At 36.9% G+C, this 57,671-nt stretch carries 58 protein-coding genes and 1 pseudogene (2 of these 59 cut by a window edge); 52 read left to right on the top strand and 7 right to left on the bottom strand.

The genetic code is table 11. The features are described from left to right. From ABC382_RS07585 to ABC382_RS07460, 26 genes are all read left to right on the top strand, one after another. Positions 1-1,597 carry the 3' portion of a putative bifunctional diguanylate cyclase/phosphodiesterase gene (locus ABC382_RS07585; protein ID WP_312505521.1) on the top strand. Its footprint begins 149 nt before the window's first position, so 1,597 of the gene's 1,746 nt are visible here — the last part of the coding sequence; its start codon lies beyond the left edge, outside the window; it ends in the stop codon at positions 1,595-1,597. A gap of 3 nt (positions 1,598-1,600) precedes the next feature. Beyond that, the gene (locus tag ABC382_RS07580; protein WP_274796469.1) at positions 1,601-2,737 is read left to right on the top strand and encodes a THUMP domain-containing class I SAM-dependent RNA methyltransferase; all 1,137 of its coding nucleotides are present in this window, start codon (positions 1,601-1,603) and stop codon (positions 2,735-2,737) included. A gap of 85 nt (positions 2,738-2,822) precedes the next feature. Continuing rightward, positions 2,823-4,730 (top strand): ATP-dependent DNA helicase, encoded by a 1,908-nt coding sequence (locus tag ABC382_RS07575; RefSeq protein ID WP_274796470.1) that lies wholly within the window; start codon positions 2,823-2,825, stop codon positions 4,728-4,730. Between the two features lie 255 nt (positions 4,731-4,985). Next, positions 4,986-6,416: a sensor histidine kinase gene (locus tag ABC382_RS07570; RefSeq protein WP_322610464.1), complete on the top strand. Its 1,431-nt coding sequence runs from the start codon at positions 4,986-4,988 to the stop codon at positions 6,414-6,416. Beyond that, the gene (locus ABC382_RS07565) at positions 6,409-6,987 is read left to right on the top strand and encodes an ANTAR domain-containing response regulator (protein WP_274796473.1); all 579 of its coding nucleotides are present in this window, start codon (positions 6,409-6,411) and stop codon (positions 6,985-6,987) included. The genes ABC382_RS07570 and ABC382_RS07565 overlap by 8 nt, the downstream gene beginning before the upstream one ends. Positions 6,988-7,067: 80 nt before the next feature. After that, positions 7,068-8,312, top strand: coding sequence for an ethanolamine utilization protein EutH (gene eutH, locus ABC382_RS07560; protein ID WP_274796474.1), 1,245 nt, complete (start codon positions 7,068-7,070; stop codon positions 8,310-8,312). Between the two features lie 27 nt (positions 8,313-8,339). Next, entirely contained in the window at positions 8,340-8,681 is a 342-nt protein-coding gene (locus tag ABC382_RS07555; RefSeq protein WP_274796475.1) for a BMC domain-containing protein, read from the top strand. Between the two features lie 10 nt (positions 8,682-8,691). Beyond that, complete coding sequence (locus ABC382_RS07550; protein ID WP_274796476.1) at positions 8,692-9,192, top strand: EutP/PduV family microcompartment system protein; 501 nt, start codon at positions 8,692-8,694, stop codon at positions 9,190-9,192. Between the two features lie 17 nt (positions 9,193-9,209). Then, a complete protein-coding gene (locus tag ABC382_RS07545; RefSeq protein ID WP_322610465.1) occupies positions 9,210-10,634 on the top strand; it encodes an ethanolamine ammonia-lyase reactivating factor EutA in 1,425 nt (474 codons plus the stop codon). A 5-nt stretch (positions 10,635-10,639) separates the two neighbouring features. Continuing rightward, entirely contained in the window at positions 10,640-12,010 is a 1,371-nt protein-coding gene (locus ABC382_RS07540; RefSeq protein ID WP_274796479.1) for an ethanolamine ammonia-lyase subunit EutB, read from the top strand. 9 nt (positions 12,011-12,019) lie between these two features. Further along, positions 12,020-13,027 (top strand): ethanolamine ammonia-lyase subunit EutC, encoded by a 1,008-nt coding sequence (gene eutC, locus ABC382_RS07535; protein ID WP_322610466.1) that lies wholly within the window; start codon positions 12,020-12,022, stop codon positions 13,025-13,027. An 11-nt stretch (positions 13,028-13,038) separates the two neighbouring features. Then, complete coding sequence (eutL, locus tag ABC382_RS07530) at positions 13,039-13,689, top strand: ethanolamine utilization microcompartment protein EutL (protein WP_322610467.1); 651 nt, start codon at positions 13,039-13,041, stop codon at positions 13,687-13,689. Between the two features lie 15 nt (positions 13,690-13,704). Continuing rightward, positions 13,705-15,195, top strand: a complete 1,491-nt coding sequence (locus ABC382_RS07525; protein ID WP_322610468.1) for an aldehyde dehydrogenase family protein — start codon at positions 13,705-13,707, stop codon at positions 15,193-15,195. Between the two features lie 20 nt (positions 15,196-15,215). Next, a complete protein-coding gene (locus tag ABC382_RS07520) occupies positions 15,216-15,494 on the top strand; it encodes a BMC domain-containing protein (RefSeq protein ID WP_004269321.1) in 279 nt (92 codons plus the stop codon). Between the two features lie 178 nt (positions 15,495-15,672). Next, positions 15,673-16,263 carry a phosphate propanoyltransferase gene (locus tag ABC382_RS07515; protein ID WP_322610469.1) on the top strand — a complete coding sequence of 197 codons (591 nt, stop codon included), beginning with the start codon at positions 15,673-15,675 and terminating at the stop codon, positions 16,261-16,263. Positions 16,264-16,275: 12 nt separating this feature from the next. Continuing rightward, positions 16,276-17,148, top strand: coding sequence for a phosphate propanoyltransferase (locus ABC382_RS07510; RefSeq protein ID WP_274796485.1), 873 nt, complete (start codon positions 16,276-16,278; stop codon positions 17,146-17,148). Between the two features lie 36 nt (positions 17,149-17,184). Continuing rightward, the gene (locus ABC382_RS07505; protein ID WP_008176433.1) at positions 17,185-17,469 is read left to right on the top strand and encodes a EutN/CcmL family microcompartment protein; all 285 of its coding nucleotides are present in this window, start codon (positions 17,185-17,187) and stop codon (positions 17,467-17,469) included. After that, positions 17,462-17,830: a BMC domain-containing protein gene (locus tag ABC382_RS07500; RefSeq protein WP_274796486.1), complete on the top strand. Its 369-nt coding sequence runs from the start codon at positions 17,462-17,464 to the stop codon at positions 17,828-17,830. Before ABC382_RS07505 ends, ABC382_RS07500 begins: the two co-directional genes overlap by 8 nt. Continuing rightward, on the top strand, positions 17,830-18,777 hold the full coding sequence (gene mdh, locus ABC382_RS07495; protein WP_274796487.1) for a malate dehydrogenase: 948 nt from the start codon (positions 17,830-17,832) through the stop codon (positions 18,775-18,777). Before ABC382_RS07500 ends, mdh begins: the two co-directional genes overlap by 1 nt. A gap of 269 nt (positions 18,778-19,046) precedes the next feature. After that, complete coding sequence (locus tag ABC382_RS07490) at positions 19,047-20,129, top strand: helix-turn-helix domain-containing protein (protein ID WP_322610471.1); 1,083 nt, start codon at positions 19,047-19,049, stop codon at positions 20,127-20,129. 89 nt (positions 20,130-20,218) lie between these two features. Next, positions 20,219-21,715 carry a carboxypeptidase M32 gene (locus ABC382_RS07485; protein ID WP_407133445.1) on the top strand — a complete coding sequence of 499 codons (1,497 nt, stop codon included), beginning with the start codon at positions 20,219-20,221 and terminating at the stop codon, positions 21,713-21,715. Positions 21,716-22,086: 371 nt separating this feature from the next. Continuing rightward, positions 22,087-23,118, top strand: coding sequence for a S66 family peptidase (locus tag ABC382_RS07480; RefSeq protein ID WP_322610473.1), 1,032 nt, complete (start codon positions 22,087-22,089; stop codon positions 23,116-23,118). A gap of 191 nt (positions 23,119-23,309) precedes the next feature. Beyond that, complete coding sequence (locus tag ABC382_RS07475) at positions 23,310-23,651, top strand: PadR family transcriptional regulator (protein WP_322610474.1); 342 nt, start codon at positions 23,310-23,312, stop codon at positions 23,649-23,651. After that, positions 23,644-24,126, top strand: a complete 483-nt coding sequence (locus tag ABC382_RS07470) for a hypothetical protein (RefSeq protein WP_274796492.1) — start codon at positions 23,644-23,646, stop codon at positions 24,124-24,126. Before ABC382_RS07475 ends, ABC382_RS07470 begins: the two co-directional genes overlap by 8 nt. After that, the gene (locus ABC382_RS07465; protein ID WP_274796493.1) at positions 24,123-24,650 is read left to right on the top strand and encodes a permease; all 528 of its coding nucleotides are present in this window, start codon (positions 24,123-24,125) and stop codon (positions 24,648-24,650) included. The genes ABC382_RS07470 and ABC382_RS07465 overlap by 4 nt, the downstream gene beginning before the upstream one ends. A 609-nt stretch (positions 24,651-25,259) precedes the next feature. Beyond that, a complete protein-coding gene (locus ABC382_RS07460; protein WP_322610475.1) occupies positions 25,260-25,706 on the top strand; it encodes a GNAT family N-acetyltransferase in 447 nt (148 codons plus the stop codon). 413 nt (positions 25,707-26,119) lie between these two features. On the opposite strand, the gene ABC382_RS07455 is transcribed toward ABC382_RS07460, so the two are convergent. Next, positions 26,120-27,529 (bottom strand): VanZ family protein, encoded by a 1,410-nt coding sequence (locus ABC382_RS07455; protein ID WP_312505497.1) that lies wholly within the window; start codon positions 27,527-27,529, stop codon positions 26,120-26,122. A gap of 235 nt (positions 27,530-27,764) precedes the next feature. Here ABC382_RS07455 and ABC382_RS07450 point away from each other — a divergent pair. The 9 genes and pseudogenes from ABC382_RS07450 to ABC382_RS07410 all read left to right on the top strand — a co-directional run bounded on the left by ABC382_RS07450 (position 27,765) and on the right by ABC382_RS07410 (position 34,428). Continuing rightward, positions 27,765-28,450: pseudogene (locus ABC382_RS07450) on the top strand (tyrosine-type recombinase/integrase). Between the two features lie 64 nt (positions 28,451-28,514). Then, positions 28,515-29,069, top strand: coding sequence for a metal ABC transporter substrate-binding protein (locus tag ABC382_RS07445; protein WP_312505305.1), 555 nt, complete (start codon positions 28,515-28,517; stop codon positions 29,067-29,069). A gap of 253 nt (positions 29,070-29,322) precedes the next feature. Beyond that, positions 29,323-29,604, top strand: coding sequence for a hypothetical protein (locus ABC382_RS07440; RefSeq protein ID WP_322606313.1), 282 nt, complete (start codon positions 29,323-29,325; stop codon positions 29,602-29,604). A 237-nt stretch (positions 29,605-29,841) separates the two neighbouring features. Further along, a complete protein-coding gene (locus ABC382_RS07435) occupies positions 29,842-30,213 on the top strand; it encodes an RNA-binding protein (RefSeq protein ID WP_322610479.1) in 372 nt (123 codons plus the stop codon). Next, entirely contained in the window at positions 30,213-30,665 is a 453-nt protein-coding gene (locus ABC382_RS07430; protein ID WP_322606310.1) for a hypothetical protein, read from the top strand. The genes ABC382_RS07435 and ABC382_RS07430 overlap by 1 nt, the downstream gene beginning before the upstream one ends. An 812-nt stretch (positions 30,666-31,477) precedes the next feature. Continuing rightward, positions 31,478-32,215: a DUF3888 domain-containing protein gene (locus tag ABC382_RS07425; protein WP_322606309.1), complete on the top strand. Its 738-nt coding sequence runs from the start codon at positions 31,478-31,480 to the stop codon at positions 32,213-32,215. A 297-nt stretch (positions 32,216-32,512) separates the two neighbouring features. After that, positions 32,513-33,019: an RNA polymerase sigma factor gene (locus ABC382_RS07420; RefSeq protein ID WP_312507638.1), complete on the top strand. Its 507-nt coding sequence runs from the start codon at positions 32,513-32,515 to the stop codon at positions 33,017-33,019. Beyond that, entirely contained in the window at positions 33,012-33,956 is a 945-nt protein-coding gene (locus ABC382_RS07415) for an anti sigma factor C-terminal domain-containing protein (protein ID WP_312507639.1), read from the top strand. Before ABC382_RS07420 ends, ABC382_RS07415 begins: the two co-directional genes overlap by 8 nt. Positions 33,957-34,146: 190 nt before the next feature. Beyond that, positions 34,147-34,428, top strand: coding sequence for a hypothetical protein (locus ABC382_RS07410; protein ID WP_322610480.1), 282 nt, complete (start codon positions 34,147-34,149; stop codon positions 34,426-34,428). 342 nt (positions 34,429-34,770) lie between these two features. Here ABC382_RS07410 and ABC382_RS07405 read toward each other — a convergent pair whose 3' ends face one another. From ABC382_RS07405 to ABC382_RS07390, 4 genes are all read right to left on the bottom strand, one after another. Further along, a complete protein-coding gene (locus ABC382_RS07405; protein WP_274796502.1) occupies positions 34,771-36,432 on the bottom strand; it encodes a b(o/a)3-type cytochrome-c oxidase subunit 1 in 1,662 nt (553 codons plus the stop codon). Continuing rightward, a complete protein-coding gene (locus ABC382_RS07400; protein ID WP_036118325.1) occupies positions 36,419-36,910 on the bottom strand; it encodes a cupredoxin domain-containing protein in 492 nt (163 codons plus the stop codon). Before ABC382_RS07400 ends, ABC382_RS07405 begins: the two co-directional genes overlap by 14 nt. A gap of 24 nt (positions 36,911-36,934) precedes the next feature. Next, positions 36,935-37,057 carry a hypothetical protein gene (locus ABC382_RS07395; RefSeq protein ID WP_009370491.1) on the bottom strand — a complete coding sequence of 41 codons (123 nt, stop codon included), beginning with the start codon at positions 37,055-37,057 and terminating at the stop codon, positions 36,935-36,937. A gap of 326 nt (positions 37,058-37,383) precedes the next feature. Further along, the gene (locus tag ABC382_RS07390; protein ID WP_274797293.1) at positions 37,384-37,842 is read right to left on the bottom strand and encodes a chemotaxis protein CheX; all 459 of its coding nucleotides are present in this window, start codon (positions 37,840-37,842) and stop codon (positions 37,384-37,386) included. A 551-nt stretch (positions 37,843-38,393) separates the two neighbouring features. On the opposite strand from ABC382_RS07390, the gene ABC382_RS07385 reads away from it, so the two are divergent. The 11 genes from ABC382_RS07385 (at position 38,394) to ABC382_RS07335 (ending at position 50,398) form a co-directional block, all read left to right on the top strand. Beyond that, positions 38,394-39,407: an ABC transporter ATP-binding protein gene (locus tag ABC382_RS07385; protein ID WP_322606307.1), complete on the top strand. Its 1,014-nt coding sequence runs from the start codon at positions 38,394-38,396 to the stop codon at positions 39,405-39,407. Continuing rightward, entirely contained in the window at positions 39,382-40,359 is a 978-nt protein-coding gene (locus tag ABC382_RS07380) for an ABC transporter ATP-binding protein (RefSeq protein WP_312507642.1), read from the top strand. Before ABC382_RS07385 ends, ABC382_RS07380 begins: the two co-directional genes overlap by 26 nt. After that, a complete protein-coding gene (locus ABC382_RS07375) occupies positions 40,356-41,147 on the top strand; it encodes an IclR family transcriptional regulator (RefSeq protein ID WP_312507643.1) in 792 nt (263 codons plus the stop codon). Before ABC382_RS07380 ends, ABC382_RS07375 begins: the two co-directional genes overlap by 4 nt. 32 nt (positions 41,148-41,179) lie before the next feature. Next, entirely contained in the window at positions 41,180-42,760 is a 1,581-nt protein-coding gene (locus tag ABC382_RS07370; RefSeq protein WP_322610481.1) for an ABC transporter substrate-binding protein, read from the top strand. 65 nt (positions 42,761-42,825) lie between these two features. After that, positions 42,826-43,758 carry a nickel ABC transporter permease gene (nikB, locus tag ABC382_RS07365; protein WP_312507645.1) on the top strand — a complete coding sequence of 311 codons (933 nt, stop codon included), beginning with the start codon at positions 42,826-42,828 and terminating at the stop codon, positions 43,756-43,758. Further along, complete coding sequence (locus ABC382_RS07360) at positions 43,758-44,660, top strand: ABC transporter permease (protein WP_322610482.1); 903 nt, start codon at positions 43,758-43,760, stop codon at positions 44,658-44,660. Before nikB ends, ABC382_RS07360 begins: the two co-directional genes overlap by 1 nt. Positions 44,661-44,665: 5 nt before the next feature. After that, positions 44,666-47,494, top strand: coding sequence for a M14 family metallopeptidase (locus ABC382_RS07355; protein ID WP_322610483.1), 2,829 nt, complete (start codon positions 44,666-44,668; stop codon positions 47,492-47,494). A 6-nt stretch (positions 47,495-47,500) separates the two neighbouring features. Next, complete coding sequence (locus tag ABC382_RS07350; RefSeq protein ID WP_274796504.1) at positions 47,501-48,115, top strand: pyroglutamyl-peptidase I; 615 nt, start codon at positions 47,501-47,503, stop codon at positions 48,113-48,115. Continuing rightward, positions 48,099-48,794: a 5-oxoprolinase subunit PxpB gene (pxpB, locus tag ABC382_RS07345; protein WP_322610484.1), complete on the top strand. Its 696-nt coding sequence runs from the start codon at positions 48,099-48,101 to the stop codon at positions 48,792-48,794. The genes ABC382_RS07350 and pxpB overlap by 17 nt, the downstream gene beginning before the upstream one ends. Before the next feature lie 3 nt (positions 48,795-48,797). Then, a complete protein-coding gene (locus ABC382_RS07340) occupies positions 48,798-49,658 on the top strand; it encodes a 5-oxoprolinase subunit C family protein (RefSeq protein WP_274796506.1) in 861 nt (286 codons plus the stop codon). After that, complete coding sequence (locus ABC382_RS07335; RefSeq protein ID WP_274796507.1) at positions 49,655-50,398, top strand: 5-oxoprolinase subunit PxpA; 744 nt, start codon at positions 49,655-49,657, stop codon at positions 50,396-50,398. The genes ABC382_RS07340 and ABC382_RS07335 overlap by 4 nt, the downstream gene beginning before the upstream one ends. 40 nt (positions 50,399-50,438) lie before the next feature. Here ABC382_RS07335 and ABC382_RS07330 read toward each other — a convergent pair whose 3' ends face one another. After that, the gene (locus ABC382_RS07330) at positions 50,439-50,759 is read right to left on the bottom strand and encodes a DUF4183 domain-containing protein (RefSeq protein WP_322610485.1); all 321 of its coding nucleotides are present in this window, start codon (positions 50,757-50,759) and stop codon (positions 50,439-50,441) included. Between the two features lie 24 nt (positions 50,760-50,783). Beyond that, complete coding sequence (locus tag ABC382_RS07325) at positions 50,784-51,209, bottom strand: DUF4183 domain-containing protein (RefSeq protein WP_322610486.1); 426 nt, start codon at positions 51,207-51,209, stop codon at positions 50,784-50,786. Between the two features lie 251 nt (positions 51,210-51,460). On the opposite strand from ABC382_RS07325, the gene ABC382_RS07320 reads away from it, so the two are divergent. From ABC382_RS07320 to ABC382_RS07295, 6 genes are all read left to right on the top strand, one after another. Next, positions 51,461-55,072: a dynamin family protein gene (locus ABC382_RS07320; RefSeq protein WP_274796510.1), complete on the top strand. Its 3,612-nt coding sequence runs from the start codon at positions 51,461-51,463 to the stop codon at positions 55,070-55,072. Between the two features lie 10 nt (positions 55,073-55,082). After that, entirely contained in the window at positions 55,083-55,892 is an 810-nt protein-coding gene (locus tag ABC382_RS07315) for a sulfurtransferase (RefSeq protein WP_322610487.1), read from the top strand. Positions 55,893-55,945: 53 nt separating this feature from the next. After that, complete coding sequence (locus tag ABC382_RS07310) at positions 55,946-56,077, top strand: hypothetical protein (RefSeq protein ID WP_322610488.1); 132 nt, start codon at positions 55,946-55,948, stop codon at positions 56,075-56,077. Positions 56,078-56,214: 137 nt separating this feature from the next. Beyond that, a complete protein-coding gene (locus ABC382_RS07305; RefSeq protein ID WP_322610489.1) occupies positions 56,215-56,406 on the top strand; it encodes a hypothetical protein in 192 nt (63 codons plus the stop codon). 116 nt (positions 56,407-56,522) lie between these two features. Further along, entirely contained in the window at positions 56,523-56,654 is a 132-nt protein-coding gene (locus tag ABC382_RS07300) for a hypothetical protein (RefSeq protein ID WP_412926690.1), read from the top strand. 152 nt (positions 56,655-56,806) lie between these two features. Next, positions 56,807-57,671, top strand: the 5' portion of a protein-coding gene (locus ABC382_RS07295) for a hypothetical protein (protein ID WP_322610490.1). The gene runs 20 nt beyond the window's last position; only the first 865 of its 885 coding nucleotides appear in the window; its start codon is at positions 56,807-56,809; its stop codon lies beyond the right edge, outside the window.

Raw genomic sequence — 57,671 nt, 5'->3', positions numbered from 1 at the left:
CTTTGAATTTGTGACAGGCTATACACGAGATGAAGTGGTTGGAAAAACGCCCGCCGTTTTGCAATCGGGTGTACATGAATTGCCTTTCTATTTAGAGATGTGGGAACAGATACGACAAGAAGGCATTTGGCAAGGTGAGATATGGAATCGACGTAAAACAGGAGATGTATATCCTGAATGGTTAACGATTGTAAGTGTAACCAACGATGAGGGGAAGGTTACAAATTACTGTGGTATTTTCACAGATTTGTCTGAAAGAAAAATAGTAGAACATGAATTAGAAAAGCGTTTACTTACGGATTCATTAACAGATGTATCCAATCGTTTTGCCTATATTGAAAGAATGGATAATCTCTTAGAATCGACTTCTGCTATTTCTCATTCAGTGCAGCACGCGGTTTATTTTTTAGATTTGGATCGCTTCAAACAAATTAATGATACATTAGGCCATGCTGTAGGAGATTCAATTTTAATAGAAGTAGCAAATCGTTTAAAAAAATTACTGAAAAACAAAGATATTATTGCAAGATATGGTGGGGATGAATTTGTCATCACCTTAACCAATGTGAAAAATGTCAAAGAAGCAGCAAAATTTGCTGAGCAAATCATTAGTAGTATAGAACAACCGATGATGTTAAATGGGCAGGAAGTATTTATTTCTACAAGTGTTGGGATTAGTGTTTATCCAGTAGACGGAAAAAACACAGAAGAACTGATTAATTGTGCAGATCGAGCCATGACTTATTCAAAAAAACATGAATTGAATGGCTATTCCTTTTATTTTGATGAACTACAAACTGATGCAAAACGAGTTTTATTGCTTGATTCAGAGTTAAGAAGAGCCATAGAAAATCGCGAATTTGAGCTGTATTTTCAACCAAAAATTTCGGTGGAAAATGAGGGGATTCAAGGTTTAGAGGCACTGGTACGTTGGAATAGCGAAAGGCTTGGCTTTGTATCACCAGCGGAGTTTATACCTTATGCTGAGGATACGGGATTAATCATTCCGTTAAGTGAGGTTATTTTAGAAAAAGCATGTGAATCAGTTATTCAAATGCAACAACAAGGTTGGAAAACACCTGTAGCCATTAATATATCGAGCATTCACTTTAAACAGCAGAATTTTTTAGATTCAATACAAACAATATTAGAACGCTATAATATGCCAGCAAACAATTTTGAAATAGAAGTAACGGAACGAACAGTTATGAATAATGCAAACGAAACTGTCAGTAAGTTAGTGCGCTTGAAACAATTAGGCTTTAAAATCTCGATCGACGATTTTGGGACGGGCTATTCGTCTTTAAGCTATTTAGTTCGTTTTCCATTAGATTGTTTAAAAATTGATCGTAGCTTTATTCAACATATTGGATCACTTGATGAGAAACAGGCAGTTGTAGATGCGATTATTCAAATGTCACATCGATTAAAAATGAAAGTTGTTGCTGAAGGTGTTGAACAGGCACAACAAGTGGATATACTACGTAAAATGAACTGTGATATTATTCAAGGCTATTATTACAGCAAACCATTACCATTAAATGAGCTCATTGAGTTTATGGAGTATTGGGAAATTGAGCATCAAGGAAGGAAATAATCTATGGCAAACTATCAATTAGTAGCTACTTCAGCAATGGGCTTAGAGGCAATAGTTGCCCAAGAAGTGAAAGCACTCGGCTATGAAACAACTGTTGACAATGGCAAAGTATATTTTGAGGGCGACGAAACAGCTATTGCACGTACCAATTTATGGCTGCGTGTAGCGGATCGAGTAAAAATTGTTGTTGGACAATTCCCAGCAAAATCGTTTGAACAATTATTTGAAAGTGTAAAAGCATTACCATGGGAGAAGTATTTACCGGTGGATGCTGCTTTTCCGGTTTCAGGGAAGTCGGTTAAATCGAAATTATTTAGTGTGCCAGATTGCCAAGCGATTACAAAAAAAGCGATTGTCGAACGCATGAAACAGCATTATAAACGACTTGGCTTTTTAGATGAATCAGGGGCGACCTACAAAATTGAGGTTTCAATTTTAAAAGATGTGGCGACACTAACGATTGATACGTCTGGCGCAGGCTTGCATAAGCGTGGCTATCGTCAGGCGCAAGGTGAGGCACCGTTAAAAGAAACATTAGCTGCAGCACTTGTACAAATTTCGAAGTGGAATCCAAATCGTCCGTTTGTTGACCCATTCTGTGGCTCGGGTACCATTGCATTAGAAGCGGCAATGTTTGGACAAAATATAGCACCGGGATATAACCGTGAATTTATTTCAGAGGATTGGCCGTGGATGAAAGCTGCCATCTGGGATACGGTTCGTGATGAAGCAGAAAGCTTAGCGAATTATGATCAGCCACTAGAAATTATTGGTTCAGATATTGATCATCGCATGGTCAGCATTGCGCAAGAAAACGCGATGGAAGCAGGTTTTGGTGAGTTAATCGCGTTTAAGCAAATGCAAGCACGTGATTTTACAACACAATTAACGGATGGTGTCATGATTGGTAACCCACCATACGGAGAACGTATCGGTGATGTGGAAGTCGTAGAGCAAGTAATCCGTGATTTAGGAAAAGTGATGAAGAATTATCCAACTTGGTCTGTATATATGCTTTCCTCCATGAAAAATTTTGAAGAATTATATGGACGCCAAGCGACGAAGAAGCGTAAGTTATTTAATGGCTTTATAGAAACAAATTATTATCAATTCTGGGGTCAAAAGTCTAAAAGAGATTAACGAATAGTAACGGAAGATAAGTTGTTTTCTTATCTTCCGTTTCGTCGCGTATAATAGCACCAGAGAGTTAGAGGGGGAACATTAATTGCGTAAATCTTTACCATTTGCATTATCAAAGGACCGTTCATTTTTTGATTCATTAGGTGATTGGATGGGTGATGTCCTTTATGATGAATTACCTGAAAAAGGCTTTGAATGCCGTGATGAGCAAATTTTTATGGCTTATCAAATAGAACAAGCACTAAAAGAAAAAAATGTTCTCTTTGCAGAGGCAGGAGTGGGAACTGGCAAAACCATTGCTTATTTACTACCAGCCATTTCCTATGCGCGTTACACTGGGAAACCAGCGCTCATTGCTTGCGCAGATGAAACATTAATCGACCAGCTCGTAAAAGAGGGGGGCGATATTTATAAGCTTCAAAAAACATTAGGACTTGAAATTGATGTTCGCTTAGCAAAATCGCGAGATCAGTATTTATGCTTAAAACGTTTTGAAGAAACGGAAAAGGTAGTAACGGATGAATGGATTGATGATATTGCCTTTTCTATTCCAGATGGTGTGTATGCACAAGGCTCAATGATCGCTGTCCATCCGTATGGTGAGCGTAGTGATTATCCGACTGTTAGTGACGAAGATTGGCAAAAGGTCAATTATAATGCCATTATGCAATGTTCGGTTTGTGAGCTTCGTAATCGCTGTGGGCAAACATTACATCGCTCACATTATCGTAAATCAACAGATCTTGTTATCTGTTCACAGGATTTTTTAATGGAGCATTTGGCCACTAAGGAATCGCGTGAGCGTGAAGGCCAGCTAGCATTATTGCCAGAGGTATCGATGATTGTGTTGGATGAAGGACATCTATTGGAATATGCTGCTCAAAAAGCAATGACATACAAAGTACAGGCAACAACCATTGTTAAACTACTTGAGCGATTGATGGTAGATGGCGTACGTGAGCGTACACTGTACGCAATGGAAAAATTACAGGATGATCATGAGCTATTCTTTGATCAGCTTCGTGATGATATCGTTGCTTCAAATGAGGATCGTAAACGTATAAACAAATCAAAAACACTGCTTGCTTACGGGAAGCAGTTAATAAAAGATGTAGAAACGTTGATGGAAGAATTCGTCTTTGAATCAGAAATGTATATGATTCCCGAATATGAATTAAATATGGCAGAAGAATACTTAGAACAATATGAGGCTTCTTTGCGTATTTTCATAGCACAGGGCGATGCAGTAGATTGGTTAGAGGAGACAGATGGCGAAGAAACGCTTGTTATTATGCCTCGTTTAATTACAGAGGTTTTAGCTGAAAAATTATTCTCTAAAAAGCTTCCAATCGTCTTTTCTTCTGCAACCTTATCTGTTAATAAAGACTTTTCATATATTGCCTATAGTTTAGGAATTCGAGATTATCAATCATTTTCAGTACCTTCTCCATTCGACTATGAAGAAGTGATGAAAATCTATTTACATGAGCTTAGTCAAGGTGATAAAACAGCGCGAGTTCAGCAATTGCTACGTGATGGCGAGCAAACATTAATATTATTTAAATCCAAGCAAGCGATGCTAAACTTTAAAGCAGAATTACCACTAATGGAACGAATGTATGTGGCTTTCGAAGGAGATCGAGAGCTTTCAGCAATCGTCCGAGACTTCCAGCAGGGATCGGTTAAAACATTATGCTCATATCATTTATGGGAAGGCTTAGATTTACCAGAGGAAGCATTAACACGTGTTATTATTTATGATTTACCGTTTCCTCCACAAGATCCACTATTTGATGCGAAGCGCACATTTGCTGAAAACCCATTTGAAGAGGTGGAGCTACCTTTCATGCAATTACGCTTGCAGCAAGGGATGGGACGCTTAATTCGGACATCAAATGATCATGGAGACATCCACATTTTGCTGAATGAGGAAGAACAAAAACAGCGTGCAGCCTTTGAAAACATATTAGCTGTTGTCCCAGAAATAAAATAATGAAAAACGAGTTTGCCATAGAGGTAAGCTCGTTTTTTAATATATTGAAATAATATTTTTCTCGATGTTAAATAATTCAATTTTAAAAAACTGTTGAATATTTCTCTTTTAAGCTATATAGTTCTTTGTAATGCAACAATATCTGGTGAAAGAAAATATTTTTTTTATTGAAAATAATTTCACAAAAGGTTTATAATAATGACAAGAATTTTTAAGAATAATCAAATTGATTGTTGATTATTTTAGATAGGGGGCTTGAGCCTGTCGAACATTCAATCATTATGTAGAAAATATACAAACCTTTCGGCAACGGATATTGACAAGTTAACAGAAATAGAGGCTACACTAAAGTATTATGCTGAGTTGACTGATTGTTATATGTTCATAGATTGCATGTTGGAAAATTTACCACATGCGATTGTTGTGGCAGAGGCTTTCCCGAACAAGGAAATTGGGTTATATGAGAAATCAGTTATCGGAAAATTCGTATTTGAAAGTTTTGAACCAGCCGTATTCGCTGCGTTTAAACATAAAGAAAAATCATCCATCTCAAGAGCAATTACGCAGGAAGGTGTTACGGTAGAGCAACATGTCATTCCTATTTTTAATGAGCAACAGCAAGTAATAGCAGTGTTGATTCAGGAAAAAATGGTGAAGATGCAATCGACACCGAAAGATGATTTTCAAAATATGCCTTTCGCATTAATTGAGCATATTGTAGAACCAAACTCTCAGCCAATACCAGTTGTGTCAGATTTACTTGTAGAATCGATCATTCTGACAAATCACGAGAACAAAGTGATTTACAGTAATCCTGCTGGCTACCATTTTATTTCTGAGCTATCAGGGTTAGAAAATTTTGACAATGTTGCATTAGATAAAATATTACCGTTTTTACAGGAAGTCTATGATAAAGGCGATGATGTCTTTTTCTTAGAAATTACGATTGATCGTAAATCCTTTATTGTGAAGAAAATTCCGATTCGTAGTCATAACGAGAAAGTGACGCTACTCATTATTCATGATCTAACAGAGCTTAAACTGAAAGAAAATGAGCTAATGATGAAAACATTTGCGATACGGGAAATTCACCATCGTGTGAAAAATAATCTTCAGACAGTAACGAGCCTTCTACGTTTGCAAATGCGGAATGATTTGTCGGCTGCGAATGCAAGTGCTTTTCAGGAGGCATTAAATCGAATATATAGTATTTCATCGGTTTATGAGCTTATTTTAGAAAACGAGGATAACGCTGAGGAAAGAGTAGACGTTATCGCATTAGCTAAAAAAATAGGTCATAAAATGATTGGCACGTCCAATACAGCGACTATTCAATTAGCCTTTCATCATGATAATTTGCAACTATTTTGCCATTCAAAAAAAGCAGTATCCCTTGCACTCATTATTTGCGAGCTACTGCAAAATGCATTAAAGTATGCTTTTATCGGACGTGATGAGGGAACCATCGATATTCTATTCATGCAGGAAGATTCAACGATTTCACTTCATATTTCTGACAACGGCGTTGGAATGCAAGAGGTGAAGGCATCTTTTGGTATGGAGATTATCACAAGGCTCGTCGAATATGATTTAGCTGGCTCATTTTCAATTATCCCTAGTGAAGAAGGTACACATACTCAAGTTCAGTTCCCTGTAAGTGAGGAGGTATTTATCGTAAATGACTAGGAAAGTTATGATTGTCGAAGATGAATCACTGATTGCGATTGATTTGAAGTTTATGTTAGAAGATAATGGCTATGAAGTAGTGGCGCAGGCGAACAATGGGGAAACAGCCATTGAATTAGCCTTTTTACATAAACCACAGTTAATCTTAATGGACATCAAAATGCCTAAACTAGATGGTTTAAAGGCAAGTAAAATTATTGAACAACAGCTTGGTATACCAGTTCTTTTCATCTCGGCTTACAGTGAAAAAGAATTGTTGCTATACATGAAGCAGGATAATATATTAGGGTATGTAATGAAACCGTTTTCTGAAAAAAATGTGTTGCCTGTGTTAGAGGTTGCCTTTCATCAAATTGATAAGTTCAACCGTCTCAATGGGGAGATTTTACATAAGCAAACACAATTAGATAAGCGGAAAGTCATTGAACGAGCAAAGGGCTTGCTAATGCAGGCCGAAAATATAAGCGAGGACGAGGCTTACCGTAGGATTCGCAATGAAAGTATGCAAACCCAACAGGAAATGGTGCATATCGCCCAGCAAATTATTAATACTTTACAAGTCAATAGTTGAAGCAAAGGCGCTTTAAAGAGATTTCTTCTTTAAAGCGCCTTTTTTTCTATAAATTTATTAAAAAAGGGGTGATGAGTAAGATGGCAATGATAGGAACGATTATCGTTTATATTATTATGATTTGTGCTGTTTTAGGGGCAATCGGGGCAATCCGAGATGCTGAGTATGGAATTGGAAAAGAATTTATGAATGGTATCCATACCGTTGGACATATTTTTGTCCCAGCAGCAGGGATCATGGCAGCTATTCCTTACTTAACATGGTTTATTAGTCATTTTATTAGTCCGATTTTTGAGTTAATTGGTGCAGATCCTGCGATAGCAGCGACGACAATATTAGCTTCGGACATGGGTGGTTACCAATTAGCCAATGCATTAAAAGAGTCTTATGAAGGATGGGTCATGGCTCTAGTTGTTGGATTTATGTCTGGTGCTACTATCGTATTCTCTATTCCAATGGGGCTTGCAATGTTAGATAAGCGTGATCATAAGTATATGGCGCTAGGTATTATGGCCGGCGTATTAACGATTCCGATTGGTGCATTTATTTCTTCAATCATGATTGTGCTATTTAATACAGAAGTCCGTGAAGTCATTAGTACAACAGAGGCACCTACATATGTGTTTGCCATTTCTGTTTTACAAATATTAATTAACTTACTACCTTTATTTATTTTCGTTATTTTAATCGCACTAGGCTTAAAGCTTATTCCGAACGGTATGATTAAAGGATTTATGCTATTCGGACGTGTGATGGATGCCGGGATTAAATTAGTATTAGTGTTCTCGATTGTTGAGATTTTTACAGGTATTTTTACAAAGATTTTTGGTGCGTGGGGCTTTGATCCAATCATGGCAGATGAGATCGATCAATTCCGAGCATTAGAGACAGCCGGTTATATCGGTATTATGCTAGCGGGTGCCTTCCCAATGGTGTATTTAATTCGAAAATATGCTTCCAAGCCACTTGAAGCGGCTGGTAAAAAATTAGGCTTATCCTCTGTAGGAAGTGCGGGGATTTTAGCAACGATTGCTAATATTTTGGCGATGTTTACACTGATTCGCCATATGCCACCAAAAGATAAAGTTATTAACATTGCATTTGGTGTGTGTTCTGCATTCCTATTAGGCGATCACTTATCATTTACAGCTAATTTCCAGCCTACTATTATCTTGCCTGTTATCGCTGGTAAGTTTTTAGCGGGTGTCATTGCCATTATTTTAGCTTATAAGCTTTCCGTACCAACTGCATTAAGGTTGGAAATTGAGGATCGCAAGGCTGGCATTATCAAAGAAGGCGAATATGTAACAGAGCAAAAATCTTAATTGATTAAAAAAGTGAGGTGATGACGTGTGAGTGAAGAAAAGAAACGATTTATTCAGGAGTTTGTGCCGGGTAAACAGCTAACATTGAGTCACCTTATTGCCAATCCTGATCCAGATATGTTTCAAAAGCTAGGAATCCAAGAAGCAGGTGCGCTGGGCATCATGACTTGTACTCCGAGTGAAACAGTGATTATTGCAGGGGATTTAGCGACAAAGGCTGCCAATGTCAAACTCGGATTTTTAGATCGTTTTACAGGTAGTCTCGTTATTGTGGGAAGTGTTTCTGAAGTGGAAATGGCGATGTTAGAAATTAATCGTTTTTTATCCGAGGTATTAGGGTACACCCCATCAAAAATAACGAAATCATAGGATGTGTCATATGAAAAATCGAGTAATGATAATAGGCGGTGTGCAAGCAGGAAAGTCAACATTGATGAATACTTTGTTAGGCAAGGAAAGTACGGCTAACAAAACACAGGCACTCGTTTATGATGACTGGATTGTTGATACACCAGGTGAATATGTTGAAAATCCCATGTATTACAGAAATATTATGGCAACGTCGCTGGAAGTAACTCATGTGATTTATTTGCAGGATGCTACATCAGCAAGAAGTGTGTTCCCTCCGCAATTTAGCTTAGGGATTCCAAAAATACAAATTGGTGTTATTACAAAGATTGATGCTCCTAATGCAGATGTAGAAAGGGCTACAGCTTTATTAAAAAATGTTATGACGCATGGGCCCATCGTGAAAACCTCTTCATGGCAAAAGCTAGGAATCGAGTTTATTGAACCATTGATTCAGCTGAAGACACATGAAGACATTCAACAATTTGTTAAGGATCGCGATAGTCCGTATCTCATGTATTGCTCACAGTAGCGAGAGGGAGGTGTAGGGTGAAAACTGAAAAAATATTTAGTGCAGGCATTGATATTGGGACAAGTACCACAAAAATGGTCGTCAGTAGTTTTTTGTTAAAAAATGTGGCTGGTGTGACACATGTGCCAAGGATTGAAATTATTGAGAAAACGGTATTGCATCAAAGTCCAATTATTAAAACACCTTTTATCAATAAAGACATCATTGATATGAAAAAGATTGAGGAATTTATTTTTCAGCAGTATCAATTGGCACAAATTGCGCCAACAGACATTTCAACGGGCGCCATTATTATAACAGGCGAATCCGCCACGAAAGAAAATGCAAGAGAGGTTGTCCATACCATTGCAGATGGCGCTGGTCATTTTTTAGTTGCTACCGCTGGTCCTGATTTAGAGGGCATCATCGCCGCCAAGGGGGCAGGTACTTTACAGCAATCAAAGAATTCATCCAAAGTAATAGCCAATATTGATATTGGTGGTGGGACAGCGAATATTGCTGTGATGCAGTTTGGGGAAGTCATTGGTACATGTACCTTACATGTTGGTGGTAGATTGATTGAATTTAAGGAACGCAAGATTCAATCAATTTCTCCGCCACTCATGCGACTGATGGAAAACTGGTCTAATCCGTTAGCTGTCGGTGATGCGGCAGAGGATGTTCGCGTCTCACAATGTATTGAAGAGATGGTTGGAACACTTGCCATGATTCTTCATGGACAATGTACCAATAAAGAGCATCCATTATTACTAGGACATTTACCCAACTGGCATAAACCAGTTGATGCCATTGTCTTTTCAGGTGGTGTAGCCTCCTGTATTTATGAAAATGACTGTACGCAGCGTCAGTATGATGATATTGGCGAAAAACTAGCAAAAACGCTACTTAAGCATGAGCAGCTTCAATCATTTTTATGGCTGCGACCAGAGGAAACAGCACGAGCAACAGTCACGGGGGCAGGTACACAGACCACTGAAATAAGTGGCGCAACTATTCAAGTAGATGCCGACGTGTTACCACTAAAAAATGTGCCTGTCTTCAACTGCCATATGAACGATGCAACAACAGACTTTAACACTGTAGTAAAGACAGCTGTTGAGCGAGCGGATGATCTATTTTCCATACAGGATAATCGTTCACCATTTGCCCTCTATTTTAGTGAATTGCCGTATTTAAGCTTTCAGGATGTACATGCATTGTGTGAGGCTGTTTTGCAGCATTTGGCGACAAGATGCTCCAAGGACATACCAATTATCATAGTCATTCAATCAGATTATGCAAAGATTATTGGACAAACCATACAAGCAATTAATTCTACAGTACCAATTATTTGCATCGATCAAATTAAAGTGGAGACGGGTGATTATATCGACATAGGAGAGGTTCTGCCATCTGGCGTTGTTCCTGTTGTTGTAAAAACTCTTGCCTTTCACTCAAAGTAAGGAGGATGAATGTGAATTTATCGGTGATATTTGGTGGAGAAAAATATAATTTTAAATCATTAAAAGATGTCATGGCGAAGGCCAATGAAGAAAAATCCGGCGATCAGCTAGCAGGGATTGCAGCTGAAACGGTTCAACAACGAATCGCAGCAAAGGCTGTATTAAGTGAGCTTTTAGTGAAAGATATTCGAGAAAATCCATTAGTGCCACAAGAAAATGATGAGGTTTCACGCATTATTGAGGGTGACATTAATGAGCAAATATATGGAGAAATCAAAAACTGGAGCATCGAGCAGCTACGCGAATACATTTTATCAAATGATACGGGTGACCGTGAGCTAAAGCGTTTAAGCAAAGGGATGAATTCCGAGATTATTGCCGCTGTTACAAAACTAATGTCCAATTTAGATCTTGTACATGCAGCCAATAAAGTTGAAATACTTTCAACGTGTAATATTACGATTGGTCAAAAAGGGACGCTGTCATCTCGTCTACAGCCAAATCATCCGACAGATAATATTGATGGCATCATCGCCTCTCTAAAAGAAGGACTGTCCTATGGTATTGGGGATGCTGTTATCGGCATTAATCCTGTAGATGATTCAGTTGAAAGTGTCAAAAAAGTGCTTACGGCTACAAAGGAATTCATCAATGATTGGTCCATTCCTACACAAAACTGTGTATTAGCTCATATTACAACACAGATGAAGGCAATTAAACAAGGTGCCCCAGCAGATATGATTTTCCAAAGTATCGCAGGGACAGAAATTGCTAACCGTTCGTTCGGTATTTCTGCTGATTTAATACGAGAAGCAGAGGAGCTCATTAAAAAACAAGGAACAGGTACTGGTCCAAATTTATTCTACTTTGAAACAGGTCAAGGCTCAGAGCTATCGGCAGAGGCACATATGGGCATTGACCAAGTAACACTGGAATCGCGAAATTATGGCTTTGCTAGACATTTTAATCCTTATATTGTCAACACAGTAGTTGGCTTTATCGGTCCAGAGTATTTATACAACAATAAACAGGTTATTCGTGCTGGTCTAGAAGATCATTTCATGGGCAAAATGCATGGAATCCCTATGGGTGTAGATATTTGTTATACGAACCATATTAAAGCGGATCAAAATGATATTGAAGATTTAAGTGTACTACTGACAGCGGCAGGCGTTAACTTTATTATCGCTGCGCCAATGGGTGATGATGTAATGCTTAACTATCAATCGATGAGCTTCCATGATGTAGCTACATTACTCCAAACATTTGGTAAAAAACCAGCTCCAGCATTTTTAGCATGGTTAGAAAAAATGGGCATTTATGAAAATGGTCGACTTTCAGCAAGAGCTGGCGATTTATCCATTTTTGAAAGGTAGGTGAATCGAGTGAATGATCAATTAGTCTCTATGATTACACAGCTTGTCATGGAAAAGATGGAGAAAAATACAGGAAACCAAGCACCTGAAGTTGTAGCTCCTCCAGCAGAACAATCACTTATTAAAATATATGATACAGTCGACAATCGTCCGACAGAAATAACAGAGTCTCAAACGACATCACAGGGACCGTTAATAAAGCTGTATCAGCACGGAGCGCCTCAGTCGGAACCGATAGCTCCTGCTACTCTAGAACAACCTTTTAATACGGCTGTGCCGATTAAGCCATTTCAGTTTGAAGCAGAATCATTAACAGAAAGTGTGCAGGCTGCAAAAAAACATACACCTGCTCGAATTGGCGTTGGTAGAGCAGGGACAAGACCAAAAACGAAAACATGGTTAAAGTTCCGACTTGATCATGCTGCTGCGGTAGATGCCGTATATGGTGAAGTTTCCGAAGAGCTTTTACAAAAACTAGATGTTTTTCAAGTAACAACGAAAGTAACTGATAAGGAAGAATACATTACAAGACCTGATTTAGGTCGTCGTTTATCAGAGGAATCAAAGGCACTGATTCAACAAAAATGTAAGCAACAGCCTAAAGTGCAGATTATTATTTCGAATGGCCTAAGTGCCAGTGCCATTGAAGAAAATGTGCAGGATGTGTACTTGGCACTTCAACAAAGTCTTAGCAATTTAAATATTGACATCGGTACTACATTTTATATTGATAAAGGCCGTGTCGCTTTGATGGATGAAATTGGAGAGCTGTTACAGGCAGAGGTAATTGTTTACTTAATTGGTGAGCGTCCTGGTCTTGTCTCCGCAGAATCGATGAGTGCGTATTTATGCTACAAGCCAAGAATCGGTACAGTCGAAGCGGAGCGTATGGTGATATCCAATATCCACAAAGGTGGTATTCCACCATTAGAAGCGGGTGCTTATTTAGGAACAGTCGTACAAAAAATCTTGCATTACCAGGCAAGTGGCGTTGAGCTTGTCGCAAAAGAAGGTTAGGGGGCTGAAACATGAATCCTCAAAAAATTATGGCACAAATTTTGGCGATGCAAACCATTCCAAGAGTCAACAGTGAATTAGCAGAGCAGCTAGATTTAAAGCCATATCACAATAGCATTGGGCTTGTCACATTGACCATTGATGATGTTGGATATGTTGCTATTGATGAAGCAACGAAAAAGGCAGATGTTGACGTTGTCTATGCGAAAAGCTTTTATGCGGGAGCAGCTCATGCATCGGGCCCATTATCAGGTGAAATGATTGGCATCATTGCAGGAAGCTCGCCTGATGAAATTCGTAGCGGACTTGATGCCATTCAACAAAAAATTGAGTTTGATACGTACTTCGAGGCGATTAATAACAATGAAAATCATGCTTTGTTTGCCCATACAGTGGCAAGCTGTGGAACGTATCTCGCCGAGCTGGCAAATGTAAACGTCGGCACACCACTTGCCTATTTAATCGCACCGCCACTAGAGGCAGTAGTTGGATTAGATGCAGCATTAAAGGCGGCAGATGTAGAGTTAAAGGTTTTCTTTGGCCCTCCGTCTGAAACCAATTTTGGTGGCGGCCTATTAAGTGGTAGTCAATCATCTTGCGAGGCTGCGGCAAATGCTTTCAGAGAAGCTATTGAAAATATAGCTAGAAATCCAGTGATCTAGAAAGGAGGCGGCTTTATGGCCACATTAGACAAAGATTTATTAGCAATTCAAGAAATGAGAGATGCCGTTAAACAGGCTAATACAGCACAGGCTGCCTACATGCAATTTTCACAGCAGCAAGTAGACAACATAGTGAAGGCTGTTGCGGATGCTGCCTTTAAGGAAGCAGACCGTTTAGCAAAAATGGCTGTGCAAGAAACAGGGATGGGTATCCCTAATCATAAAAAAATGAAAAATGAAGTGTCTTCACGAGATGTCTATGAAGATATTAAAGACTTAAAAACGGTTGGTATTGTAGGCTATGATCGGATGAAGAAAGTGGCAGAGATTGCGAGTCCTTTTGGGGTCATCGCAGGTATAGTGCCAACGACGAATCCAACATCTACAGCCATTTTTAAAACACTTATTTCTTTAAAAACAAGAAATGCATTAGTGCTAAGTCCACACCCATATGCGGTGAAATGTACAAAAGAGGCGTTAGATGTTTGTCGAGTAGCGGCGGAACAAGCTGGTGCACCTGAAGGGCTACTGCAATGCTTAACGATGTCTTCTATGGAAGCTACGCAACAGCTCATGAAGCATCCTGATATTCATTTAATTTTAGCAACAGGCGGCGGTGCTTTAGTGAAGGCAGCCTATAGCTCTGGAAAGCCAGCTTATGGTGTAGGGCCGGGGAATGTCCCAGCTTATATCGAAAAATCAGCTAATATCCAAAAGTCTGTCCGTCAACTGGTTCACAGTAAGTCGTTCGATAATGGCACCATCTGTGCAACAGAACAAGCCATCATTGTAGATAAGGCGATTGCTGAACAGGTACAGACGGAATTAAAGAAAAACGGTGCTTATCTATTAAATGCTGAAGAAAAAGCAAAAATGGAGAAATTAATTTCACCTGTTCCTGGAAAGGTAAATCCACAAATTGTCGGGAAATCAGCTACTTGCTTAGCAGATTCTGTTGGCATCACAGTCCCAGAAGATACAAAAGTTCTTGTTGGGTTAGAAACGATGATTGGTAAAAATATACCGTTTTCGCTTGAAAAACTTTCACCAATCTTTGCCCTCTATATAGTAGAAAACAGTACAGAAGCAAAGCAAGTCATGATTGACCTATTAAATATTGGTGGTCGTGGACATACATGCTCGATTCACACTGAAAATGCAGCATTAGCTGAGCAATTCTCTGTTGAATTACCTGTCTCACGTATTGTAGTCAATACATTATCATCTATCGGTGCAGTAGGTGGAACAACAGGATTAGCACCATCCTTTACATTAGGCTGTGGTACATTTGGCGGTAATATTACGTCGGATAACATTACAGCAAGACACCTATTAAATATTAAACGTATGGCTTATGGCATTAAAGATGTCGAAGTACCAAAACCAGAATTTGAAATACAATCCGTTGTTGAGTCGGTTGTCTCACAGGAGCCTGCTCTTGACACGACGATGGTTCAACAAATTGTCGATCAAGTATTAAAACAAATCACATTACAAAATAAATAAATTATTTGGAGGAATGACAAATGAGTACAGCATTAGGAATGGTAGAAACAAAAGGTTTAGTAGGAGCAATTGAAGCAGCAGACGCAATGGTAAAGGCAGCAAGCGTTAATTTAGTAGGAAAAGTACATGTAGGTGGCGGTATCGTAACAGTGCTTGTACGTGGCGATGTAGGTGCAGTAAAAGCAGCAACAGATGCAGGTGCAGCAGCAGCTCAACGTGTAGGAGAACTTCTATCAGTACATGTAATCCCACGTCCACATCACGAATTAGAAATGATTTTACCAAAAGCAGAAGCATAATTTTAGCTTTATTTAGGACAAGACGCCCATCTCAATTGTTGGTGAATTAAACTGTGGATACAACACCACCACAATTACGCTAGGGCATAAAGGATTTGGATGAGAGTTAATCCTACCAGAGGACAGCTCTCATCTTGTCTAATAGGTAAACAATTAATGAGATAAAGAGGTGGCTAACGTGACAACAGCTACAAAAACATTTCCAGTGGCCATTTCGGCTCGTCATATTCATCTTAGTGAAGAGGATTTGCAAGCACTTTTTGGTCCAAATGCGACGCTGACAAAGGATTTTGACTTATCACAGCCTGGGCAATTTGCTGCCAAGGAGCGTGTCTCTATCGAGGGTCCAAAAGGCATTATCCATAATGTTCGTATACTTGGACCAGTGAGACCAGCAACACAGGTGGAAGTCAGCCGAACAGATGCCATGAAGCTTGGTGTGACACCTCCGTTAAGACAGTCGGGTGATATTGACCATTCTGCAGGCATTAAAATCCTTCACCAAAATAAAGAATTGCATATCGAGCAGGGTGTTATCATTGCACAGGCACATATTCATATGACAGAAGAAGATGCCAAAGCATTGGAAGTGCATAATAACGAATTGGTTTCTGTGGAAGTTGAAAGTGATCGACCTGTTACTTTCCGTGGCGTAGTCGTCCGTGTTTCCAATGACTTTAGTCTGGAAATGCATATCGATACGGATGAAGCCAATGCAGGTTTTATTGAACAGCAAGCACAGGGTAAATTAGTAAAAATCTCATCGTAAGGAGGAGGCAAGATGCAAGAAAATCTGGTTCAAAAAATTGTGGAAGAAGTTCTGCAGCAAGTCTTAAAAAATCAATCTTCCCCTCCACATGACGGTAAAATTCCTATTGGTGTATCTGCCCGCCATGTCCATCTTGCACAAGCAGAGGTGGAGCAGCTTTTCGGTGAGAATTATCAGCTTACACCGAAGTTTGAGCTTTCACAGCCAGGGCAATTTGCTGCAGAGGAAACCGTAGTAATTGCTGGTCCAAAAGGATCAATTGAGAGAGTACGTATTCTTGGCCCAGCTCGATCGTTGTCTCAAGTGGAAGTAAGCTGGACAGATGCTATGAAATTAGGGTTGAAACCTCCATTAAGAATTTCCGGTGATATTCAAGGTTCTAGTCCTGTTACATTAATCGGTCCAAAGGGGAGTGTCGTGTTAAATGAAGGACTTATTATTGCACAGGCACATATTCATATGTCCCCAGCGGATAGTGCGAGATTTAATGTAGTAGATGGACAGTCTGTTCAAATCAAGGTAGAAGGAATTCGCCCGATTATTTTATCGAATGTGGTCATCCGTGTATCAGAGCGTTATCGATTAGAAATGCATATCGATACAGATGAAGCCAATGCAGGATTAATTCAGCAGGGAACACTTGCTGAAATTGTACATCACCAAGGAAGTGAACCATCTTCTATACCAGTGAAAGTGCAGTCGCCAGTCGTAGAGAAAGTAGAGAAACCATCCGTCTATCATTATGATAAAAAGCTACTTTCACAAATAGAAGTGCTAGAAATAGAAGCACAAGAAATTGTAGTACCAAAGAAAACGATTGTGACAGCATTGGCTTATGATAAGCTACGAGAACTAAATAAAACATTAACGGTCCGAGCTGAGTAGTAAGACAATCTGTGTCGCATAAAGAGGGTGAAGTTCATGCAAATGGGTAGAGTAATAGGCAGTGTATGGGCAACACGTAAGGAGGAAGGGCTGAATGGATTAAAGCTATTAATCATTCAACCCATTGACTCCAATCAACAGCCGATTCGCACAGAAATTGTTGCAGCTGATCGTATAGGTGCGGGGATTGGTGATGATGTACTCATTACAAGCGGTGGGTCATCACGCTATATTATGAAAGAAAATCCATTACCAATCGATGCAGTTGTTATAGGTATTATTGATTCTACTGAAGTGATGAGAGGTGAAGACAATGAGTAGCGCAATTGGAATGATTGAAACAAAAGGCTTAGTTGGTTCGTATGAAGCAGCGGATGCCATGATTAAGGCGTCAGACGTCACAATCGTTAAACAGGAATTCGTTGATGGTGGAATTGTGACGGTCGTCGTGAAGGGTGACGTAGGTTCAGTACAAGCAGCGGTAGAAGCTGGAAAGGCTGCTGCCATGCGTGTTGGTGAACTATTAGGCGCTCATGTCATTCCGAGACCTGATGAAGATGTATTCCAAATGATTAAAGGCCCAGAGGCACCAAAGAAAAAGCCTGCCTCTACACCAGCATCAGCACGTGCTAAAAAAACAACCGAAGCAACACCGACGACAGATAATCGAGGTGAAGAATAATGGCCTTTCGTAAAAATAAAATCGCTGTTATTGGAGCTGGTCACACTGGTTCTACATTGAGTTTATTTTTAGCACAAAAAGAATTAGGTGATGTGGTGCTTGTCGATATTCCAGAGGCTGAGAACCCGACAAAAGGGAAGGCATTGGATTTACTACAGACAGGCCCAATTGAAAAGTTTAATGTCTCCATTAAAGGGACGAGTGATTACGAAGATATAGCTGGTGCCGATATTGTCGTTATTACAGCTGGTATCCCTCGTAAGCCAGGCATGAGTCGTGATGATTTAGTTACTACAAATGCCAAAATTATTCAACAGGTTTCAAGACAAATTAAACACTATGCTCCAAATAGTATCGTCCTTGTGTTGAGTAATCCAGTTGATGCTATGACCTATGTGTGTCATAAGGAAACAGGCTTTGCTAAAAATCGGATTATCGGTCAGTCTGGTGTGTTAGATACAGCTCGCTTCAATACTTTTGTAGCCCAGGAGCTACAAATTGCACCAGAAGATGTCTCTGGCTTCGTGCTAGGGGGACATGGTGATGAAATGGTGCCATTAATCCGTTATTCCTATGCTGGAGGTATTCCATTAGAAAAGCTAATTCCCCAGGAACGACTTCAGCAAATCGTCGAGCGTACACGTAAAGGTGGCGGTGAAATTGTCGGTTTACTAGGAAACGGAAGTGCCTATTATGCCCCAGCTGCGGCATGTGCACAGATGGTTGAAATCATTATCAAAGATCAACGAAAAATCATCCCTTCTATAGCCCTATTAGAAGGTGAATATGGATACCACAATCTGTTTTTAGGGGTACCAACTATTTTAGGTGGCAATGGGATTGAATCTGTGATTGAATTGCACCTAACCAATGAAGAACAAGCAGCCCTCCAGCATTCAGCAGAGGCTGTTAAACAAGTGATTGCCATTTGCCAAAACATTGAATAGTGAAAACACAATCTATTTTTTAAATTGAAAGATAGGATCCCCAACTTTCTTTCGATCGAAACTTCATAATAGCTCTTAAAAATGTTTGATTGGAAACCGAACATAACTGAAAGCTAGTTAATATTCCCCTTATTATATATAACACTCTCATTTATGGGAGATCTGACTGTAGCAAGCTTAAATGTTTGCTACAGTTTTTTGTTATGTTCACAACCTATATCATAAAAACGATTAACACTTCTACTATAATCAAATAAGGAGGGATGTGGATGAACAACATCGTACAGGAGATGGTTGAATGGATTGAAAGTCATCTATTAGAGGGATTCTCATTAGAGCATTTAGGGAAGGATATGGGGTATTCCCCTTATTACTGTTCCTTTAAATTCCACCAGATAACTGGAATAACAATCAAAAAATATAGATCACTTCGAAAAATGTATCTTGCTTCAATGGCCTTAAAAGATCCACAAAAGAAAATCATCGACATTGCTTTTTATCATGGTTTTTCATCTCAGGAATCCTTTTCTAGAGCTTTTAAAAATACATTTGGTATAAGTCCAAACGATTACAGAAGGTCCCCACAACCTATACAAACATTCGTGAAGCTGAATTTACTGGGGGAGAGAGGATGGTTTACGATGGATATTTCACAAAAATTAAAAATTGAGGCGTTACAAGAGAAAATCAATGCCCAATATGATCAAAAGATATTGAATGTATTGAACGGGCAAATAATGTATGAAGAGTTTGCTAAACAGCAATTAATGGGGAACTCTGATTACGTACCTTTTAATGAAGCGATGTGTACAAATCCAACGACTAGTGTGATTTTCAGTGAAGAATTTAATAAAATTCGTTCTACGGGGCATCAGGTGTCATTAGAGGATTATGAGCTGATAACAGTGAATCCGTTGAAACCATTGTTGACAAATGACTATCAATGTATTGTTTTATGGTTTGGAGACGATATGTTTTGTCAGCTGAATCTACTGACAGTTCTTGCTTTCTTAGAACAACAAGGGTATCAAGGCAAGGTCTATTATCATATGGTCAAGGAAATGACCTATGATGTGGAAGAAACGGAGATAGTACTAGGCAATTATATGGAGATCTATGAACAGGTGTTGATACAGCATCGTCTTCCAAAGACTACAGTTTTACCAGTCATGTATCAGGGCGTTCAATTATATTTCAACTATTTAAAGGAGGAAAACGAGATTACCACGTACATAAAAAAACATCTCGATATGCCTCAAAATGATCTGATAAAGCAACTATTTTACTTATTTCCTCACTATGGATTAGGGGATCGTCAATATAGTAAACTTATCGAGAAAAGTAAAGAGTGAATAGTCAGATTCATTTTACCAAAAGGTCCACAATATACAAAATTTTCGAAAATATGATAAACTTATAACGGGAAAAGGAGGATAAAAGCATGACAGTTCAACAATTTATAGACTATGTGAAGAAGATGCAACATTATGAGGAAGCACTCAATGTGATTTATTGGGATATGCGGACAGGTGCACCCAAAAAAGGGCTAGCGCAACGTTCAGAGGTTATTGGCACATTGTCAGCCTCTTTATTTGATATGCAGACAAGTGAAGAATTAGGCGAGCTTTTATCTGCTTTAGAAACACAAAAAGCGGATCTTGACTATGTAACACTTCGTTTAGTGCAAGAAGTAAGAAAGAATTACGATCAAAACAAAAAAATCCCAGCAGATGAATATAAAGAATACGTGATTCTTCAATCAAAATCGGAAACGGCTTGGGAAGAAGCAAAGGCAACTAATAATTTCGCCCTTTTCTTACCATATTTAGAAGAAATCATTCAATGGCAGAAAAAATTCATTCACTATTGGGGCATAAAAAACGGATCTCCGTACAATACATTACTCGATTTATATGAACCAGATATGACGACAGATGTCTTAGATCAAGTGTTTGGCGACTTACGTCAATCGATTGTGACACTTGTCCAGAAAATTGCCAATTCATCGAATAAGCCAAATACAGATATGTTATTTAAGCATTTCCCAAGGGAAGCACAGCGTGAGCTATCATTAGAAATGCTAACGCAGCTTGGGTATGATTTTGAGGCAGGACGCTTGGATGAAAGTGTGCATCCTTTTATGATTGGCTTAAACTATGGTGACGCTCGTATTACAACAAAATATGATGAAAATGATTTCCGTTCAGCCATTTTTGGCACAATTCATGAATGTGGACATGCGATGTATGAGCAAAACATTGATGAAAAACTTGCAGGTCTGCCATTAGCTACTGGGACATCGATGGGGATTCATGAATCACAATCATTATTTTATGAAAACTTTGTCGGCAGAAATGAAAAGTTCTGGGAGCATAACTACGAGCGCCTTCAACACTTCTCACCAGCCCAATTTGGCGATGTTGCATTAGACGAATTTTTACGTGCCATCAATATGGTAGAACCATCATTTATTCGCATTGAAGCAGATGAACTAACATATCCATTACATATCATGATTCGCTATGAAATTGAACGTGACTTATTCAATGGGGATTTACAGGCGAAAGATCTGCCACAAGTGTGGAATGATAAATATGAAGAATATTTAGGCATTCGCCCTGAGACGGATGCACAAGGTGTGCTACAAGATATGCATTGGTCAGGCGGAATGTTTGGCTATTTCCCATCCTACGCATTAGGGATGATTTATGCGGCGCAGTGGAAGCATGCGATGGACAAGGATATTCCTAATTTTGATGAATTACTAGAAAAAGGAGAGCTACTGCCAATTCGAGAGTGGCTAACTGATAAAGTTCATCAATATGGAGCATTGAAAAAGCCATTTGAATTGCTGAAAGAAGCGACAGGGGAAGGCTTAAATGCTAAGTACCTAGCAAACTATTTACAAGAAAAATATACAAAGCTTTATCAGCTATAAAAAAACAAGCGATTTCTCTACAATGAGAAATCGCTTGTTGCTTTAAAAAAGCCTTAGTCAGCTAGGGAATTGGAAATAATTCATAAGATTGACATTTTGCAAGCGGATGGGACAAAATTACAATTTAAGATTTAAAGTAATTCACATGTTTCATTATTATTCTTTATAAAATATGCAACATTATAACGAATTATTTTTAAGCTGAACTATTTTGTTCAACAATCGGGCCAGATTGTGGAATAAAATCATTTTGTGCAATGTTACCAAACAAGGATTTAGTAGCTTATTTCACATAAATGATAGACTGTTTAAAAAATTTCCATTAATATGTTATTTTTAATGAAATTAAATCTAATTTGAGGTGAATTTATATGTTATTAAAGCCAAATAAACTCCAGCAAGGAGATTATATCGCCACAATAAGTCCTTCTTGGGGAGGTGCTGGAGAACCAGAATTAAAATGGCGTTATGAACAAGGCGTAAAAAGACTTGAAGAGGTTTTTGGACTGAAAGTTATAGCAATGCCAAATAGCTTGAAAGGTGCAGATTATCTAGACAAAAATCCAAAAGCACGTGCAGAGGACTTAATGATGGCTTTTAAGGACCCCAAGATTAAAGCTATTATTGCAAATATTGGTGGAGATGATAGTGTTCGTTTACTCCATTACATTGATTTTGAGGTTATAACTAAAAATCCTAAAATTTTAATGGGTTACTCAGATGTAACGATTGTTCATTTATTTTGTTTGAAGGCGGGTATATCTTCATTTTATGGACCAGCAATTTTAACCGATTTTGCTGAAAACGTTGAAATGCACTCATATACCGTTCAATCTATTCAGAAAACGCTATTTTCTAATGAAGTAATAGGTGAAATTGTTCCTTCTGTAGAATGGACAAGTGAGCATTTAGAATGGATAGAATCAAATAAAAATCAAAAACGCACAATGCAGCCTAATAAAGGATACGAATTGCTGCAAGGTAAAGGTATAGTGCAGGGACGTTTAATAGGAGGGTGCATTGAAGTACTAGAGTTTGCTAAAGGTACCGTGCTATGGCCTGAAGAAAAATACTGGGAAAATTGCATCCTTTTCTTTGAAACATCTGAAGATCAACCAGAGCCTAACCTACTTAGATATTGGTTGAGAAACTACGGTGTACAAGGTATTTTACAAAAAGCAAACGGAATTATATTTGGTAAACCACAAGATGAAAAGTATTGCGAAGAATATAAAGAAGAGATTTTAAAAGTGATGAAAGAATTTAACTTGGAGGATACACCAATTCTATACAATATGAACTTTGGACATACCGAACCAAAATTCATTTTACCTCTTGGTGCATTAGCAGAAATTAATTGTAATACAAGCTCTTTTACTATTTTAGAAAACACTGTACTGTAAGATGTTAGCGGCTTTTTGGGACAAATAAGGATATTCAATAATCGGGCGCTTTTCTTGTATAAGGAAAGTGCTTTTTCAATTTAAGGGCAAGGTTAGAACAAAGAAAAAATATTGACTTGTTACTGTTAATGACAGTATACTGTCATTAACAGTGATGTTGTATCATTAAAAAAATGAGGGGTGTATCTTTTGTGAAGCATACAGGGAGACATACAGGAGCATTTCTTTTGCTGTTTTTAACAGAGGGAGATAACTATGGAGGAAAACTTCTACAAAAATGTGAGGAGGAGCTTCCCATCAACCCAATTGATAGTGCGATATTATATCGCACGCTAAAAAAATTAGAGGAAGAAGGCGCTGTTGAATCTTATTTGAATATATCTGAGCAAGACAAACCGATAAGGATGTACAAAATTACTACTATTGGTAAAAGAAAATTAGAAGAATTTCATCTAGATATTGAAGAAAAAATGAAAAATTTAGCTTTTTTCCTAGATAAATTTGAGAAATGGAAGGTTCAAGATAATGGTTAGTGGCTTAGTTCTCTATTCGATAGCCTCTATATATTTGGGAATTTCCTTCATAAAAGACAAATACAAAACAAAAACAGCATTATTTAAATCATGGACAATGTTTCGAAATGTTTTGCCAGATTTATTAGCGATTATGCTATTTATTGGTCTGGCATTATCTTTATTGACACCATCCCTTATTTCTTCCATTATTGGGGGGAATTCAGGTTTCCTAGGTATCATCTATTCCACGATTATTGGCTCAATTGCTTTAGTTCCAAGCTTTATTGTCTTTCCTCTCGGACATACATTAGTTCAGAATGGAGCTGCCCTTCCGCAAGTTGCCGTATTAATGTCGACATTGATGTCTGTAGGACTTGTTACTTTAACTATGGAGCAAAAGATTTTTGGAAGAAGTTTTGCTTATGCTCGAAATATTTCTTCCATAATAATGTCTCTTCTATTTGCATTAATTATTTGGGTAGTGATGACATGATGAAGCTAAAAAGATATCGTTTCTTTTTCATTTTATTATTAGGATTATTTCTTCTTACATTTATGAATCAAGCAATTGCTATAAAAACCGTTCAGTTAACTGGTAAAAGTATTTTGGATATGTTATTTCTGCTACCTCCTATATTTATATTAGTTGGATTATTAGATCAATGGGTAACGAAAGAAACACTTATTAGTTATATGGGTGAAAAATCAGGTATATATGGAGTCCTCTTCACTCTATTATTAGCAACGGTAGCAGCAGGCCCTCTTTATATAGCCTTTCCAATAGCAATATTATTATTGAAAAAAGGAGCTAGTGTGCGCTATATAGTATTTTTCTTAGGGGCTTGGTCGACAGTGAAATTGCCGGTTCTGTTGTATGAATTCACATCATTTGGTCTTAAATTCACACTTATTCATATTTGTTTTGGTCTCGTGTTTTACTATTTAACAGGAATTCTTTTTGAAAAATTATACAGCCAAGAAAAATTACTAAAGGATAATGCAACCATGGAGATATAGATTTAAGTCATTAAAACTTTTAACCCCTCAATTTCTAATTTATAATGTTATGAATACGTTATTCAACAATCGGGCGCTTTTATGAATCATGTTGCGAGGTGATATTTGGATTGGGGATTAATATTTTGATGTATACAATGGTCTTTTTAGGACAATTAATTAGCGTCAGTTTAATATTAGCTATTTTTACTTCTGTTTTTGTTAAGAGCAGGAAGCAAGGTCTTGTATTTTTAACAATCTATATATTACTAAATATATACTCTCTAATTATTGGATTTAAATTTTCGTTAGTAATGGGGAGTGGTATGTTGATTATATATATTTGCTTAGGTATATTAACTTACTTTGTTATTAAAAAGAAACTTTCAAACCTCTTTTTGGATTAATCAAATATAGAGGTCTATTTTGACAGCAGGAGACAAGATAACTGTCTTGATATTCAACAATCGGGCGCGTTTCTCTAAGAAATGCTCCTTTTTTCATCAGAAACAGCATTAGCAAGATCAACTTGTCTTTCCTTTAAGTTTCGAGGTATAGTTATATTATGGGAATTTAACCCAAATTTCCTAAGTTAAATGATGAGAAAATAATTAGTTCAGGGGGAATATAATGTTCATTAGGAGAGCAAAAATAGAAGATTGCAATTTTTTAACCAACTTGGCTTATAAATCAAAAGCTTGCTGGGGATATACAGAAGATTTTCTACAACAATGTAAAGATGATTTGACTGTAACTAAAGAATACATAGAAGAAAATCCCGTTTATTTAATGGAGAGTGATAACAAGATAGTAGCTTTCTATAGCTTTACAATTAGTGAACGGAAATTAGATGCATTGTTCATAGATCCTAATTATATCGGTAAAGGATTAGGGAGAATGATTTGGGACCATTTACTAAATAAAGCAGAAGAGTTAGGAATAAACGAATTTACTCTTGATAGCGAACCTAATGCCGAAGGTTTTTATTTAAAAATGGGAGCAGAGTGCATTGGTTCTACTCCTTCTTCGGTGTTCCCAAATCGTCATCTTCCTCTAATGAAAGTTAAAGTGTTTTAAAATGCATTAATTAGATTAATTACGGAATTTAAACAAGAAGTGTGTTAGATGACTATATTTATTTTTAATCATTATCACTAAATGTGTAAACGGCTTGAGTTCTTTAGAATTATGGGTACAAGCCGTTTTTTATTTCGACTGTCAACTTGATGGGGTGCAATTGTGAAATGATGATTTTAGTCCTTCAAAATCACAGGTTGAAAGTTTTCTTGAACTAAATGGGTGCTTTAGTTTAACAAGTAAAAAACAATGAACACTAACTTGATCTTCAACAATCGGGCGCGATTCTGTAATAAGGATTAGCGCTCCATCTCATTATAGGGCCAGTTTAATTGAATAAGAGATGTTGAACAAAAAACCCGAATAGCTACACTTTTTTAGTGTCCACTATTTGGGCAAGTTCGGTTTTTTATTTACTGAATAGCTGAGATTAAAACTTCAATTATGTAGTCTGAATCATTTACATTGCATGTAAATACATATACGGGCTGATAATAACCTTTTGTATCATAAGTATATGTTAGACGAACATTCGTTATCGTTAATGTATCACCTTTTTGTAAAGGATTGTATGTGCTAAACTCTCCGTTTTCCATTACATTATATGCTTGCTGTTGTGAAATTAATTGCTTTTTCGCAACCATTTCATTGTCACTGATGTCAAATAATATGTCGGGTACTTGCTGATTAAAAAGACTAATCATAACCAGACCTTTAGAGAAATCTTCACATGTGGATTGTAAATTCTCTGGTTCAGCTAAATCCCAACGAATTGTACGTTCATCTTGCTGCTGATAGATAGCGTTATTAGGTAATAATCCTTCACTTTTTAACCAATTTTCTAAAAGTTGCTTTTTCTGTTTAATATCAACTTTTAGGGGGTCATCATTTATATTATCGAATGATAAGGACCAAGAACCATTTGACATGAAATAAGTTAAATAATAGTTACTGCCTTCATCGTCTTGAAATGTAAATATACGATTATCCACTTCAATCCGTATGCCACCTTGTTGTTTCAAATTAAATTGTTTAGCAATGGATTGGGCGATTAATTTTCCTTTTTTTATATCATTTACATCTTTATTGTAATAAACACATGCGTTAGGTGATTTATTGGAAAGTTCAGTTTCCAGTTGCATCTGTATGTGTTCCATATTTTGTTTTTGTGCAGGTTTGAATGGTAGATTCCCAAATTCTTGAGCGTTATATACCACATTTGCTACGCCAAATAACGTAATAAAAACTACTGGAATAGAAATAGCTTTCACAATCGGTATAAATGTTAATTTTCGTTGTTCAGTCCATAAAATGAATACCATCACGATAAAGTACCCTGCTAAACTCCCAATGGTATTATGCAAAAGGTCGTCTAATTCAAAAATCCCTTTACCTGTAATCAATTGGGAAATTTCAATACAAGACGTGAAAGCAATTGATATGACGAGTACACGCCAAAATGATTTGTTTTTATGATGAATCAACGGTAATAGTACGCCTAACGGTACAAACATTAACATATTAAAGATGATTAATTGATATTCAGTCAGTGACCACTTGTTCCATGCATTTACATAACTAGTGAATAGACTGAAATTAATCTGATCTGTATATTTTGCCCCTCTACTGAGAGTAGTGATTCCAAATACTACAATGAACCAACAAATAAGTAAAGTGATGAGAACAAATTTAGAAAGACGTATTGGATATTTCCCCTGATAAAATTTTCTATATATAAAGTATCCAATTATCAAGATTGTGATGATAAAAATAGAATATTTTACATACGGTAAAAGACCCGATACTATACTAATCAAATCCATTGTAACGTAACCTCCTTAATAATTTGCCTTGTTCATTGTAGCAAGAAAATCTTAAGGTTCTTTAAGTATAAAACTTAAGATTTTATGAAGTATGTAAGTATGTTTAGTTATTAAGTATTTAATAATGACTGTTTTCAATAAGATGGTTGTTATTCGGCTAACGGGTGCTTATCTTCAATAAGGTACTCAACAATCGGGCGCTTTCCTGGAAACAAGGAAAGTACCTTTTTGATTAATTAGAGTTCGGAACTATCAATATTTTTTTAGTTTGTTGAATATCCTTGTATGTCAATACAATCTATTATTGCGATTTTTTGGGGATATTGATATGAACGAATTTAATACAGATAGATTAAAAGAATATTTAATACGATCAGGAGACCACTTAAAGCCTTCTAGTTTTGGACAGAATTAGAGATAGAACATCTAAGGGAAGCTTGTCAAACAACGATGGAGAAAGCACTATTTGAGTTTATGTATTCAACCGGCTGCCGTATTGGTGAAATTGTAAAATTAAATCGAGAAGATATCGATTTTCAATCGAATTCAGTAATTAATTGTACAAGGGAAAGGTGATAAAGAAAGGGAGGTGTACTTTAATACCCGCTGTTCTATTTGGTTAAAAAGGTATTTAGATGAACGAGAGGATAAAGAACCTTGTTTGTTTATTACGGACAGACGGCCGAAAAGGCGAATGAGCATTGATAATTTAAGATATATTATCAAGCGCATATCAAATCGTGCTAGTATAAAAAAGAGTATACATCCGCATCAATTACGACACAGCTATGCAACGCATATGATTAATAACGGTGCGCCAATTGATGTCATTCAAAGAGTCATGAAAAGAGTGAGACTACAAAGATATACGCTCAACTAAGCGGAAAGCTAAGACAAGATTTATACAGTAAATACTTTTAAAAAACTTTCATTCAATCAAGACACTCATGTAGAATTACAATACTTTCTAAAAGGAGGATATATAATGAAAGCAACGAAACTCGTATCATTAGCAATACCTATTCTATTATTAGTAGGTTGTGCGGTAGAAAATAAAGAGTCTACTCCTAAGACTGAGCAGTTAAGCAAATCAACAATGAAAACAGTAATATCAGAGAAACAGTATCCCTATTATATTTGTGAACAATTAGTAGAGTTTCAATACATGAAGGATTTATTCATAGTAAACTCGATGAAAGCTATGGAAGACAAAGAAAAAGAAAAAGATATTTTAAAAACAGCAAACAAGATGGATAAGATTTTAGACAATATGGAATATGTAAAAGTTCCTGATAAATACAAAGACATTCACAAAGACATACAAGTAGGGGTAACAGATGCAAGAAAAGCAATAAAGCTTATTAAAGACGCTAGTAAAGAGGATAAGCCGAATATGCAAGAAGTTGTACTAAAAAGTACTCCACATTTATCAGGTGTGGATGGAGATAATTGGAAAAACGCACTTTATGAGTTAAGTAAGGAAAACAAAGATGCTTATGGTAAAGCACTTGATAAATTAATGAAAGAACATGCGGAATAATATAGTACCATACAACAATTATAAGGGAGTTATGCGTAAAATTAGTTCTTCAACTAACGGGCTGCTTTAGTTTAACACGAATTATGGTTATAATCTTCCACAATCGGGCGCAATTCTGTAATAAGGATTAGTGCTCGATCTCATTATAGGGCCATATTATAGAATAACATTCTTTAATGAAAGATTGCCAAACAATGGTTTGGGAATAATTTAATTACAATCTATGTCTATATTGAAAAAGGGAGGTGTCATTATGTGGTTAATATTAGGTCTTATTGCTATAGTAGCAACTTGTATAAATCTTTTTATGTATGGGACAGGTAAAGATTATAAATTGGCAATGGCAATGGGGATATCATTTACAGCATTGACACTCTGTGCAGAACATAGCCTTGTATCTAATTGGATAAAAGTTGAAGATTGGTCGGCTTTAAGGGAAATACCTAATATGAATAAGGCGTTTTGGTTTCTGACAATTGTTTCTATCTTACTAAATATAGCACCTATACTTTTAGAACTAAAAAATAAAAAATAATTACTTATTGAAGTTTTTACAGGCTTACAACGTTAAGTACAAACATCCCCAAGCCACGCTTTGGGAAGGTTATACTTTAACTAACTTGGCAGTTTAGTGGAATAAGGATCTGTTAAAATAACTTGTATTTTGATATGGTTGAAACAAAACAATATGCATTTGAACTTAAAGGCAAACAAGGATTTATAAGAATTGAGTTAAAGGAAATAATATCAAAATTGATGAGAGGTTTTGGTTATGTATTTTAAATTGTTCAAAAAAAATCTTGCTATTATAATTGCTTTTTTGCTCCTTTTGTTAATGGGCTGTGAAAACCCCAAAAAATATGTAGAAGAAAATGTTGAAAATCATTTGGAAAACTACGGAATAAAGAACTACAACATACTAAGTGCTAAAAATGATGGTGAGCGTGGTGAAAGTAAGTATGGTTATGTAGAAATCTATAAACCTTATCATGTAAATCTCACATTAGCCTTTAATCGAGAAACAAATCAATTTATTCCTAACGAAAGTGACGATGTTTATTTACAACTATTTAAAGAAGCATATATTCAACAACATCCCGAACTTATCGAGGCATCCAATCAGATTATCAAAAATACCATTTAATGGATGAACCTTCAAAAAATTATTATCTTGATTTTAATATTGAAAAAGGTCAAAAAAAAAGGCTAATTGATGACCTTAGAAAGAAAGAAAAAATAGACACCAATTCATTATTACCATCACTAACAAGCGATGAAAATGAATCGTTGTATCCTTTGAACAATGAGTCAGTTATTAATTTTCATTATAAGTTCAATGTTTACGAAAATAACAATACAATCCCGAAAGCCATTGATATTTTAAACGATTTTAAAGAAAGTAAAGTGTTGTGTGAAGGGAAGTATTTTTTAAATATACAGGTGGTATCTTACGAACAAAATTCAGTGACTTCTTTAGATGAAGATTATCCTGAAAACAATATTCTTTTTGTAGTCGGAAAGGATGGGGAAGTTAGAGATATAAGGAAATTAAAATGTACCGGATGGCTAAAGTATACCGTAGTTCCATTCACCTAGTATTGTAATGGCAACAGCCTCCCCGACCAGCACTATAAATGATTTTTGGACAGGATTTCTCTTCATCCAGGGAATACCACTTTTAATACTAATACTTGGAATCTCAAAATGGTTTATCATTGACAGAAGAAAAAATAAATAAGCATATAAATAGTAATAATTAATTAGTGTTAATAAAGACAAGTTTGTGAAGAAATCCCTACTTAAACTATATGGGTGCTTTTCATGAAGATTATTGAGTTGCATAGTCAGCTCTTTTTTTCTTGAACTAACGAAGCCGGATAGTTAAATAACAATGTAGATATATACGGTGAATAACTATTAAATAAAAGTTTGGAGAGTGATTGTAATGAGGATACTATTGGAGTTCATAAGAATGTTTTTTTTACTCATAATTTTTTATTTTATTTCAGGCAATATTATTGTTCGTACCTACCAAAAATTAGGGATGAAATATTCGAATACTTATGGAATAATGATGACAATCTCAATTTTAATTATATTTACTATTTTATATCGAAATAAACTACAATTTAGTGGATGGTATAAAGGTGATGTAAAAGACAAACTCTCAAAAACATTAACAAAATGGCTGATTACATTTGCACTACTATTATTGTTATCACCTCCTATCCTAAGCTTCTTATTCCAATAACGGGGTGCTTTAGTTCAATAACGATATTCAACAATCGGGCGCATTTCTTTAATAAGAAATGTGTCTTTTGCAGTTTAAGGGCCATATTGTTGAAGAATAATTAAATGATTTCTGGGGAAAGTACTTCTAAATTAACTCTAAATTAAAGGAGTATACGATGAAGAAAATCATTGGAATATTATCTTTTGTTTTTCTTACTATCTATTTTACTAATTATGACATGGTTACAGAAAAACTCTCGAATGAGGACTTATATAAAGATGCTTTGTTAACAACTTCAGGAAATCTTAATTCTCAAAGTGAGCAACCTGATTATAAGATCATATATGATACGTTGCTTACAACACTATATCCATCCTTAGAAAAGGAAATTATTAATTATTATGGTTACCTAAAGCAATATGGTTTATATGATGCTAAAATTTTGAGTATCAATAGGTATGGGGGTCAGTTTGACTTTATTGTAAAAGTCCAAGTCACAACCTTTGAACATGCACATGATCCCCCCAATGGTAAGGAAACAATGACTTTCAAAATAGACCCATTTGGTGTTAAAACAATTAGCTTTCAACATAAGGGCGATAAATTAGAAAAGGACATAGATGAATTTTATAAAGCAACGTTTTCAGATATAAAACAGTCATTTAATTTGAATTTAGATCATTACACTGCTTACACATACAACCAATTGCAATACCAAGCAGAAGTAAATAATGAATTTAAATCCCTTTTTACTATTGCAGAAGAAATAGCAACCAACATATTGCTTCCTGAAAAAAAGTTGCCCAACAAAAATATTATTGACCCTGTTACCTTTTTAAAAGACGACTCAGGTTATATACTCTTCAAAAAGTCCGATGGTATAATTTTTTTATCATTTAAAAAGTATGTATAATGCTTCATTATTTGGTATTTAATGCTGGCATTCAAAATGGATTTTGCTAAATTGAAAGATATCCTTCTCCAATTGGTATTCAACTAAAGTAGCTATTCTTCAAAAGAAGAGTAGCTTTTTATTTTAGCAAAGAGAGTATTCTTGTATAAGAATTAGCCATTACATTAACTTAATTCAGTTTTTATTGTTCCTAAATCTAACACGAGTAATCCGTATTTTTGAAGTTTTTCCAGATTTGCTGTAAACCTTTTTACAAAAATAGACTCTTTATTAATGAAGACTTTGAAAGGAGGAGCTATGGATTCACATCTATTGTTGGATATATACAATAAACAAGCAAAAATGATTTATTTCTATTTAAAAAAGAACGGTTGTAGTCATGAAGATGCAGAAGATATTGTTCAAGAGAGTTATACGAAATTTATCGCTTATAGTAGTGGTGTTCCTTCAGAGAAAGCTCTTTCTTATATTTTTACCATTGCAATGAATGAATTTAAAAAGTGGTTAAAGAAAAAAGGGATAGAAAGGGCTATTTCTATTGATGATCATCGCTTCTGGAACAATTTTGCCAATGACCATAATACTGAATTGAGCGTTCTAACTATCGAAATGAATCAAGAAATTTCACTCGTTTTAGAACGCATACAAGAAATTTATAAGCAGCTCTTACTATTAAAATACGAGCTTGAACTTAGTTATAAAGAGATTGCTTTATTACTAGGGATGAAGGAAGAAACGATTAGGACATATTTATTTCGGGCAAGGAAAGAATTTCAAAAGAAGTGGAGGAATCTACATGGATGATTTTTCAGACGATCTTTATCTTTATGATGAAAAGAAAATCAAAAAGGCAGTGAGAAGAGGAAAAATAAAGATGATTATTATCACTATTTTTGTTTCTTTGGTGGTATTTGTTATCTTAAACATAGCTAATTTAGCTATTTCATCACATTTTAGCCAAAAGGCATTTAAGCATTGGGATGCTTTTGTCCGTCTCAGCACTCCTAATGGATACATAAGTGAAACTGTGGATTCGAGGGGGTTATTAGGTGGGATAAGCAACTATGAAATTTCAAAGGACTTTAAAATTAAATCGGTCGTTATAGAACAAAAACAATATTCATTTGGTCTAATCCCATCTGTTTTAATTTCAAGAAGTTCAGGTGGAAACGTGGGAAGTACAGGTGAAGATTGGCAATTTAGTTATAAAGAAAATGGTTGGAGAGAAATGCTGTTTTTCCACCCCAATGTACCTTATAAACAATATAAAGATGATAAACAGTTGATTAATGGTATACAGGGAGACAAAGTTTATGAGGTAGCACTTTCCTTTGATCAGCCTTACAAACCAAATGAAATTTTTATACAACTTCCTGAAATGACATGGTTTTGGATAGACACTTATAGTAGTGAACAGTTAAACGAGTTTCAAAAAGAGGCAAAAGAAAACGATTGGTCCTCAACATTTATTAGAGAAAAAGATGCACTAGGTTTCTCAATAAATACGCCTTATATTTCAATCCATGATTTAGAAGGTGAGTATAAACAATTTTTAGACTTACTGCAAATGAGTATTTCTCCTGATCACCAGAATGCTTTTAACAAGATGAAAGATATAAAGTTAGAGGATATAGAAATATTAGGGGTGGTCGTTTATGGAACGAAGGAAGAATTAAAAGAAATCCTTGAGAATCCTAACATTAAAGCTTCTTCACTTGGAGGAGTCATTGAAAATTATTAGGATAAAAGAAATAATATTGTTTTGCAATTTCGAGTATTCCACGATCGGGCGCATTTCTGAAATTAAGGAAAGCGACTTTATTCATGGAAAGGCCATATTATTAAATAACATTCTATAACGAAAGGTTTATGGGAACCATATACTTACAATTTATGTCTATATTGAAAAATGAAAGTATGATGGAGGTATTATGTGGTTAATATTAGGTCTTATTACGATAGTTATAACATTTATAAATCTTTATATGTATGGAACTTGCAAAGATTATAAATTGGCAATGGCATTGGGGTTATCATTTACAGCATTGACACTTTGTGCAGAACATAGCCTTGTATCTAATTGGATAATAGGTGAAGATTGGTCGGCTTTAAGGGAAGTACCTAATATGAATAAAGCGTTTTGGTTTCTGACAATTGTTTCTATCTTACTAAATATAGCACCTATACTTTTAGAACTTAAAAATAAAAAATAATTTAAATATACTAACATATACAAAATAACGTACCCAAACGCAATTTTGGAAACACACTTAAAAAACATAAAATGAAAACTAGTTATTCTATTAAAGGGCAATTTTCTTAAGCAATGCATTGTTATGGAGCAAAGAAATTGTGAAGATTTTCACTTAAACTAAAGGAACAAGGTAATTTCAATAAGGGTTTGCGGATCAAAACAATAGGAAGCGACAGTGGAAGGCTTAAATGCTAAGTACCTAGCAGGCTATTTACAAGAAAAGTATACAAATTTATCTGCTTTAAGATATAAAAAGGCGATTTCTCGTTGCAGAGAAATCGCCTTTTTCATGAAGAGATGTTTACCACAATTGATAGCCTTTAGAGCCAGCTGGTGAGTTTGAAATAATATCGATAATTGGTACTGTGTAAGCAAATAAAATTAAGGCTACTAAAATAACAAGCCATACTTTGAAATTTTCTAAAATGGCTGGTGTTGGACCGCTAAGTGCATGTACATCCCCTACAGGGAATTCTTCTTCACCTTTAGGCGCAAACCAAGCCAATTTCACCACAATGTATAGGATGACTAGAATGGCGATAAAGAGAATTGTTCCACCAACAGCTTGTGCGATTTGATATGGAATCCAATCATATGCCTGTGAAGCACCACCATATTCTGAGTAATCTGAGCGACGAGGCGCACCGATTAGTCCGGCAATATGCATAGCAGAAGACATAATGGTCATACCTGTAGCCCATAGGATACCAGCGAAATTACTAAGATTATTTAAAGATTTCGTTAACGTACGGCCAGTTAAATGTGGAATTAACCAGAAGGCCGCACCGAAGTAAGTTAAAACGACTGCTGTAGCAATGGTTAAGTGGAAATGGCCCGTTACCCAAATGGTATTATGGATTAATTGGTTCATTTGATAGGAGGCATTGACGATCCCGCCAGCACCACCAGGAATAAACGCCACCATACCGATAAATGGCACGAAGAAACGAGCATCTTTCCACGGTAATTTTTTAAACCAGCCGAACAGTCCTTTACCACCTAATTCACGACCACGTAATTCGAACATCGCAAACATCGAGAAGGCGGTCATAAGAGAAGGAACAATGACAGCGAATGTTAAAACAACTTGAATGAATTTCCAAGTCCCATCAATACCAGGCTCTGTTAACTGATGGTGAATCCCAACAGGTACAGAGAAAATTAAGAACAGCATAAAGGAAAGTCTTGCTAGAGAATCTGAGAAAATTTTCCCGCCAATTACTTTTGGAATAACGACGTACCAAACCATATACGCTGGTAGTAGCCAGAAGTATACAAGTGCATGACCGAAATACCAGAAAAGGGTACGGGATAATGCAACATCGACACGTTCAACTAAACCTAATGACCATGGCAACAGCTGAATTAAGACAGAAGCTGCTACACCAAGCGTTGCGACAAACCACATTAAATTATTGACAACCACCATAAACGATAATAAAGGACTGCGTTGTCCACTACCTTTATTTTCTTTGCGCCACTGTGCATAACGTAAAATTTGACCCGCGCCGCCAACCCAAGAACCAACCACGACTAATGTCAGGCCTAAATAGAAAATCCAATGCGCTTTTAGTGGTGCATAGAATGTATAAAGAACCGTTGCTTTATTCAATAAAACCATTGTTGCAGCAGCAGCTGTACCGATTGTCATTAACCAGAAACCGATCCATCCAAGTCTGCGCTGTCCATTTGTGAAAGTACCAGAAGTACGACTAACACTAGCGATTTGGAAGCCATAAATAAAGAATGTAGTTAAAATAAGACCAAGTAATACGCCGTGTACTGTTAATACTTGATAATAGCCAATGCCAGCTGGTAATGTAAATTGTCCAGAACGTACAAATACTTGTAATAAACCTGCTAGACCACCTAATAATAAAGCGATGAATGCCACGTAAATATGTGCCATGGCTAGCTTTGCATCGCGTCGATCTACTTTTGTCATTGAATTAGTGTGACTCATTTGAATCCACCACCTTTAGCATAGAGTGCATCATCGTATGTCCTGTACCACAATACTCATTACATACGATTAAAAACTCGCCTACCTTATTTACTTCTGTTACATATTCCGAAATATAGCCAGGCTCAAGCATCATGTTGATATTTGTACCTGCCACCTCAAAACCGTGCATAACATCCTCACTTGTTGCAATGAATTTCACCTTAGCACCAAGTGGTACCTCAATTTGTGGAGGATTATAATTAAATGCTGAGGCTACGACTACTACCTCATAATCCCAATCCTTTCCCTCTACTTTATGGACACCTGGATTATCAAAAGGTGCTGTCTCTTTTACTTTCTCGTAATCTAGTGTTTTTTTCCCATTGTTCGGATGGGAGCCTTGGTGAAATGCCCCGATACCGAGAATGATGAGGAATGCTACTAAAGTAGCAACTCCGAACACAAGCCAATACTTCTCATACTTATGTATGTGCATATGTTTCTGTCCCTTCTTCGTAAATTAAAACCGTCCAATGAATAAATCGAAGCAGTACACCCAAAGTAAAATGATGATAATGCCTACTCCAAAAACTGCATAGAGTGAACCTTTTAAATTCTCATCTGACTTCTTTTTGTTTGCCATTTTTGCTCCTCCTACGCTTTTTATTGTGGTGTTTCTTACTGACATCATATAAAAATCCATTTGATTTTGATGTGAAAAAAATCACACATCTAGAGGGTTTATGTGAAGAAAGTGTGAAGAATTGGGAAGAGAAAAAGACAAGCCATCTCAAAAGTCATTGAGATGGCTTGTCCGTTTATTGTATTTTGCTTAATTTTAGTAAAAACTATAGATTGGAAGGAGAGTGGGGGATTCCACAGACAAAAAACTAACTTGCAAATAACGAATATACATAAATGCAATAGGCTTCTGCATACAATGTCTTATTTGAAATAGATTCTAAGTTTCTATTCTTCTTCCTCAATCGTTAGTAGAACTGTTAGTGCACCAACACTTGGAACCGAGACTGGGAGAGCAAATGCTTTTTCAAAGCCGTATAATTTTGTGTTGCCCACCATCACCGTTGGCGGAGTGATATCAATTTCTAAGCTTTCTTGCCCAACAGCTGTACATAAATTTCCTGCAATCATGTTACCAAATTCCCCAGTAAAGGATTCTAGCATTTCTCCCTCCAAAGGCATACCGAACATAGTACTACCAATACCGCTAAAGACTTCAGGAGAGGAATCAATAATCACACGCCCCTTTACATCCCCAATTAAGCCAATTAAAACGCCCATTTGTTGCTGTTGAAAGGGTTCAGAAATAATACTAGGCGACTTTACTTCTATGTCCATAGGAAGAATGGATTTTAAAGCGTGAATTGTCCCATTTAAAATAGTTTGAAAGTACTTCGAATTACTCATCATTACCGCATCCTTTTTCCGACTTTTCTACATCTTACCATGTAGAAAGGGTAAGATGAAAGTATGTCTTGACGAATTAACAGGAAATTTATAATATATTATTGAGAATGATTTTCAAATTCAGTGTAATGGTCTGAAAGCCTAATGAAAAAGATATTATTTAATATGAAAAGGAGCGGTCAGCAATGACATTCGTATTGATAGGAGCAGCTGTAGTGATTTATATTGGAGTTGGAAAATACGTCATGAAACAGGCGACTGCGCATTTAAAATAAGATTTAATACTATAACAATTTTTAGCATGGTTCGAGTAATCGGAACCATGCTTTTTTATGTTTAACTAAATTTTAAGATTAGGAAACACCCTATATTTCGCAGTAATACATCATCTAGTAAAGCAAAGAACACTTTTAAACAATTTATTTTATAAGAATAATTTTACTATATCGAATTTTTAATTTTTTCTGAAAACTATTGAAATACTCTTTTATTTTCTGATAAGATTTTAAAAAATGGAATTGCGTTTCATATTTTGGAACGGAGGGGTAAAAATGGATTTAAATATTTTAGAAGTAAAAGAGTTAAAAGTAGGTATTCAACAAAATAAAAAAGATATAGCTATTGTTAATGGTATTTCTTTCCGATTGGAAAAAGGAGAAACGTTGGGTATTGTGGGGGAATCTGGTTGTGGAAAGAGTATGACATCCCTATCTTTAATGGGATTGCTACCTAATGGGGTGGATTGGCAAAGTGGAGAAATTTACATAGATCATAAACAAATTAATAAAAGATCGAAGAAGGAATGGCGAAAGATTCGTGGGAAAAAAATTTCCATGATATTTCAGGAACCGATGAGCTCTCTAAATCCAGTGTATAAAGTTGGTTCACAAATTGTTGAAATGATTCTTAGTCATGAAAATATTTCAAAGAAAGAAGCACATGAACGCGCGGTAGATATGCTTCGTCTCGTGGGTATTCCTCGTCCTGATAAAGTTGTCAATGAGTATCCACACCAATTATCAGGAGGAATGCGCCAGCGGGTTATGATCGCCATGGCATTAGCATGTGGACCAGAAATATTAATAGCAGATGAACCTACTACTGCATTAGATGTGACGATTCAAGCTCAGATTTTAGATTTGATGAAAGATATTCAAGAAAAACTTGATATGTCAATTATTTTAATAACCCATGATCTGGGGGTAGTGGCGGAAATATGTGAGAGAGTAATTGTCATGTACGCTGGTGAAATTGTGGAAGAAGCGAATGTGTTGGATTTATTTGATCATCCTCTCCACCCGTATACTAAAGGATTATTGAACTCTTTACCAGATATTGAATCGGAGCAAGAGTATCTTCCTTCTATTGTAGGTGTTGTGCCATCACCATCTGATATGCCATCCGGTTGTAGATTTTTCGATCGATGTGAATTTGCAACTGAAAAATGCAAAAAGAAACCGGGATTATTCACAACATCTATTGGTAGTACAGTTAGATGTTGGCTATATGAAAAGGATGAAGTGGAAGGAGGAAATGTCAATGAGCAGCCCGCTATTAGAAGTTAAACACTTAAAGAAGTATTTTCCAGTAAAAGGATCTCGCTCGGCAAATTTAAAAGCGGTAGATGATGTTTCTTTTTATGTTAATGAAGGAGAGGTTTTGGGGATTGTTGGTGAATCAGGATGTGGAAAGTCAACGATGGGGAAAACAATAATCCAACTTCTTTCCCCGACTGATGGAGAAATTTTGTTGAACGGTGAAAATATTTCTACTCTAAGTCCAAAAGAGGTACGTCAAAAACGCCGTGATATGCAAATAATTTTCCAAGATCCTTTTTCGTCACTTAATCCTCGAATGAAGGTTTTTAAAATAATTGAAGAACCTTTAGTTAATTTTGGGATAGGTACTAAGGAAGAGCGGAAGCAACGAGTTTATGAGGTAGCCAATCAGGTCGGACTAACAAAAAAACAATTAGAGCGTTTTCCACATGAATTTTCAGGCGGTCAAAGACAACGAATTGGAATTGCAAGAGCATTAGTATCCAATCCAAAATTAATTGTGGCAGATGAACCTGTATCAGCTCTAGATGTATCGATTCAATCACAAGTTTTGAATATAATGAAAGACTTAAAAAAAGAAATGAACCTTACCTATATCTTTATTTCCCATGATTTAAGTGTAGTGCACCATTTTTGTGATCGTATAGGAGTGATGTACTTAGGAAAGTTGGTGGAAATGGCAGACAAACATGAGTTATTTAATAATCCTAAACATCCATACACAAAAGCATTGCTTTCAGCTTTACCAAAATCACATCCTTCAAAAATAAAGGAGCGTATTGTGCTTAGTGGAGATGTTCCTAATCCTGCTAATCCACCATCGGGATGCACGTTTCATACACGATGCCCAAATTGCATGGAAATATGTAAAGTGACATCTCCAAAATTAGAAAAAGTCGGCGATAAGCATGAAGTTTCATGCTTACTTTATGAAGAACAAATGGAGCGATTATTATGAGCAAAACATTAGAAAAAGGTATCAACATTTTAACATTATTCACTGAGGAAAAACCTTCATGGCGATTAGACGAGCTAGCAATTGAAACAGATATTCCTAAACCGACTTTACATAGATTTTTAAAAACTTTTACAGATTTAGGCGTATTAAAGCGTCCCTATGTTCAGAGTGGTGGACAGTTAGTATTGAGTGATCATTATCTACTTGGTAATAAACTAATTGAATTAGGAGCGATTGCTGCAAATTCAATTGAGATTCGTTCATTGGCCATACCATATATGAAGAGGTTGCAACAAAAGTTTGACTTGGCTGTTCAACTAATCGTACTGGACGAAACAGATGGTCTATATATTGAAAAAATTGAAAGCTTAAAACCTGTTCTACTTTATACACGAGTGGGTAGAAGAGCACCACTTTATGCAGGTGCCTGCTCACGAATACTGTTATCGTTTCAATCAGAAGAAAAAATTAATGAGGTACTTCAAAAACCTCGTAAAAAATATGCTAGTGGAACACCAGTTACTGACAAAGAAATAAATGAATTAATTGAATTTGGGCAAAACAACGGCTATGCCTATAGTGTTTCAGAATTGGAAGAAGGCACTGTATCAATCGCAGTACCAATTTTCAATAGTGATAGAAAAGTAGAATACTCGATTAGTATAGCTGGTATCGAATCACTATTACCGCAAGAAAAAATTAATACATTTTTAGAAGGACTATGGGAAACTGCTGCATTAATTTCTACTGAACTAGGTTATTCGATGCCATATCCTTATGGTGTATAAATAGCACAAAAACAGAAGGGGATGAACAAAATATGAAGAAACAAAAATGGATAGTACTAATACTTGTATGCATGATGATCTTCTTATCTGCATGTAGTGGTAGTAATTCAACTAAGGACGAAAATAAAAGTAATGGTAAATCTTCTGGTGATAACCCAGCAGTATCACGTGGTAATGAATTAGTTATTCGCGTGGCAGGAGATCCACAAAACTGGGATCCAATTGATACGTTTTTACTTAATTGGAGTACAGTCGCAACATCGGTATTTGAAGGATTAGTAAGTCGTTCTTTAGATTTAGAAATACAACCAGGGTTAGCGGAATCTTGGGAGTATAAAGATGATAAGACAATTGTATTTACACTAAGACAAGGTGTTTCCTTCCATAATGGGGAACCATTTAACGCTGAAGCAGTTAAATTTACCTTTGATCGTTTGCTAGGAGAAGAAGGTCAAAAAGGTCCACAATATTCAAACTATACTTCGATTGACAATGTTGAAGTTACTGGTGAATATGAAGTAACTATGCACTTAAATTCAATAGACCCAGTATTATTAACAAAATTATCAGGATACGGTGCTGTTATCGTACCACCTAAATATATCCAAGAACAGGGAGCTGAGAATTTTGATATGAACCCTGTAGGTACTGGTCCGTTTAAAATGACGGATTATCAGCGTGATAAACAAGTGGTGATTGAACGTTATGATGATTATTGGAATAAAGATGCTATAAAGCTAGATAAGGTTACATTCAAGGTGATCCCAGAAACAGCAACAGCACTGGCAGAATTACAAACAGGAAATATTGATATTATGACACGTTTAGAAGTATCGCAAGCTGCGACAGCAGAAGGAACTGATTTTATAGAATTAATGGATGTTTCTACTCCTACTGCTTATTCAATTCGTTTTGATACAGCACAAAAGCCAGTAGACGATGTACGTGTTCGACAAGCTATTAACTATGCTATTGATAAGGAAACAATCGTGAAGGAAATTTTAGGTGGGTATGGTAACCTAATTAGTTCTTTCCAAAGTAATCTATCCTTTGGGTATAACAAAGATTTAGAGCCTTATCCTTATGATCCTGAAAAAGCAAAAAAATTACTGGCTGATGCGAATATTCCTGAAGGCACTACATTAGAATTCTTTATCCCTGGGACTGATGGAACATTTAAAGAAATTGCGCAAGCAGTAGCGTTTTACTTGGAAGAGGTTGGATTAAAAGTTTCAATTAATAGCGTGGAAAATACTACATTCCAATCTGAATTAATACCACAAGGAAAAGCTGGCCACATGTATAAAAATGGCTGGGGTGGTTGGACTTTAGACTTTGATAATACAGCTTACTTAATGTATCACGAAGGAGAATTCTGGAACCCATCTTATAAAAATGAAAAAGTTGAACAATTATTAGCGGCTGAGCGTGCAACTATTAATAACGAGGAAAGACAAAACATCTTTAAAGAGCTAACAGAAGTTTTATATGAAGATGCAACGGAAGTAAATCTATATTCAGAGGTTGAAATATACGCAGTGAATAAACGAATAAAAGGTTTCCAACCACCACATGATGGCCGCTTTAGATTTGAAGGTGTCACTGTCGAGTAAGTAAAAATTATGAGATAGTATGCTAGCATACTATCTCTTTCATTTCACATTAGGAGGATGGAATTATGCTTTCCTATATTCTACGACGTTTGTCGCATACCGTGCTGGTAATCATTGCGGTTTCATTAATTATATTTTTCTCCATTCGTTTAACAGGTGACCCAGTAAGTATAATGTTTGGGGCTGGGGAACCTTCACAGCAGGCTGTAGAAGAACTAACAGCAAAACTCGGTTTAGATAAGCCTGTTTGGGAACAATACTTCATATTTATGAAGGATTTAGTAACACTTGATTTTGGTACTTCCTATCGTTCCAATAGCCCAGTTTTAGAGATGTTACTCGAACGAGCATGGCCGACAATTGCACTTGCTTTAGGTGGAATGGCAGTGGCATTGTTAATTGCTGTTCCGTTAGGTATTCTATCAGCCATTTATAAAGGAAAAACTATTGATGTATTTAGTCGTATTTTTTCTTTGTTAGGTATTTCTTTCCCCAATTTTTGGTTGGCGTTCATGCTAATTCTAATTTTTGCTGTTCAACTAAAATGGTTGCCAGTATCCGGATTTGATGGGGTTAGCTCATTAATTTTGCCATCGGTTGCCTTAGGGCTCATTCTATCTGGTATTCTAGTTCGATTAATTCGTACGTCTATGCTGGAAGTACTTAAAATGCAATACGTCACAACTGCACGGGCGAAAGGAATAAGAGAATGGTTAGTTATCATTCGACATGCTTTCCGCAATGCTTTATTGCCTACAGTAACATATGTTGGTTTACAGTTTGGTGGGCTATTAGGAGGTGCGGTTATTGTCGAGCAAGTCTTTTCTTGGCCTGGAATTGGAAGGCTAATTGTTGATTCAATTAATCAACGAGACTATCCAGTGGTCCAGGGAGGAATCATACTTTTAGCACTTATTATGATCATAGTAAATCTAATCGTCGATTTATGCTACTCATTGATTAACCCGAAAATTAGGACTGGAAGAGGTGAGCAATAATGACTCAAATAATGGAAACAGAAGCAATCGAAATAAAAAAAGCCAATAAAATAGTAACCGTTCTGAAATTCATGAAGAACAATCCAACAGGCATCATAGGCTTTTTATTGGTTGTCGCTACGATACTGTGTGCTATATTCGCGCCTTATATTGCTCCCTATGATCCGGGTGCGGCTAGCTTAGGACATCGGCTTGATCTACCCAAATTGCTTGATGATACTGGAAAATCGCAATACTTACTCGGAGGAGATCAAGTTGGGCGTGATTTGCTAAGCAGAATTATTTACGGAGCACGTATATCTCTATTAGTCGGCATTTGTGGCGTAATCATTTCATTAGTGCTTGGTACATTTCTAGGCATTATTTCAGGTTACTTTGGGAAATGGATGGATGATTTAATAATGCGATTAGCCGAAGTTCAAATGGGGTTACCGTTTATTTTACTAGCCATCGTAATCATGAGTGTTTTTGGAACAGGTATTGAAAAAATTATTATTATCCTAGGACTTACATATTGGGTTAGTTTTGCAAGATTAATTCGAGGAGAGATTTTGGCTTTAAAGGAACAAGAGTATATTCAAGCAGCAAAGGCAATTGGTGGGACACACTTCAAAATAATCATTAAGCATATACTTCCTAATGTTGCTTCCTCCATTTTAGTGTTAGCAACGATGTGTATTGCAGAGTTTATTTTATTGGAGGCCTCTTTAACATTTTTAGGGTTAGGTGTGGAGCCTACAGTACCTTCGTGGGGAGGAATGTTAGCGGATAGCAGAAATTACATGACCTCTGCTTGGTGGATATCTGTTTTCCCAGGGATTTCCATTATGTTAACTGTTTTAGGGTTTAATTTATTGGGAGATTGGTTGCGAGATCGCTTAGATCCAAATATGAAAGTTTAGGTGATATGATGAACTCTATAATTTTTTCTAGTTTATTTCAAAAGAACGAAACGAAAAAAAAGCCTTCTTTATTTATAGATTTACCTAAAGATTTAGTTCCATTAGGATTAATTGATTTTTGTTTACGCTTAGGCTTTGAATCAAATGAAACTGACTTTGATTTATTTCAGCCAGCCAATCAGTCCTATACAATGAAGTTTTTACAATATACTAGAACATTTATTTCACAAGATGACTCTACATTTATCATTTATTATGAGAGTGAATCAGCACTTTCTACATTGTTAAGTGCAATAGCCAGTGAAGGAATGGTCGACACCAAAACGGACAGCCCATTAACGTATTATGAGAATTTAAGTCATCTTTGGTCAGCCTATGGCACGGGTGAAAAGGATGAGGCACATCCCCAGCAACATATAAGTGTAAAAATGGATATACAAGAAGACCTAAAGACAAATGCTCTGTTAAAAGAGGTTTGCTATCTTGCATTGCGTTTAGGCTTGTATGCCACATCTATTTCATTACCAGCTATAACAACAGAAGAGCGACATGTAACCATTTCATTCAAGAACGAAAACGAAAGTTATATGAAGTTGACCGCCAAAAACGCCATTCAAATCTCTGGTACGAAAGATATCCTACCAGCCGTTGTCCATTCCATTGCAACAGCAAAGCACGTGTCGGAGGGTGGACTGCTTGGAGTTTGGGAGTTCAACGAAAAACAAGTGAATGAAGCGGCTATTTTATTGGAAGAACAATGGAGCGATAAATCTGAGGCTTCGTACATGATAAAAGCATTAGAAGAAGAAATAGATAAAGCGTTTGAGGCTGAAATTTATATGACGGCCAATAAAAAAAATCGTGATCAATTCAAGCTAGATTTATATGAAAAATTTTCAAATTTGACAACAATTAAAGTTCGCTCTGCCTTTAAAACAGGTTTATACTGGATATTGGAGGAAGTACTTCCATCTGTCGGAAGGCGCTTTCAAAAGGTAAAAATAGTTTGTAAGGATGGGGTAAGTGTAGACGGCTTAGAGCAACATAATCGCTGGATTATGGAGCTTTATCCAGTGGATGAAATGATTGAAATGCAATATGGGATACCTAAAGAGCATGTGCAATTTGAGCTTTCAAGCGCTCAACAACATGTTTATAGAGTATTTGTAGATGATCAGTTAATAGCTGAGCTCAATCCACTTATTAGTGAAGTAGATTATGTTGATGGTCAGAAAAAAGCTTATCCAACTACTGCTGGGTATAGGTTATTCAACAAAACAGAGCAAGTGCAAGAGAACATCATATTTTCTGATCGTGAACGTTTCTATAAATACTATGTGAAAGAGTTATTGCCCCGAATGGTGAAAAAGTTAAAAATAGATACGAATAATATTAATCAAGGACAACTATTTCCATTATTTGATCGAATCGAAATTGACTTTACTTCTTCTGGAATCGAAGAAGAAATCGGTGTTCAGCAAGAAGCGAACTCATCGTTTGAGGCGTTATACGAGGATTTATACTTTAATACTTTAGACTATTTTCATGAGCTTGGCCGCCAGTTAGTTAATCAGCCATACAAAGCTCCAGGTGGTGTAATTCCTTATATTCATATAGAACAAGATCTGTATAAGCCTATCAAAAGTGACATAAAGGTTTACCAGTGGAATGACAAACCGATGACGGAACCCGTTACAAAGCGAATCTTGTTTAATCAAGAAGGACAGTTTGAAACTGTAGAAATGTCTATAGGTAATGAACTGAAGGTAACTGAGGCAAGAACCTTTTTAAAACACAACATGAAAAATCTAGTTTCCTTAGTAGAGCGTTTTAAACAATACTCAGAGGTCAAATTAAATTATGGAGATATATCTTATAAAGGTACTGTCATTCCATTTTTCGAAGTGACTGAACCTATTACGAGTGAATATTATTCAGGGCTAAAAAAATCAGATGAAAAACATACGATTGTTTTTGAAGCTGGCCATCATCCAAATGAAGTATCTAGCACTCCTGCTATATTAGAATTAATGGAGGATATTGTTTGCCATTATCCAGAAATCTTAAAGAAAATAAATATAATTATTATTCCATTATCCAACCCAGATGGGTATGAAATTATGGAGAGTTTGACAAAAGAACATCCTAAATGGAAGCATCATGCAGCGAGGTTTAATGCGGTTGGTTTAGAATTTGCGCATGTTAAATTCAAAAAAAGTGTTTTTGGTGAGGCAAATGTTTTACCACTCATTTTAAAAAAGTGGGCTCCTGATGTAATAATAGATGACCATGGCATACCAGCTCGTGAGTGGGTTCAACCGTTTGCAGGTTATGCATGCCCACCGATTTTCCCAGTTTCTTACACTATCCCGAGTGCCAAAATATATGGAATTGGACGTTATGCAAATAATGAAACGAAGGAAGTACAGGCTAGAAATCTTGAGCTGGTAGCTGAAAGGGTAAATAAGATATTTGAAGGATCAACATTTGCCCAAGAAAATGCATACTGGCGTAATCGATACTATAAATATGGTACAAAGTGGGACCCGGAAAAATACCCAATTGAGGAAATGGGAAATATAAATTTTTATCGTAGTATGGAAGTAACCCCAGCATATTCCTCTGTAAGTATTTTACGCTATCCGCAGTGGGTAGCTTTAGATATAATTTCTGAAGTTGCTGATGAAATTGTTTACGATGAAGAATTAATCTCGTGCGTGAAAGCACATAAATTATTTAATCAGGCGATTATAGAAGCCACACTATCTACTCCAGTAGATAAAAACAATCAATCTGGACGCTACATAAAAAAACGTCCTATAGAAATCAGGTGACGAAACATGACAAAACTATTAGTAACAGGGTTTGAGCCATTTCTTGATTATAAGATCAACCCAACAATGCAAATTGTAGAAAATTTAGATGGAGAGAAGATAGGTGACTATACGATTGTTGGACGTATTTTGTCAGTAGATTTTCAGCAATCGGCACAACAATTCAAGCAATATATAGACGAGGTAAAGCCTCAAATTATTATTTCATTAGGTTTAGCGGGGGGCAGGTTTAAAATCACGCCAGAGCGCATTGCTATTAATGTGAAAGATGGGGAGCCTGATAATAACGGCTACACACCCGTTGACGAGAGTATTCAGGAAGAGGGCGCTGATGCTTTTTTAACAAATTTACCGATTCGTAATATGGTAAATCGATTACAAGCAGAAGGATATCCAGCCGAAATCTCCAATACAGCAGGTACATATTTATGCAATAACATAATGTATGAAGGGCTTGTTTATGCACAGCATCATCAAGGTGTTCGCGCTGGCTTTATTCATATTCCTGCATCCTTCGATTTGGCTATACAACATGGTAAAATTCCGGGGTGGAATAGCCAGGATTTACTTGATGCTGTGAAGCTTTGTATAGAGGAGACTGTACGTGCAGACGATCATTGATTTTCCACATTCGATGTGGATTAGTCAGCAGACCATACGTTTTGCATTCCGTGAGGAAATATCACACGCCAACTTTCATGCTGTACAAGCATTCAATCGTTTTCTAACTAAACAATTACGGCACAATCTAATAGAAAGCGTAGCAAGTTATCATACAGTTACAGCCTATGTCAAACAGCAAGTAGATGTGGACCTTTTAAGAAGGCAATGGCTTGAGATGCAAGTGTCCACAGCTATTGCTGATGGGACGAATAGGCTTTTAAAAATACCCGTTTGCTATGATGAGGAATTTGCCTTAGATAGACAGCGCGTCATGGATTATACAGGCTTATCATTTGAGGACATTAAACGGCTACACATGTCCAAAAGCTATTATGTTTATTTAATTGGTTTTTTGCCTGGTTTTCCTTACCTAGGAGAGCTTGATGCAAAACTGTTTGTGCCACGCTTAAAGAATCCAAGGGCATCTGTTTCTGCGAGTTCCGTTGGCGTGGGAGGTGGACAAACAGGAATCTATCCCGTTGATTCACCGGGTGGCTGGAATATTATCGGTAAAACGCCGTTCGATCTATTTGATGCGAATGGGAAGGAACCGTTTCTATTCGAACTAGGTGATGAAGTTCAATTTTATGAAATTACCAAACAACAATTTTGGGAAATGAAAAGCAAAGGAGTGTAGCGATTGAAGCCACTTCTGCTCGTAACAAAACAAGGTGTTTATGGTAGCTTACAAGACAAGGGACGGTATGGCTATCGGGCATTTGGTATTCCGTTATCTGGACCGATGGATAACGTATCATTTCATGCAGCCCAGTTAATCTTACATCATTTTCATGACCAAACATCTTTTGAAATGTTTGTAGGTGGATTTGAATTTGAGGCACTGGCAGATAGCATCTATGTTTTAACTGGTGGATGTTGCACATGTTTGGTCAATAGTTCGCCAATCGAAATGTGGAAGACATTCCATTTAACAAAGGGTGATCGACTTGCGATTAAGAATGTGAGTCAAGGTTCCATTGTTTACCTGACACCACTCGGAGGATTTCATTCAGAATATGAGCTTGGTAGTAGCTCATACCTACCACTTGGCAACCTAGGTACAGCGATTTCGAAAGGGAGTATTTTGTATGGGCAAGTCGCATCTCCATTAAAAATGAATAGAGGCCTTTATGCCCCATATCGTCCGACTTTTGCCAGCTCCATTACAGTGAGAATGTTTAAAGGACCCCATTTCGAGTTATTTACCGAGGAGAGTCAACGCCTTTTTCTTCAAAATCCTTTTCAATTTATCGGTGGTAATCGTATGGGCTATTACATAAAGGGGCCTACCCTGCAACTTCAAAATATGCAAGATATCCTTTCAGAAGCCACCCAGTTTGGCACCATCCAAGTGCCCCAAAGTGGTAATCCCATTATTTTAATGGCAGATGCTCAAACGGTAGGAGGCTATCCTATTATTGCGACGATCCATGAAGATGATTTACATAAAGTGGCTCAAATGCGTATGTTTAACACAATCAAGTTTGTACTGGAGGAATGATGCCAATGGATTTTAATTGCGATATAGGCGAAAGTTTCGAAGCTTTTATATCAGGAAAAGATGAAGAAATAATTGACTATGTAACCTCTATCAATATTGCATGTGGCTATCATGCAGGAGATCATACAATTATGCATCAAATGATTCGCAGTGCTCTTCGTAAAAATGTCCATATTGGTGCACATCCGGGCTACCCTGATCGTGAGGGATTTGGACGCCGAAATATGGATTTAAGTCCAGCTGAAATATACGATTTGACGGTCTATCAAATTGGCGCATTGCAAGCATTTGTGCAAATTGAAAAAGGGATACTTCATCATGTGAAGCCGCATGGAGCACTTTATAATCAATGTGCAAATGATCGGGAAAAAGCAATAGCCGTTATCGATGCCGTGTACGATTTCAATCCACAACTTATTTTATATTGTTTATCTGGTAGCCAAATGGCGAAAATCGCAAGGGAAAAGGGACTATCAGTATATGAGGAAGTCTTTTCTGATCGTCGTTATAATGATGATGGTACATTAGTAAACAGACAAGAACCAAATGCCTTAATTCAAACAGAAGAAGAAATGCTGGTACATGTAAAAGGTATTTTGACGGCAAATGAAGTTTTATCAGTACAATCAAAAAAAATACAAGTGGCTGCGAATACCTTATGTATTCATGGAGATGGCCCACATGCCCTGAGCTATGCTAAAAAAATTGCTGCGCTCAGAAGGCAATTAGAACAAATGTGAAAAAAGGATGCCTTAATGTTGTTTAAGGCATCCTTTTTATTTAAATCGTTGTTACTAATTCGACTGCTTCAAGCACAATTGGTGTTCCAGCAGAAAGCGAAGCCGTAACAGTATTGAATGTTATTTCAGTTGCAGAAACTGTATACGCATCACCTTCCTGTAGAACGCCATTGATATATAAATTATAGTAACCATTCGCGACTACAGGAAATGCAGTTGCAGCTGTGCCGCTATCATCTAAAAATGTTGTAGCAGCGACTGTTGTGCCGTCTGTAATAGCTAGAGGTGCAGCTAAGACGTTAAAAAATCTTGTAGAAGTACCAGTTACATTGACATGAATATTAATGATGGAAAGTGCCACCTGATTCACCTCCTTTCGTGTTGCTTATTTTGTTGTGAAGCCTAGTGATTCAATGATGATGGGCGTTCCTCTATACAATGCAGCATTGTAGGGATCAATCGTGAGTGAGGCTGGAGTTACCGTATAAATGCCGCCTTCTTGCATAACGGCATTAATATAAAGATTGATATAACCGTTGGGCGAAAAAATTGTAAATTCAGTAATGGGGTCGGCATTGTCATTCCAAAAGAGGGTCGCTGGAAGTGTAGCCCCATTTGTTAAATCAAGATCCGCTGTGACAATATAAAAATATCGATGGATGGTCGGAATAATGGCTCCTTCTGGGACTACTTCAGAAGGAGGAACAACGGGCACTCCGTTTGTTGCTTTTATACGGGGCCAGATAAATCGATTCTCGCAGTTACAAGGACAATCTTTTTCAACGTGCTGATGATTCTTAGGATTCACCATGTGCTATCACACTCTTTTCTAAAAAATAGTCTTGCCCCGAATAGGTTCACTATAAAATATGAAGAAAATATCATTCTATCTAGTTGAGCATCTTTCATTTAACGAGAATTATTTCATACAATCGAAGCGTACTAGCTAGGAGGAAGCGTTGGCATTCATGCCTTTTACCGTAAATTAGTGTTATACTTTGCTAGTTGAATAAGGTAGAATACTAATTATGAATAATTAACGAAAAAGGGGTTACTGGTTTCATGAAAGATTTTGAACAACAATTGGAGGGGCTTTTAAAGCAAGCTTCTTTGCAATACATAATCTATCAGCATAATGGTGATACGGAGCGTATGGATAAAACATCACTTTTTGCTCGGAAGATTCAACAAAAAGAGTATGTGATTGGCTTTGCAGGCCATTTCTCTGCAGGGAAGTCAAGTATGATTAATGCGCTGTCTGGCGAAAATTTACTAGCTTCTAGTCCGATTCCTACAAGTGCTAACATCGTAAAAGTGCATAAATCTGAGGAAGACTATGCAATCGTCTATATGCGCAATGAAAAGCCTGTTAAATTTGAGGCTGGCTATGATTTTAAAACGGTAAAAGAGCTAAGTAAAAATGGAGACTTAGTGTCACAAATTGAAATTGGCCACAGTACTTCTACACTCCCTGAAGGTGTAACTGTGATGGATACGCCAGGGGTAGACTCAACAGATGATGCACACCGTATGTCAACTGAATCAGCACTCCATATTGCCGATATCGTATTTTATACAATGGACTATAACCATGTGCAGTCAGAGCTGAATTTCCAATTTACAAAGCAGTTAATGAAATATAATCCAAACGTTTATTTAATTGTCAATATGATTGATAAGCATAAAGACAATGAATTAAGCTTTGAGGACTTTAAAGCTACTGTTCATAATTCCTTTACTGCATGGGGAGTTGTACCGAAAGGTGTATTCTTCACTTCTTTAAGAGAGCCAGAACATCCACATAATGATTTTGAGGCGGTCAAGAAAATTGTTATGGATAGTATGAATGATTGGCAGGAGCAGCTTGTACAAACAGCAACGAATACATTGCGTTTATTGCAAAGTGAGCATGACAATTATTTAATGGAAGAAAAAGAGGATCGTTTAGCTATTGATGAAGACATCTTAAGTGCAGATGACTGGGCACACCATCAAGATATTTTAGAGCAATACAATAAATTAAATCGTCAGGTTGAATTATTCTCAGTAGAAGCTTGGAATGAAACGTTTGAAGAGCAGCGTAAGGAATTACTTGCGAATGCTGCTATTATGCCAGCTGATTTACGTGACCGTTTACGTCTGTATTTAGAAAGTATGCAGGAGGGCTTTAAAGTAGGGGGACTCTTTACTGCCAAGAAAAAAACAGAGGAAGAGCGTAATCGTCGTAAAGAGGATGCATATAGTGCCTATCAAAATGTTGTTCATGCCCAAATCACAGGGCATCTAAAAGGGCTTATGAAAAAGGCCTTGAAGGATGTTGGCGCTTTAAATGAAGAACGGGCTTCAGCGATCGATGGCTATGAATTTGACTTACCTTTCTCATTGATCGAGCAGCAAGTTCAAACAGGCGCACTATTAACAGGTGATGCTGTATTAAACTTTGCTAACCGTGTCGCAGAGGCAACGAAGCGCTATTTCATCCAAGAAACAGATAGCTGGAAAAATGCCCAAGCGACAACGCTTGAAGCAGTGGCAACAGAAACGGCAGCACCTTCAAAACTAAAAATGGCTGCTATGCAGGATAAAGTGGATGCGATTAATGCTGTACTTGAAATCGAAGGCTATCAGCAATATAGTGCAAGCATTATGCATCAAGCAAGCAATGAAATCCGTAAAATTGCGAATCAACAGCTAACAAATTGGGAACATTCTTTTAAGCAAGATTTAGCCGATATTCGCTTGTTTGATGAGTCTATGCTGAAGCCGAAAGAAGTAGTGATCCAACAAGAAGAAGTTCAGCAGGCTGTTAGTGCAACGACTTTACCAATTGATGGTGTTATTCATCGTGCCCTTCATACGGCCAATGCTGTCAAAGAGGTACAAGGCTTTGCAGAAGTTGCGCACTATCTTGAAAATAAAGTGGAACGATTACAGAAAAAAGATTTTACCATTGCTTTGTTTGGGGCATTTAGTGCGGGGAAATCTTCCTTCTCGAATGCATTAATGGGCGCGAAGGTCTTACCAGTATCGCCAAACCCTACAACAGCAGCTATTAATAAAATTCGCCCTGTAACGCCTGAGCATCCACATGAAACGGCAGACGTACAGCTTAAAACAGCCGAGCAAATGTTAGAGGATATTCAAGGCTCTTATAAAGCAATCGGCTTGGCAGTATCTTCATTGGAAGAAGCATTTAACCGTGCGGATGAAGGACTTGCCGTACAGTTATCGGATGAGCGTTTAAATGTTCATAAATCATTTATTCGTGCTTACAAGGAAGGCTATCCAACTTTTAAATCTGAACTGGGAACAATTATCCGTGTGGACCGTGAAGAATTTGAAAAGTTTGTTGCGCAAGAAAATAAATCTTGCTTTGTTGACAATATTGATTTCTATTATGATAGCCCACTAACACGTATGGGTGTAACGCTAGTAGACACACCAGGAGCAGACTCTATTAACGCACGTCATACAGGGGTAGCCTTTGAATATATACGTAATGCAGATGCCATCCTATTTATTACGTATTATAACCATGCCTTTGCCAAAGCTGATCGTGAGTTTTTAATTCAGCTTGGTCGTGTAAAGGATGCATTTGAGCTTGATAAAATGTTCTTTATTGTCAATGCGATTGATTTAGCAACAACTGAAGAAGAGCAAGAAGATGTAAAAGGCTATGTTCGTTCAGAGTTACAACGCTTTGGTATTCGTTTCCCTCGCTTGTACGGGGTTTCCAGCCTATTAGCGTTAAAAGAAAAAGTAGAAGATGCTGATTTAGCATCAGGGATGCCACCGTTTGAAAACGACTTCCATACATTCTTAAATGATGAGTTGAGTGCGCTAGCCGTACAGGCACTTGCAGAAGAAGTTGATAAAACAGAGCAGCGCCTGGCAGATTTAATTGCCCAAACGGAGGAAAACTTAAAACGTAAAGATGAGCGTTTAGAGGAACTAACAACACTTGAACAACATATTCAAACGAAGTTCAGTGCGCTTAATACAAGTATGTTAGAAAGTGAAACGAAGCAAGAGCTTGATGAGCTTTTGTATTATGTTCTACAACGTGTCTATTATCGTTATCCAGAATTCTTTAAGGAAGGATACAATCCGTCGACATTTGCAGCGATGCCAGCACAGCAAGCATTGGAGCATGCATTGAAGGAAGTCATGCAAAGTTTACGTTTTGATTTCACACAGGAAATGCGTGTTACTAATTTCCGTTTATCACAGTTTATTAGTAAAAAAATGCAACAACGCTTTAAAGATGAAGTACGCGAGCTCAAAGAATTAAATCGAAGCTTCTCGTTCTTATCATTCGAATCTTCAGAGCCGAATTTATTGGATTTTGAAGGACCATTCGCGGATATCTCAAAATATGCGAGCGTAAAATCTCACTTCCGCAATCAAAAAGCATTCTTTGAAAAGAATGAAAAAATGAAGTTAAGTGAAGCACTTGAAACATTAACAAAGCCAGATGCACAAGATTATTTAGATGCACAGAAAGTTTCTCTCATGACATGGGCGATTACGTTTATTGCAGAGGAAGCAGAAAAATTACGTTTATATATTTATCATCAAGCGCTTGAACAAATTGAAACAGAAAGATTGGCACTACAGGAAGAGAGCCGTTTAGCTTCCTGGAAAGCAATTTACGCACAATTACAATACGCATGAGGTGATTGATATGGGAAAAGTATTCAAATCAGTGGATGAAATTCAGTTTGATGGGGTTCGCTTTATAGATGCTCGTTTCGATCTTCAGAATAAAGAGGCAGGGAAAAAAGCATTTGAAGAAGGCCATGCAACAGGGGCGGTTCATATTGATTTAGAACAACAGCTATCAGATATGGACAGTAAAGAAGGCCGACACCCAATGCCGAGCAAGGAAAAATTAGCGTCCGTCTTTCAAGAATTAGGCTTAAGCTATGATGATCAAATTGTTGTCTATGATCAAGGAGCAGCTCCATTTGCTCCACGTGCATGGTGGATGCTAACTTATGCAGGTTTCCCAAATGTTGTGATTGTAAACGGCGGTGCACCTGCACTCGAGTCGAAAATTCCGTTCACCAAGGATATTATTAAATACCCTCCAACGATCATCGATTTTGATTGGAAGGATGAGCTTTATGCACCACGCCAAGCCGTAAAGGCTATAGTTGATGGTGAAGTGCAGGCTACTTTGCTCGATGCACGTGCAGCGGAGCGCTACCGAGGAGAAATAGAGCCATTAGATCAAGTAGCAGGACATATTCCCACAGCCAAAAACTTCGATTGGGAGCAGCTGAAGGTAGATGGACAATTAAAAGCGAACGACGCATTACGTCAAAAAGTTGCGCGTGACGAACAAGTGGTTGTCTACTGTGGCAGCGGTGTAACAGCATCCCCACTCTATGCTGTTTTGGCAGATGAAGGTTATGAAAACATCCAATTATACGTAGGCAGCTTTAGTGACTGGATTACACAATACGATGTGGAAAAAGGTACGAATGAATAAAAGGAAACGCTCACCTCGGTGGGCGTTTTTTTTTATGGATAGAGAAGCTTTTGGTGAATAGCACACTCCAATTGAAGGATAAAAAAGAAAAAGTAGTAGATAGGATGCCGGAAGTGGTGGATAGAGCAGAAAAAGTGGAGGATAAGACGTCTGGATTAATGGGGAAGAATAACGGAAGTGGATAAAACATTCAAATTGAAGGATAGAACAGAAAAAGTGGAGGATAAGGCACCTGGAGTAATAGGAAAGAATAGAGGAAGTGGATAGCCAGCTCAAATTGAGGGATAAAAAAGAAAAAGTAGTGGATAGGATGCCTAAAGTGATGGATAGAACGGAAAAAGTGGAGGATAGGGCACCAGGAGTAATAGGAAAGAATAGAGAAATGGATAGAACATTCAAATTGAAGGATAAAAAAGAAAAAGTAGTGGATAGGATGCTTAAAGTGATGGATAGAAAAGAAAAAGTGGAGGATAGGGCCCTTGGAGTAATAGGAAAAAATAGAGGAAGTGGATAGAACACTCAAATTGAAGGATAGAAAAGAAAAAGTAGTGGATAGGATGCCCGAAGTGGTGGATAGAAAAGAAAAAGTGGAGGATAAGGCACCTGGAGTAATAGGAAAGAATAGAGGAAGTGGATAGAACACTCAATTTGAAGGATAGAAAAGAAAAAGTAGTGGATAGAATGCCCGAAGTGATGGATAGAGAAGAAAAAGTGGAGGATAGTGCACCTGGAGTAATAGGAAAGAATAGAGGAAGTGGATAGAAAACTCAAATTGAAGGATAGAAAAGAAAAGTAGTGAATCACACCGCACTGAAATGAGGAATAGCAGAGAGTATTTTGTTACTAAATAAAGTAATTTTTACTATTTTAGGGTTTGATGGTATTATATAGAGTATTTCAGAGGGGGGGAATGAATGGGCTTAAATAGTATGTATTATTGCATTGCTATGCTACTTATAGCCATCACGATTTCAATGATGATAATAGCAATTCGTAAAGGTGTCAGTAAGCTAAGTGTAATAATGTTTGGCTTGATGGTTCTGCTGCTTAGTAATAGTGCGGTATATGTGCATAAGCAGTTGGCTAACCCTATGATTGTTCCGCTTGTTTACGATTTTTATAGTGATAATGACACGCATGATTTTGCAATACATTATATAACAAATAAAAGCGATTATCGTAAAGTTGAATATTTACAGGCTGGCGATGTTACATTATGGACAACGAGTACTGGAGACCAGAGAAAGGGTGGCTACTTTTATTATTCTAGTGATGTGGTGAATGAAACTGCCCATCAATTTATGCGTGCCGCTTATTTTAGTGCCAATTCAACGGAAATCCAAAAGCTACTTCAAACGAAGAAGGTATACTTAGTCCTAAACGATGGTGAAAAATTAGCTACTTCCTTATCTTTAAAATGGGATGATTCTAATCAAAGAACGGTTCGTTCAATTCGTGTATCTGGTAGTAGCAATGGGGAACATTCGGCATCGTTTGAATCTCCACAGGATACGCAAATTGATGCAGTCAATATACCTGCATGCCTAAAGAGGCATACTGAATTGCTAGAATTGAGAGTGAATAATGTGGCCTATACAGAGAAGGATTTCCCTATTTCCGTGAAGAAAGGGCAAATTGTCTATGTTTCCTTTCAAACCGATGATTCTGGATTAGATATTCATGCCAAAGTAAGTGTAAGTGGATCGGATGCGATATGGCCAGTATGGATCGATAAAAAAGCTGTATTAGATATTCAAAAAATAAAAGAGGAGCGCCAGC

The sequence above is a fragment of the Lysinibacillus phoenicis genome (genome assembly GCF_047238325.1).
In the GTDB taxonomy this organism is placed as follows: domain Bacteria; phylum Bacillota; class Bacilli; order Bacillales_A; family Planococcaceae; genus Lysinibacillus; species Lysinibacillus irui.
The sequence above is the reverse complement of the archived record's forward strand: the minus strand, read 5'-3'. Positions and strand labels throughout refer to the sequence as shown.

Coding starts and splice junctions, on each gene's coding strand:
- ABC382_RS07580 (WP_274796469.1), top strand. CDS start 1,601: ATGGCAAACTATCAATTAGTAGCTACTTCAGCAATGGGCTTAGAGGCA.
- ABC382_RS07565 (WP_274796473.1), top strand. CDS start 6,409: ATGACTAGGAAAGTTATGATTGTCGAAGATGAATCACTGATTGCGATT.
- eutH (WP_274796474.1), top strand. CDS start 7,068: ATGGCAATGATAGGAACGATTATCGTTTATATTATTATGATTTGTGCT.
- ABC382_RS07550 (WP_274796476.1), top strand. CDS start 8,692: ATGAAAAATCGAGTAATGATAATAGGCGGTGTGCAAGCAGGAAAGTCA.
- ABC382_RS07540 (WP_274796479.1), top strand. CDS start 10,640: ATGAATGTGAATTTATCGGTGATATTTGGTGGAGAAAAATATAATTTT.
- eutL (WP_322610467.1), top strand. CDS start 13,039: ATGAATCCTCAAAAAATTATGGCACAAATTTTGGCGATGCAAACCATT.
- ABC382_RS07525 (WP_322610468.1), top strand. CDS start 13,705: ATGGCCACATTAGACAAAGATTTATTAGCAATTCAAGAAATGAGAGAT.
- ABC382_RS07520 (WP_004269321.1), top strand. CDS start 15,216: ATGAGTACAGCATTAGGAATGGTAGAAACAAAAGGTTTAGTAGGAGCA.
- ABC382_RS07510 (WP_274796485.1), top strand. CDS start 16,276: ATGCAAGAAAATCTGGTTCAAAAAATTGTGGAAGAAGTTCTGCAGCAA.
- ABC382_RS07505 (WP_008176433.1), top strand. CDS start 17,185: ATGCAAATGGGTAGAGTAATAGGCAGTGTATGGGCAACACGTAAGGAG.
- ABC382_RS07500 (WP_274796486.1), top strand. CDS start 17,462: ATGAGTAGCGCAATTGGAATGATTGAAACAAAAGGCTTAGTTGGTTCG.
- mdh (WP_274796487.1), top strand. CDS start 17,830: ATGGCCTTTCGTAAAAATAAAATCGCTGTTATTGGAGCTGGTCACACT.
- ABC382_RS07490 (WP_322610471.1), top strand. CDS start 19,047: ATGAACAACATCGTACAGGAGATGGTTGAATGGATTGAAAGTCATCTA.
- ABC382_RS07485 (WP_407133445.1), top strand. CDS start 20,219: ATGACAGTTCAACAATTTATAGACTATGTGAAGAAGATGCAACATTAT.
- ABC382_RS07480 (WP_322610473.1), top strand. CDS start 22,087: ATGTTATTAAAGCCAAATAAACTCCAGCAAGGAGATTATATCGCCACA.
- ABC382_RS07470 (WP_274796492.1), top strand. CDS start 23,644: ATGGTTAGTGGCTTAGTTCTCTATTCGATAGCCTCTATATATTTGGGA.
- ABC382_RS07465 (WP_274796493.1), top strand. CDS start 24,123: ATGATGAAGCTAAAAAGATATCGTTTCTTTTTCATTTTATTATTAGGA.
- ABC382_RS07460 (WP_322610475.1), top strand. CDS start 25,260: ATGTTCATTAGGAGAGCAAAAATAGAAGATTGCAATTTTTTAACCAAC.
- ABC382_RS07455 (WP_312505497.1), bottom strand. CDS start 27,529: ATGGATTTGATTAGTATAGTATCGGGTCTTTTACCGTATGTAAAATAT.
- ABC382_RS07445 (WP_312505305.1), top strand. CDS start 28,515: ATGAAAGCAACGAAACTCGTATCATTAGCAATACCTATTCTATTATTA.
- ABC382_RS07440 (WP_322606313.1), top strand. CDS start 29,323: ATGTGGTTAATATTAGGTCTTATTGCTATAGTAGCAACTTGTATAAAT.
- ABC382_RS07435 (WP_322610479.1), top strand. CDS start 29,842: ATGTATTTTAAATTGTTCAAAAAAAATCTTGCTATTATAATTGCTTTT.
- ABC382_RS07430 (WP_322606310.1), top strand. CDS start 30,213: ATGGATGAACCTTCAAAAAATTATTATCTTGATTTTAATATTGAAAAA.
- ABC382_RS07425 (WP_322606309.1), top strand. CDS start 31,478: ATGAAGAAAATCATTGGAATATTATCTTTTGTTTTTCTTACTATCTAT.
- ABC382_RS07420 (WP_312507638.1), top strand. CDS start 32,513: ATGGATTCACATCTATTGTTGGATATATACAATAAACAAGCAAAAATG.
- ABC382_RS07415 (WP_312507639.1), top strand. CDS start 33,012: ATGGATGATTTTTCAGACGATCTTTATCTTTATGATGAAAAGAAAATC.
- ABC382_RS07410 (WP_322610480.1), top strand. CDS start 34,147: ATGTGGTTAATATTAGGTCTTATTACGATAGTTATAACATTTATAAAT.
- ABC382_RS07405 (WP_274796502.1), bottom strand. CDS start 36,432: ATGAGTCACACTAATTCAATGACAAAAGTAGATCGACGCGATGCAAAG.
- ABC382_RS07400 (WP_036118325.1), bottom strand. CDS start 36,910: ATGCACATACATAAGTATGAGAAGTATTGGCTTGTGTTCGGAGTTGCT.
- ABC382_RS07395 (WP_009370491.1), bottom strand. CDS start 37,057: ATGGCAAACAAAAAGAAGTCAGATGAGAATTTAAAAGGTTCACTCTAT.
- ABC382_RS07390 (WP_274797293.1), bottom strand. CDS start 37,842: ATGAGTAATTCGAAGTACTTTCAAACTATTTTAAATGGGACAATTCAC.
- ABC382_RS07385 (WP_322606307.1), top strand. CDS start 38,394: ATGGATTTAAATATTTTAGAAGTAAAAGAGTTAAAAGTAGGTATTCAA.
- ABC382_RS07380 (WP_312507642.1), top strand. CDS start 39,382: ATGAGCAGCCCGCTATTAGAAGTTAAACACTTAAAGAAGTATTTTCCA.
- ABC382_RS07375 (WP_312507643.1), top strand. CDS start 40,356: ATGAGCAAAACATTAGAAAAAGGTATCAACATTTTAACATTATTCACT.
- ABC382_RS07370 (WP_322610481.1), top strand. CDS start 41,180: ATGAAGAAACAAAAATGGATAGTACTAATACTTGTATGCATGATGATC.
- nikB (WP_312507645.1), top strand. CDS start 42,826: ATGCTTTCCTATATTCTACGACGTTTGTCGCATACCGTGCTGGTAATC.
- ABC382_RS07360 (WP_322610482.1), top strand. CDS start 43,758: ATGACTCAAATAATGGAAACAGAAGCAATCGAAATAAAAAAAGCCAAT.
- ABC382_RS07355 (WP_322610483.1), top strand. CDS start 44,666: ATGATGAACTCTATAATTTTTTCTAGTTTATTTCAAAAGAACGAAACG.
- ABC382_RS07350 (WP_274796504.1), top strand. CDS start 47,501: ATGACAAAACTATTAGTAACAGGGTTTGAGCCATTTCTTGATTATAAG.
- ABC382_RS07335 (WP_274796507.1), top strand. CDS start 49,655: ATGATGCCAATGGATTTTAATTGCGATATAGGCGAAAGTTTCGAAGCT.
- ABC382_RS07325 (WP_322610486.1), bottom strand. CDS start 51,209: ATGGTGAATCCTAAGAATCATCAGCACGTTGAAAAAGATTGTCCTTGT.
- ABC382_RS07320 (WP_274796510.1), top strand. CDS start 51,461: ATGAAAGATTTTGAACAACAATTGGAGGGGCTTTTAAAGCAAGCTTCT.
- ABC382_RS07315 (WP_322610487.1), top strand. CDS start 55,083: ATGGGAAAAGTATTCAAATCAGTGGATGAAATTCAGTTTGATGGGGTT.
- ABC382_RS07305 (WP_322610489.1), top strand. CDS start 56,215: ATGGATAGAACGGAAAAAGTGGAGGATAGGGCACCAGGAGTAATAGGA.